Source organism: Allobaculum stercoricanis DSM 13633, assembly GCF_000384195.1.
GTDB classification, from domain to species: Bacteria; Bacillota_I; Bacilli_A; order Erysipelotrichales; family Erysipelotrichaceae; genus Allobaculum; species Allobaculum stercoricanis.
Map to the genome: position 1 here is coordinate 1,416,399 of NZ_KB913034.1, position 57,671 is coordinate 1,474,069.

Consider the following 57,671-nt stretch of genomic DNA (forward strand, 5'->3'; position numbering starts at 1 on the left):
ACTTTGGCGATTGGATTTATATAATTGCCAAAGTTCTTTGCGGAATGTATTTCTTCCCGCATCCCAACAGACGACTAAATGACTCGGACGTTGAAACGTCATAATGGTAAATAATGTATGGAAGAATAACTCTAATGCATTACAATAGTGGCCATTGCCATCATTTTTTAACAATGTTGGATAGAGTTCTTCTTTTTTTTCATCGTCTTTTTCTTTTCGAATCGCCCGCGGCAAAGAAGCATAATAACTCGTTGCTAATAAGGACGATCCATCGACAATCAACATAAATGTTTTTCGATTGTTGTTCACTGAATCTTTCTCTCCTAAAACTCATAGAAACGATTCCAAAGTAAAAAAGCATTCAAAAAGGACCATAGAAAAACGTTAGATCAACATCATCTATGTACAAATGAAAAATAGTTTAAATCACGATTCAATTTGTTCGTGGATATCAATATGCTTTCAAGCGAACAAATTCAATATTTAACAAGCATGAATCTCGTGAACTCTTCTAGAGATTCGGATTGAAATTCAGACTGCCATTCTGATTAAAGGTTAAATTGAATGCGTTTGGTTTCGTTCAAATAAAATAATTTGTCTTGATCCAGTCCTGTTTTTTTCTATTAAAAGTCGTAATTTTTTCTTCATCATTTTTGATGAATAAAAAATCTTCATTCATCCCATTCAAACAAAAGAGTGTACATCACATTGCGTTTATATTTCGAATGTGTACATATTCTATTTTGGATTGAGTCTCATTTCTTTTTGCATATTCAATCAAAAAGAATACAACCAAATTTGTGTTCAATCCGATCAATCACATTGGATGAATATACTGAACAAGGACTGCGATTATTTATATTACAAGAAAGTTTCTAGAAACAAAAGAAATCCGCTTCAAACTCAAACGCCCCATTGTCTTTGTTTTTTCCTTTCAAATCGTAAAACAAAGTGAGCAAGCTCATATTTTTAATTTTTCACTCCATACAAAAAGCAAGGGGCTTTTCCCCTTGCCTTGTATAATCACAAATCATAAATAATCAAAATCTAATTTCTACTTGAATTTACGTTTCCGATTATTTTGTTTTTTCTTTGGAAGATTTGCGTCTGCAGAAAAAGTCTGAATATAATCCTGTCGAATTGCGGTTGCATCTTGATTCAAAAAAGTAATGATGCGCTCTTGTTCAGAAGTTTGTTCTGGAAAATAAGACTCAAATTTTTGAGCCATCTGTTCTTCTTTTTCATACAGTTTTAGTGCACCTTCATATCCAATCAATTGTTTTAATACCGCACCAAACTCAATATAGCGAGATTCATGGATCGGTAGATCTACTTTTGCCTTAGCAACTTTCCCATTTAGATAAAGGATTTGAACGATAGAATGGCTATTATAGCGATTCATTTTATACCATAGAGCCAATTTTTTTGAGAGTAACTTGCCGCCAATGAGCATCCAATTTTGGCTTTGGTAAATTTCCAAATATTGATTCATTCCTTCATCTTCAAACTCTACTCGTTCAAAGCACTCTCCATCTAATAGTGTTTCCAATTGTTCCTGATTCAAAATTCGATTCAATACCGGAATGTTTTGATAAGAACCGAACACATAACGCCTCATCTTTGAAAACAGGGCGACAACTAGAACTGCAGTGCCAAATAAAAAGAAGACTAGCCCGCCATCTATTTCAATTGTTCCGGTCGCAATCACCCAAATTCCTCGTAAAACCAAGACAACACCAAAACCCCAAAGTCCAAAAACGAACAACTTTTTGAGCGGATGAAAATGAATCCACTCAATGATCTGGACTTGTTGTTTCCCGCTCATCGACTCATCACGTAAAAGTTGGCGCGTAATCAGTCGATTCAATATTTCAGGAATCCAAGCAATTCCAAAAAGAAATACTGCAATCCCTGCATAAAGAGCAATTCCGATCCAGCCTATATCAAGATACGATTCTAGCAATATGATCAAAATCGCAGGCAAAATCAAAGTCAGAAAATAGGGCAAAAATGAATTTTTCTTTGTATGATCCGAAATCAAATCATTACGAATCGAGATCGTAAAATAAGAGAAAAGCATTATCGCACAAAGACCACCGGAGACCCAAATTTTCAATTCACCAAAATGCATCACATGCACTTCTTGATGCATACTTAAAAATTTTCCACTAATCCCTGCATAGAGACAAAATCCCAAATAAGCCAGAGCCAAAAGTGCCCCTACTATCTTCAATATTGTTTTTTTTGAAATTTTTCGATTTTCCATCTTCGTTGTTTTCCTATAAAATCTCTAGCCTATTATCCAAGTTTAGAAACAACCTGGCAGAACTTTCCAACATTCTCTTTCTGATTTTGAATATCTGAGCCAATCGCATGATTCATCAAAGAAATTTTCATCTTATCTTTTCCAAAATAAAGCATGGCAACTTTTCTTCCTGGTAATAGTCCACCTTTGACTTCCGCTTTTGTGATACTACTCAAAGGAAGAGAGAGTTGATTTTCAATGCTAGACACATCGATAGAATTTACAATGACAATATTCAGATGTTTCTCTGTTAGCCCCATATAGCAATAAGCATTGCTTAATGCGCCTAAGGCAGCTGCAGCTCCTTTCGTCAGTGTAGAAAGTCCTCCGATCAGTGCATAGGTATCTGCTCCAGCCATAATGACTGCCCATAATTTGCATTGATATGATTCATTTTCGTCCAATATAGCTTCTAGCATTTCATGTTTATCTTTTTCGTTCATGGTAAGCATAATCATTTCTCCTAATTATTGTTGAAAGTTAAAAAATGTTGAATGAAACCTTTGATCGATGCCTACAGCGCTCAAAATCATCAGTCTACTCGCAGATTCTGATCTAAAATTTCCAATTTGCCATTGCATTCAATCATGCCTGGTTGAACCACAATAATTTTCAGGCCCTCTTGTAGTTCTAGATACTGAGATGCATAGCCCCAAACTTTAATCTGATCGCCTTCTTGAAGTTCAATCGCCGTGCTCACAGTACCATCTTCATTCAATATTTGGTTGTTCACGCAATAAAGCTGACCAGATTGATCTTCTACGACATAAAGAGAGACATCGCTAGCCAGTGGCGTTCCCGCAATCAATTTATATTCAGCAACTTCTTCGCCCCATACAGTCCCTTCACTGTAGAAGCCAACACTAAGATCTTCATCAAATCCTTCGACAATGGCGTTGAAATCCTGCGCATAGGGTTCCATTTCCGCTTTTGTCGTTTCTTTATAAGCGGCAATCTTTTCATTCGATTGTTGTTCTTTCATTTCTTGTGGCTGATAATCTTTGAATTCAAAAATATTATCTGAAGCAAGTGTGACTGCTGTGAAGTCATCAGACAAAATCACTTTATAAGTCGCAATTTCATCCTCATCCATTGTCTGATTGATGTCGATATTTCCTGCTGAATTCAATGCATATCCCTCTACGCCTTCCAATGCTTTTTGTAAAGCTTCATTGGACATTGCGCAATTGATTCCATTGATCGTCACAAAGAAATCAGGATTAGGCAAATTCTTATCGGCAGAGTATTCGAGCTCAATTACCGTTCCATCCTGCGCCGGATTACATGGTTCTGCCCCATCATTTACGATTGCGACATCAATTTTTTGATCGCCTTTTGTTAGTTCCCCATATATGCGTTCGCCAGGTTGCAAAGAAACATCTTGCGCATCATATTGTTCTGTTTCCAAACTCCAACCTGCATCAATGAGCTTGCTTGCTTCCAAAGGAAGCGTGTAATAAGTCCCTTCAAGTACAAACTCAGGTGTCCCATCGTTTTTTAGTTGCGATAAAATTGCTTTATCTGTGCAACCTTGATCATTTCCCACGCTTGTTTCAGTCGTTGGTTGCGGTTTTGAACTACAACCGACTAACATGCTACAAATCAAGAGACTATTTGTCGTATATGCAATCCATTGTTTTTTCATAAGCGAAAATCCTTTCTGATGTTTATTCCAATTATTTTATTCAATTTAAATATCCATTAAGTTCTAGCCATTGTTATGGCTACATAAAGTATGATCAACAAAATTGCTAGGCACATCGCGCAGAATACCGCAATCGTCGTTTTCACTTTATATCGTTCCTTGAATGTCAAAACCATCATGATCAGTACATCAAAAAAAAAGAAGAACTGACAAATCCCTGCTACAATAACTAACCATTTTGGATGGATCCCATCTTGGTATGACTTGATAAGATAAGCGATAGAATAAGGCGCCGCTCCTAATAAAATTCCATATCCAAACATTAAAAAGAAGACGGTGAACAATCCAAACAATGCCATTAAAGGCAACGGAAATAATGCCATTAAAGTTACAAATATCGTTGCACTTCCACCAATTAAATAGAACGGAATCAATCCATATTTAATGATCAAAGTGCAATTCAACAACGTCTTTCGCGGCCACTTTCTGCCAATGGTTAGTACAACAATCAAATTGACAATGCTCATGATAAAAGGCAAAAGGAGCGATAAAAATTGTAATGCGATTCTATTATCAAAACATCCTGCCAAAAGGAAGAACGTATAAGACACAATAAGATAAAGGATCGGGAAAAGATAAGTCATTGTGTCACCGCCTTTCTATGCTAAATTCGTCATTTAGCTAACTAGATCAAGCTAATGGAAAAAAAGAACAAGTCCAAAATTAAATAATTCGGCGTAAAATGATCCAATTCTTGTTTTATTTTTTCAAGGATATGATCAACCACAACATAGTGGTTAAGTTTCTTTATTCGCGAGCGTTCATGGTTTAAATGGGCAAAAAACAGAAAACAAACAGTGCAATGCGTACAACAACAATCCATATCATTTCGGAAGAAAAAAAATGATCATTAATCAGGCATGCAGCTCTAGAAAGAGAAGTGATGCCAAAAATTGGCTATGGATTTCTCGTCATCGTATGATTTTTATTTGCACACCCATATATATGGTCAAATTGTCATATTTATATGCAAGAATTATATCATTGCCCCCTCTTTTTCGTCTTTAGAAATCTAACAATTCGCATCGAAATTTTTTTCTTCAAATCCACTTTTTTCCATTCTGAAACCAAGCTCATTTATAGAATTCGGCATTGCTCAAAACCACTCTTTTTTCTTATGTTGTATCGACCAATAAAAAAAATCGGAGTAAATTCTCCGATTGAATATGGTCTTGAGTTTTAGTCTAAAAAACGAAAAGTCTATTTCATTTTTTGGATCTTTTGGAAAATTCGAAAGTTCATGATCTTTAACCTTTCCTATCTTTAAATCATCCAGAACAAAAAGTCCTCAACGTTGAATTTTCAATTTATCCATTGAACACATCAGAAAACCATTGCTTAATGCGTTGAGATAGTTTTTCCGGCTTTTGCGAAGGCTCAACCGGGATATGTGGGGATTGTTCCATAAAATAATTCTGTGAATCAAATGGGACGGCACTATGTTTTCGGCAATATGTCCCATCCGGTAAGATCAAGCTCGCTTTTGCTGTGTCATGTAATTGCGCATCTAAAATCCATTTGAGTTGTTCTTTAATCTGTGCATCTTGTACTGGGCAAGCAATTTCGACACGATGGTTTAAGTTGCGGGTCATAAGATCGGCCGAAGAAATATAATATTCAGCTTGTTCGCCCCGGCCGAATTGATAAATACGGCTATGCTCTAAAAAGCGACCGACAATACTCGTGACATGAATACGTTCTGTTTCGCCAACTACCCCTGGCAAAATACAACAAATTCCCCGCACAATGAGTTGCACTTCTACACCTGCTTGTGAGGCTTGAGCTAATTTGTCGATAATATTGCGTTCGGTAACAGAGTTAGTTTTAATGCAAATGTAACCCTCTTTTCCTAAGGCAATTTGGCGGTCGATATTTTTCAATAACATCTCTTTAATGCCAAAAGGAGATACGCACAATTTTTGATATTCACCATCTAGCTTATTGACGAGCATATTGCGGAAAAATGCTGCTGCATCCTCACCAATCGTCTGATCCGTTGTCATTAAGCTTAAATCGGTATACATCGCATTGGTTTTTTCGTTGTAGTTTCCTGTCCCAATTTGTGTCAAATAAGTTGTCTTGTTATGGTTGCGTAATGTAATCAAACAAATCTTACTGTGGCATTTGTAACCTTCCGTTCCATAAATAACCTGACAACCAGATTCCTCTAACATCTTGGACCATAAAAGGTTATTTTCCTCATCAAAGCGGGCACGAAGTTCCATCAAAACTAATACTTCTTTTCCATTCTCCGCAGCACGACAAAGTGTCTGGGCAATTTTTGAAGAAGAAGCTAATCGGTAAATGGTGATTTTGATCGATAATACATGTGGATTATCCGCTGCTTCGTTTAAAAGGCGTAAGAAAGGATCAACGGAATCAAAAGGATAGAACAATAGTCGGTCTTTCTTTTGAATCTGCGGCATTATCGGCTGATCATGTTTTAAATCCTCGGCCCAACGAGGACGATAAGTTGGATATAACAATCGCGTCGACAGTTCTTTAGGCAAATCGCCAACTAACTTGAATACATAACCCATGTTGAGGGGCGTAGAGTCGACAAAAATTTGATATTTTTCCACGCGGGCAATACCGGATAATAGTTTTTGGAAATCCGATGATACTTGAGTGCTTAATTCTAATCGTACAACGGAAAGATGATCTCGTTGCTTGAGCAGTTTTTTCATTTGACGACGGAAATCATCCTCGTTATCCTCGAATTTTTCATCATCAAAACTAATATCGGCATTACGAGTGACCGTTAGAATACAACTTTCTTTGACCGTATAAGCATCAAATAATGAGGGTAGCCAATGCAATAAGATATTTTCTGTACGGACATAACGCATCCCATCTTCAAGCAATAAGTAAGGTGATACATGAGCGGGAACTGGTACGATCCCGACAGCGCGTTCGCCTTTTTTATTTTTTAACATTGCCACAGCATTCATTCGTTTATTGACCAAATGCGGTACTGGATGGTTTGGACCGATCAAAATAGGAGAAAGAATAGGAAGAAGTTCTTTTTTGAAAAAGCGATTCACTTGTTTTAGATCATCCGAATTCAGTGTTTCTATTGAAACATCCTGGATTCCGTTTTGACCTAACGTTTCCATGACAGCAGTATAGATCTGCTTTTTCATCGTCAAAAGTCCTGGAATCGTATGGTAAATGTGACGCAATTGGTTGGATGGTGTCCAACCTGTTTTACTGTCGGTATCATCTGGTGTCATATGGGCAAGATCAAATAGAGATCCGACACGTACCATGAAAAACTCGTCTAAGTTACTGGAGAAAATAGAAATAAATTTTAAGCGTTCCAAGGCCGGAACGTCTTGATCCGCTGCCTCTTCAAGAACGCGCTGATTAAAACGTAACCAGCTTAGTTCGCGGTTTTGGGTATATCGATATTTTTGAGTATTCTTTGACATAAATATCCTTCCCGGACTCCATATTGACTGACAACGAGTTGTTCTGCTTTAAATAGCTTGAACACATATTGCAAAATCAAAAGTCCTGGTAGTAGCGTGTGAATCCGATCGGCTTCTAAACGTAAAATCAAATCGCTAGCCTCTTTTTTTCCGCTACAAAGAAATGTACAAAGGCCATCTAGTTGCTGGGCAGTGATGCAGTTGCAATCGTTGGCGAGTTTGTAATAACGTCGTGCCAATTTGAGAACAGCACGAGCTGTCCCTCCAACACCAACAAGTTGCGCTCTTGGTGTTATTTTGTCTTTATCCACATCAATCACATTGGATATTTCTTGACGTAGGCGTTTTAAGGAACCTTCCCCAGGCAGAATTCTTTTGACGCAACGACGGTATAAACTTAATGAACCCACCGGAAAGCTGGCAAAATCTACTGGTTTTCCCTCTTCAAACGTCACGATTTCTGTACTTGCCCCACCAACATCCATGAATGCACCACCACTCATGTGGAGTTGTTGCATGGCGCCGGCATAACCAAATAACGCTTCATCCTCACCAGAAATGACTTCTACCAAATAACCGGTCGCCTTGAAAATGGCGGATAAGGCTTGATCGGTGTTCGAAATATTACGCAAAGATGCAGTCGCAAAAACGCTGACATTTTTGATTTCAAGAGTCTTTAGAATACTTTTAAAATTCAAAAGTCCAGCACAAGCGCACTCAATTCCCTCAGTACTTAGCTTTCCATCTTCTACATAACCAGCAAGTCCGGTCATCACTTTCTCGCGAAATAGAATTTTGAAGTTTTCATCTTCGATATCATAAAGCGTTAGACGCATGGAGTTGGAACCGATATCTATAATGGCTTGCTTCATTGAACATCTCCGTAAGTTTCATCAGATTCCTTTTGTGCAAAAACTTCTTGATCCATGCTTTGTTCTTGCTGGAGATCATCAGGCACACAAAATAGTAAAATAGCCTTATCGGACTGTGTCAGCGAGAAAGTCACGAGTTCCCATCCTTCTTTGGCCCGTTCATTTGCAGTTTTTTCAATGGCTACGGCCAATTTTTTTGCTTTGTGCGCATAGTCGATCACGATTGTTTTATATGTCATTGTCGTTCCCCCACTTCTGCTTATTCAAATTGGATTTTTCACTGAGTGAAAAATTCCTTGGAATGATAGGAAATCACCTGCAAAACATGATCTTGTTTGTTTAGGCACTCAAGCTACAAATAAGGTTTGCGACATGGATTGAAAATGAACGATAGCAAAAGTCTTCACAATCTTGATAAGATAGATGACTTGTTTTTTGTCATCCTTTTTCGTTTCGATCGAACCTTCATAATAGCTCTATTTTCTATATTCGAGATTCACTATAACGTTGCATTGTGAAATATAAGTTCACACTCATGTGAAATGTATGTAAAATCTGGGCAAACAAAAACCCCAGCCTATCGCAAATTAGCGTGCTGGGGATGTCTTATTTTGTCCTGTGGAGCATATAACTGCTCTATTTCATTTGATCTTGATCTTATGATTAGATTAGTTTTGGTGGAGTTTTTCCATAAAACGTTTTGCGTTTACCGTTGCTCGTTTATGAACGCCTTTACCTAAACATTTTTCACCTTGCCAAGCAGAAACGTTGAATGTATAAATTTTTCCATTTTGTTCAACGAGTTCACTGACAACACGAACACGAGCATGCAATGCACTTGGCGCATCGTGCGTCACATTCATCAAAATACCAACTGTTGTCATTCCTTCATCACAGTTTGTGATTTTGCAAGACGCTTCTTCCATCCAAGCAATCATTTGTGGTGTAGCAAGTACTTCTAAATCTCCGCTGTGCATTGTTACAGCCAAATTTTCTGGTTGTACTTCATGATATAAAATAGAATACATTTTCATTGTGAATCCTCATTTCTTCTTTCTTTTCCCATTCAATCTTACGAACATTTTTCTAATGATTTGTATGGTTTGTTTATATTTTAAGGTGAACCTCTACGATTTTCCATCGTTTTGTTTTCTCTATAAAAAAGCGAGAATCATTTGTCAAAATAAACTGATTCAAATCCTTATTGACCTCTGATTCATTGCCTATAGCTTGCTTCGTTTAAATTCATCATGAGATCCAAATTCCAAGAAAAATTCATTCATCATTCTTATTTTTTATTCTTGATCAGAAAGTCTGTAAGCTTTTATAAAAGAGTAAAATTCGAATCATTTCCATCGTCTGATTTGATTTCACATTAATTTTGTTTAAGCTTTAAGCATGGACAAACAACAACAAAATGACATCCGTCTATTCAAAAAAGCAAAACGACGAGTCGCTATCGTTTTAATTCTGACCTACCTTGTGATCTCAATATGGCCTGGTGCTGTCTATTTCCTTTTAGATCAACCAATATTCCCACGACCACCGCAATTTACGATCTATTATCTGTTGGCCATGATCATTGAGATGGTCGTTTGGATGTTGATCTTCTTTGCACTTTCCTCAGGAAAGCCAGCGACAAGATATTTATTAATCATTGGGATTCTTGCCCAATTTGGTTTTGTCGGCTACTTAATTTATTCGGTCTTTTTACTCCCTGAATACGTTTTAGTCTTTGGGTTATGGGCCGCACTAGAAATGGTGCGCAACGCCTTATTATTGTGGCTAAATAAATGGTTAAGACATTCTTGGTACGCCAAGATCTTCTTTGATAAAACGATCACCGTTTCCAAGAACGATCGAAGAAGTCAAAAATGGAAAACTCCAGCTGATCAACAAAGCGGCTATCAAGACCCATATGATCCACGATATGATGATCGCTATACTGATCCAAGCGCTTATTCACCAAGATATGACGATCGCTATATCAATGAATATGAAGATGATCGTCGCTACTCCAACCCATATGATCAAAGATATAACCCACCTTATTCCACACCTTATGGAACGAACTATCGTGATGGGTATGATCAACCTTATCCAAACGCCCCACAATATCAGTCTTACAACAATGAGGGCTATGGATATGACGAATATGATGATGAATACGACAACGGCTATGCCAATGAGTATTCTGACCCTTACGCTAATGAATATGATAACGATGGTTATACACAAAGCGGATATGGGTATTCCGCTTCTACCGATTATGAGAATAACAATCGTTATTATCCGCCACAATATAGTCAACCTGATCAATTTGACGCAAATGGCTATGATGACTATGTCGATGATGATCCATATGGACAACAAGATTACTACAATCAAGCGGATATTCAATCTTCCTACTTACAACAAGATGTCGAAAATGAAGAAGCGATTCGCGTTCAACCGCAAATTCCGCTCGACATGGAAGGTAACAGTCTTGAATCTGCGCGAACTAGACGCCAACTCGAACAAGAACATAGACGAACGCTTTCCGCTCGTTATCCACGAATTGCCCTGCATATCGCTATTTGTGTATTTGGAGAATTGATTCTCTTTCCTGCTCTTGTGCATATCTTTCAAAACCATTTTGTTTCGATCGATAACACAAACGTCTTTGCTTTAAACTTAATGTTCACACTTAGTATCCTAACTGCCGCCATTTGGACTCCGGTGATTTTCTTTTTGTACCTAAAACAACCTGGTGTCAAAAAAGCGATTTATCTTTCGACTTTTGTTCAAATCGTATTCATTGGCTTTGGCGGATGGATGCTTTGGCAATTCCATCAAAGTGAAACGATTACGTACTCCAATAAAGTCTTCCTCTACTTTATCGGTTTAGAATTACTTCGCTATGGCATCTTATTCTTTGTGCTCAAACCGGCTTATAGCCTTGAGGAAATTCGCAAAAACAATTCTGATCTGAACGATGAATTTGATGATCAAGGAAATCCTTATTCAAATTATTCGTTTGAAATTACTGAAGAAGATCCTCTTGAAGACGTCGATGAAGATGAACAACCTTTAGGTGAGCGATTGAAAGAAGGAAGTGTTCTCATCGCAAAAGCAACGAAAAAAGGAATTCGCCAATTCCTTGATTCTTCAAAAAAGAAATAGTCAAGCAATTTTGTTCAATGATTCTGCTCCAATTTACAGTTGTAGATTGGAGCTTTTCTTTAAGTTGTTGATCCAAATGATCATTCTACAATCCTCAAAACATTGCTGGTCCATCATCTATAAAAAACAACTTTCTCGTTTCTCGAATCAAAAAAGGCCAAAATAAATTTCGTTGTGATCAAAAAAAGACAAGTTCTTTCCACCAAAGAATATGGTCGTTGAACTTGTCTTTTTATAGATATAGAAAAGGAAGATAAGCTTGACCCCCATCAAAGCGCTTATCTTCCTTAAAGTATTAAAGCACAGTTTTCTTAAATAATCTTTAAAAAAGCACGGCATTTTTAAAATGACGTGCTTTTTATGACATTCATTAAATTTTAACGCATGTTTTCAATGCATCACTTCAATTAGTGTTTAATGATTGTATCTCTCCAGTGTTCGTTTGGTTCAACACCTAAGATTTCGCAAACTGTTGCTGCGATGTTGGATAAACCTAAATCGTCATCTTGTTTAAGTTCGCAATCATAGTTGTAAACGATAAATGGAACACGGTTTAATGTATGAGAAGTTTTAGCTTTTAATGGAGCACCTGGTTTTTTCTGTTTTTCATACATTTCATCAGCATTACCATGGTCAGCTGTAATTAACAGAACACCATCAACAGCTTTAACTGCTTCTAATACACGACCTAATGCTAAGTCAACGGCTTCAACACCAACAACAGTTGCTTCTAAGCTTCCTGTATGACCAACCATGTCACCGTTTGGATAGTTAGTTCTTAAGAAGTCATATTTTCCAGAACGGATTGCTTCGCAAAGTTGATCTGTGATTTCAGCAGATTTCATCCATGGACGTTGTTCGAATGGAATAACATCGGATTCGATTTCTACATAAGTTTCGAGGTTTTCGTCGAATTTAGCAGAACGGTTTCCGTTCCAGAAATAAGTCACGTGACCATATTTCTGAGTTTCAGAAATTGCATATTCGTTTAATCCAGCTTGAACTAATTGTTCAGTTAAAGTGTAGTGGATTTTTGGTGGTTCAGTTAAGTAGTTCTTTGGAATCTGAGCATCTGCATCATATTGCAACATTCCGGCAAATTTAACTGCTGGTACTTTAACGCGGTCAAATTTATTGAAAGATTCATCGCCATCAAATGCTAAAGAGATTTCTTGCGCACGGTCACCACGGAAGTTAAAGAGGATTACAGAATCGTTATCATCAATTGTTCCTTTTGGTTGTCCTGCTTCATCCACTAAAACAAATCCTGGTAAATCTTGGTCAACTACACCCGTTTCATTACGGTAAGTTTCGATTGCTTCAGTTGCTGTGTGGAATTGTCTTCCTAAACCACGAACATGGATTTTCCATCCTTCTTCAACCATTGGCCAGTTTGCTTCATAACGGTCCATTGTAATTTTCATACGTCCACCGCCAGATGCGATTTGGGCATCAAAGTTCGCATCGTTTAATCCAGCCATGAAGCTTTCGATTTCATCGATGTATGTTAATGCAGAAGTTTCAGGAACATCACGTCCATCTAATAAAACGTGTAAACGAACACGTTTTACACCTTCAGTTTTAGCTTGTTCGATTAAAGCTTTTAAATGATTAATATGAGAGTGAACATTTCCATCGGACAATAAGCCTAAGAAATGTAAAGTAGAAGCATGATCTTTAACGTTTTGTACTAATTCTTTCCAAGCTGTAGAGTTAAACATTTCTTTAGATTCAATGTTTTCGTTGACCAGCTTAGCGCCTTGAGAATAAATCTGACCAGAACCAATTGCGTTGTGTCCAACTTCAGAGTTTCCCATGTCATCATCAGTTGGAAGACCAACTGCTAAACCATGTGCTCTTAATTGAGTGTGTGGGCAGTTTTCCCAAAGTTCATCTAAATGTGGTTTATAAGCCATTTTAACTGCATTGCCTAAAACGTTATCGTTGATACCAACACCGTCCATGACAACGAGTACTACTGGTTTCTTTGCCATTAAAAAATTCCTCCTTCGAATTTCAGATCATTATTATTATAAACATTTCACGAACAATCGAAAACTCAAAACACCTGATTCACGCCATTATTCAAAGCTACTGATCAAAACAAAGAAAAACATACATATGAAAGCAATTCAATTTTGAAAGCTGAAATCTAAAGACAATCTAATCTCGTTTAAACGACTCTCGTTTCTTATTTGTGATCCCATTTCAAGTCACTCTATTCCCTTATTGAATTAAAAAAGATGCCCAATCAATATGACCAGACATCTTTGGATTCTATTCTTGAATGGTTTAGACCATTCATTTTAATTTGATCGCTTTAAATCAAAATTTTATTTTTCAATAGGTGCTGTACGGAAGGCTAATCCTTCATCCTGCCAACCATAGGAAACTAATACATCTTTTTCTTGTTTATTCATTGTGTAATGATGGTTTCCATCATTTGGATTATAAACACGGAAGACTGGAGCACTCTGTGGTTTTTTAGATGTATACCATGCAACCTTTTCATCATGCCAACCGAATGAAACAAGAGTATTTTTCTCTTTTTCATCTAATGTGTAATGATGTAATCCGCTATTTGGATTGTAGACACGATATAATGCTTGACCATTCTGTTCTTCTTCAGCCATGAATGCAACGCCTTCAGCATCCCATCCAACACTTGCTACATGTTTATATTCTTTTTCATCTAATGTATAAAGGTGTTCACCATTGTTTGGGTTATAAGCACGATAAACTGGGTTTAGTTGAACAGTAGCGCCTCCGCCAGAACCAGAAGTAGGTGCAGGTTTTGTTGCAACTTCTTTGTCAGCAGTCACTTCTTGTTTGTCAACAACTTCATTTTCCTGAACTGTTGTTGTTGTCGCATTGTCCGGATTTGTTTTTCCACCAGTTTGATAATATCCTGCTTTTTGAGCCATAACGTCCGCTTTAGTGTCAGACATCGTTAGTGTTACGGTTCCTTGAGTTTGTGAAGCATCATGACGGCCATCTCCTAATAAGATATCGCCATTTCCACAATTTGATTTTCCTTCACTATAAGTAATCTCACAGTTTTCTACAGAAAGATTGGACGTTGCTCCCTTTTTAGCCACAATACGGATTGGAGCAGCATATGTTTCTGTGCCGTTTTTAGTAGCTAAACCACAATCAGTAAATTCTGTGTCCTTAATATTAACAGTTTGTTCGCCTTCGACTTTGTGATTCATATTGAAAGCTACATCGATATTTTTAAATTCACAGCCTTCAACATTAATTGTTCCATTGTAATTGCTATAGATTGTTGTACCCAAGTTTGCATTAGGATAATTCTTGCCATCTTGATCAAGAGGATCACCAACAAAACTACAATTTGTAAGATTAATATTAACGTCACCAACTTTATCTATCACTTCTCTTTGAGAAACATAAACACGTTGCATGTTTTTACAGTTATTAAAGTTTAATGTAATGTTATGCGTTGTATGTCTTTCTCCCCATGCAGCAACGCCATCCAGATCATTAACAGTAACAGTAATGTCTTTTTCTAAATACTGTCCATTAGCATTATCTTCAGCACCAGTTGTTCGACTAAATTTATAGGTATCAACCTCTAAATCGCGTTCACCTGAACTTACATAGGCACCGTTACCATGAATGATCAAATCATCAGCTACATGACCATGAGTCATTTTTCCAACATCCTTACCAGGTCTACAGTGGATTTCTTTAACACCAGTCGTTGTTTGATCTTTGAATGCAGCTATAAGTGCCTTTTCAAGAGCACCGTCACAACCGTTTTCTGGGGTATTATTAAAATATTCTCCATTATAGAAAACTGTTAAAGCTTCCTCTTTACCTTCAAAGATTTTATTCGGATCTGTTTCATTTAAAACGTTTGCATTTTCATTGATAACTTCAAACGTATTATCTTGCGCAAATACAATCGCATTAGACATTGTTGTGCATGTCATGCATAGGGCAGTTAGACTCCCTAACATCGCACTCATTCTTTTCTTATTCATCTTGTACCCTTTCTATTATGGATTTTTTCATCCATTCAATTTTCTATACACGCAAAAAGGCCTAGAACCACTTTCTTGTTGTGACTCTAGGCCGATATAACTTGATTGAATTGCACGTAAAAAGTACAGACTTAATCTGTCTGTCTGTCTGTCTGTCTGTCTGTCTGTCTGTCTCAGAGTAGCGTTTATTCAACATGACTGTCAATTCCTTTTTACGTATATTTACTTTGTTTTAACGTGTATAAATCAATTTTATTTTACAAGATTTCATTTTTTATGTCTGTATTTTTCTTGAAGCTTATACATAAAATTCATGCTTTTTTCATTCATCATGCGAGTCATTCTCACTTGTATTGAAGAGCCATAATTTATTGTTTACCCTATAAAACGTCATTTTAAAGCGAGCATCTTTAGTAAAAAAAGCAGAAGATCATGACAGTTATTTGTCTTTCTCTTCTGCTTTTTGATTGTATTTTATGAATTGTTTTAAAAGATCAGTCAATCGCATGACTATTCTTCAGTTTGATTTGCTTGTGTGCTTTCCAAAAAACGAGATAAGAATTGTTTTGTTCTTGGGTTCTTTGGATGATTGAACACTTCATCAGGCGTTCCTTGTTCGGCAATTACACCTTTATCCATGAAGATCACACGTGTTGATACGTCTTTGGCAAACTGCATTTCGTGGGTCACGACGATCATTGTTAATCCAGATTTTGCTAGACCTTTCATAACGTCTAATACTTCGCCGACCATTTCTGGGTCTAATGCGGAAGTTGGTTCGTCGAAAAGTAAAACTTCAGGATCCATGGATAAAGCACGGGCAATCGCAACACGTTGTTTTTGTCCACCTGATAATTTTGTAGAAGGTTTAGATAAGAAATCCGACATACCAACTTTTTCTAAATGTTCTTTGGCAATGCGAATTGCTTCTTCTTTAGAACGTTTTAATACTTTTCTTTGTCCTAAAACGCAGTTATCTAATACGTTTTTATTCGCAAAGAGGTTGAAGTTTTGGAACACCATACCGACTTTTGTACGGTAATCTGTTGGCTTCAGTCCAGAGTTAAGAATATCTTGATCATGGAATCGAATCGAACCAGAATCAGGGATTTCTAATAAGTTAATGCAGCGAAGAAGTGTCGATTTACCTGATCCAGAGGAACCGATAATGGAGATAACTTCTCCTTTTTCGATCGAGAAATCAATGTCGTGTAATACTTCTTGACTTCCGAAGCTCTTTTTTAAATGTTCGACTTGGATGATGGATTGACTCATGCTGACATCTCCCGGAAGATTGGTTTCTTTTCTTCTTCCTTATCCCTTAACATTTTTCGTTCAATGAAGTTTAACAACGCTGTTGTTAATGTAGTTAAGATCAAGTAAATAATCGCTGTGTCGAAATAGATTTCAACAAATCGCATATTACTTCCCGCAATAGAAGAAGCCTGGAAGAACAATTCCGTAACGGAGATAACGTTCATCATACAAGAGTCTTTTAAGTTAACGACTAATTGGTTTCCAATTGCTGGGAATGTATTTTTAATTGCTTGTGGGAAGACAACATAGATCATTGCTTGGAAGTTGCTCATTCCCATAGATTTACATGCTTCAAGCTGTCCGGCATCTACGGATTGAATACCAGATCTTAAAATTTCTGCCATGTAGGCACCTGTATTAATGGAGATAATCACAAAACCAGCTGTGATTGGGTTCCAGTTTAAAACAGGACGTAATAAATAATAAATAAAGGCGGCCTGGATCATCATTGGTGTTCCGCGGAATACCCAAATATAGAATCCGGTAATCCAACGACCAAATTTCTTTAATCCTTTAACAAAAGTGGAATCGAGTGGATCCATTGGAATGGCACGAATTGCACCAATGATTAATCCAATTAAAAATCCAAAGACGGTCCCGACAATCGCAAAGGCGATGGTAACTTTTACTCCATACCAGAACATTGGCCAATTTTTGAGCAATGCGCTCCAGGCATATGACCAGTCAATTTGCATAATGTATTAATTTCCTTTTTATTTGTTTATCTTATTCGTTTGTTGGGGCGTTATTTACCGCATTTTGCATATACTCTTCGCGAGTTTCTTGCGTAATTTTATCTAAAGCTTCTTGAACAGCGTTGAATTCTTCGCTATCACGAGAGTTGTTTTTCAGACCGATTGATACGGCTGTATCGATATCGAATCCTTTGCCTTCTTCAAACGTAATATATGTTAAATCTGGGTTTGCTTCACAAATTCCTTTTGCGACAGGAAGTTCAGCTGTAATTGCTTCTGCTTCACCTGTTTGTAAAGCTAAAACAAGTTCTGGGTAAGCAGATTTTGGTACAACGTGATTTACGCCTTCGATTTGGTCAATCACTGTATCGTAGTTTGTATTTTTTTGACCAATGACTTTGTGACCAGAAAATTGTTGGATATCTGTGAAAGATTCTAATTCACTTCCTTTTGGTACAATTAATACCATTTCAGAAGAGAAGTATGGAGTTGTAAAGTCAATTCCTTCTTCACGTTCTTCGTTTGCAGTCATCCCGGCAACAATAGCATCGATTTCACCGGAATCTAAAGCTGGTTGTAAACCATCCCAGTTAATTTTTTTAACAACGAGTTTTTTACCTAAGTTTTCAGCGATGTCTTGAGAAATCATGACATCATATCCATCGCAATAACCTGCTCCGCCACCAAGTTCAACAGCTGTATCACTGCCTTCTACTTGTTGCCAGTTAAATGGAGCATAGTTACATTCCATTCCTACAGTAAATGTATCTGAATCTGCAGATGCATTAGATGCAGTTGAACTACCATTTGATGCACTTGAGCATCCTGCAAGAATCATCATCGCACATGCGGCAGCTGACCAAAGTTGTTTTTTCATATCGTATTCTCCTCTTTCTGGAAATAAAAAAACCGTGGTTGCCCCACAGCTCAAAAAGTTGTTTCAAGATAACACCTCTTCGACTGAAGGAGTCTACGTAATATTTTCACGTAGCCCAACATTTAGACTTACCAGTCTAAACATTTCGGCGATGGTTGCCTTTCTCTTGCTTCATCGAATGTCTTCTCCACAAGATACTCATCTGCACCGCAGCCTTTATCTTTTATTTCTCATTTAAATGCCACCATACTAACAACATCTCTTATTGATGTCAACGAACTCTCTGTCTTTTCGTAACTTCCGCTCTATTTCCTTTAAAAACAACCACTTTTGCCTAATCATTCTTTATTTGTCTACAATTCATTAACAATTCATTTCTCATATTTCATAATTTTGCTACAAAACTTAAAAACTTAGCGTACTTTCATCCTTTCTGATTTTTATTTTTGACTACTTTAGCGCATTCTTCTTCTTTTTTGTGGCCAACTATTCATTCCATAACATCAATTTTTCTTGTTCAAACTTAAAAAAATGCCTAAGGAAAATCCCTAGGCATTGTCTGAATCATTTGATTTATTTTTTTCCTTAGCAATAAACATCATCATCAACTAAATCGTTAATTTGATCTTGGATAATGGCTAAAGCAGCTGGGGAAATGAAGATCCCCAAAACAGCGAGTAACACTGAGTTATCGGATCTTGTTCCTCCGGATAAACGATAGAGTGCTTGTCCGGCTTTCCAGAAATAATAAATACTATAAATACCGCAAGTCACAAATGTGAGAACAACGACGATAATTGGATCGCCAATTTCGCGAATTCCGCGTCTTTGGCACATTCTGTTAATATCCGAAACAGTCGCATAAAGCCAGAAGATTTCGAAAAGACCACAAGTCAAAATCGTTAATAATAAATATAAGATAATGCTTCTTGGACTCACGCCCACATTTCCATAATATGGATGTCCTTGGTGTGGTGGATGAACTTCATCAAAAGGACCATTGGCGTAATTTTCTTCATCATATAAAGGGCGATCGGTATTGGCATAACCTCTTTGATTTTCAACATCTTCAACAAATGATGTTCCGCCGCCATAAGGATTATAGGATCCTAAATAAGCTGCGAATTTTGTATCTCTTAAATGTTTCCAATCTCTAAATCCTTCACGCCAAACATAAGATTCACCTTCAATTTCGCCTTCATGAATCTTTTTGATCATCACTTCTTCGGAGAATGGGCCTACTGTGCGGTTACGATAAACGTAATACCATTTTTGATCTTCTTCAATTTGAGGATCTTGTTCTGTTTCACTATCTGTTGCATCATTTTGTTGGGACCCCAATGGAACTGTCGGAATTCCATCTTGGTTGACTGTTGCATTGGAATGAGCAGCTGTACTGGATACAACACCTGTTAATTCAGTTACTGCTTCATGGACAGAAGTTACAGTTGAAACTTCATCTTGAGAAACGTTTTGAACTTCTTCTTGAACTGGAGCTAAACCAAGTTCTACATATAGTTCCGTTTCCTTTAAACGCGTCCATGCCGCCATTCCCTTTTTCCAAATAAAAGTATCTGGCGTAATCTTATTTTCAACAATGATCGCTTCAAATTGTTCCGGACTGAAAGGCCCTTGTGTTTTTCCGGCATCAACGTAATACCAACGTGTGTTGGATTTTTCTTCTTGAACAGTAGGAACTTCTTCAGCCATTTCTTCTTGTTCGTTTTCTTTGGCTTCATTTGTCAAAGATGCTTCAACTACCAAATCATCTTCAGTTAAAGCTTGTTCTGATTGTTCTTGATCACTTGTTTTTGTTTGTTCAACATGATCTTGTTCAAGATCAGCTGGACAAGAATCAGAGTGAGTTTGACTTACTTCTTCCAAAACACTTTCTTCTTTTGGATCTGCATCTGGTAATGGAGATCCACATTCTTGACAGAAACGTGCTTGATCATCTGATTCTCTATGACAAACTGGACATGTTTTCATATCATTATTTCTCCTTAAAAGATGAGGAAATAAAAGATTGATCTCTTTTTCCTTTTATAACCTATTCTTTATTTTCTTCTTATTGTATTGAATTCATCGATCCTGAATTTGAGATTGTTTTTTGATCACGATGAGCCTTACGAAAAACGAGATGACTCAATGGATCAAGTACCACAAAAAAGCAGTTATAATCGATGACGATTGTATTATTACAAAAAACTCTAAAGAACTTTTTAAGATTTATCTATAATTCAAATAATTTTCTCGTCTAAAAGTCCGCATATTCGAGAAGATTGTCGCAAATTGCTCTATTTTAATCGAAAAACACATTCTTTTGTGCATAAATCATATACACACAAGCCATCCATTTTCTGAATAGATTGACTGATTGAACGTATTTAACTTTTAATATTTAATCCTTTTTGATTAATACAAAGTTAAAGTTGACCTTACTCTTTTGATTTCTTTTTTGAATGGAGAAAAGTTGTTTTTCGATATACATAAAACTCGTTCATCACTTTATAACAATATGGAAATATCGTTATGCTCCATCTGGATCATTCTTCATTTAAATATAAAAATAAACTCCCAATCTATGAGTGAAATGCTCATATTTGATCAGGAGTTCTTCGATTTCTTTTTGAAATCACAAAACTAAATTCATCTTTCCTCTTTTTGCTTAATGCTTCTATTCCATTTCTTATTTTAAGCAAATTAAGAAAGACGATGTTCCCCTTCTACTTCTGGGGAGAATTGAGCTGCTAACATATCGACAAAGTCTTCTGCCAATAATTCTAAAATAGAATTCACTAATACTTGGTTATTCGCAAATTCGTCAAACTCTTCGCCTACACCAAAATATTCAAAACATCTGTTGAATGCGATCGCTTGTTGTAAACCACCATTGCCCATAACCATAAAACTATTGCGCACAACAACGTCAGGGAATCCTTCATTGATTCCTGCTTGTACTAAATATGAAGAATCATTTGTCATGAATCGATCAAACTCAGTTGCGATAATCGAAGCTGTTAATGCATCTCGAAATAATTGTTCTTTATCTTCCATTGGAAAATCTTCCGTAGGAAAGTCTGCTGTATATGTACGTGTCATGTATTCAGTCTACTTCTTATTTTCCATTCTGTGAACACCTATTTTAAACAAGGATCAAAAAGCAACTATATATCGATTGATCTAATATTTATCACGTAAAACCGAACAAATTCCGCCTTTTTATCAAAATTCGATGCTTAAAATTTGATAAAGTCACATTTATCTTTTCCTTTATTTTTCCATAGACATGAAGCGAAGAGAAACAACTCTATACGATAAATTTTCAAACCTAATAAGATTGGATAAAAATTTATTTACAGAAAATATATTTTTATTTTCTGTAAATAAACGTGCTATTGTTTACTTACATAGATGAAGCAGCTGAGAAAAAACTTTTTCAGTTGCTATTAAAAAATAGGAAGATTGTTTGTAAAGACCCCCACCGTCATCATTGTGTCAAAAAAGTGAATATAAAACCCAATCGTTCTATAAAACATTTTGACAACAACCAGACCCGATGCACGTTCAAAAAGATAGATTTATGATCATCTAATCATTCATCCATCTTGAATCACCACAAAATTGGATCGAAAAAATTAAAACTCATGCATCTAATCAAGAAAGATCTTCAAACAGAAAATAGAATCATTACTTTAGCGTGAATCACGACAAGACCATCCCCTTCATATCGGGCATCGAGTTGACATGCCCCTTGCTCAATGCAGTAGGTTTTATATTCGGCTAAGTTGACCTCTTTATTCTCACTTCGTAGATCCGCTATTGTCTGTTCTATCTTTCTTGACTTGTGTCATCCTCTTGTTTCTGATCTGTTTAGCCTGTTTTGAAAGTAGGATTGGATACAAATTCATCTCTCACATCTTGATGAAATGTGCGATGTAAAACAAACTTCCTTTCAATTTCTATATGACCTTGTCCTGCAAGCGTTAATTTTCAAACAGAACAAAACGATCAATAGTTTGAAAGAAAGCAAAAACATCATTTATCTTTTCAAATAATCCTCTCTACTGACCACGGAGGATTTTCTATGACCAATCAAGCATTACTCTTCATCACTTCTTTTTGTCTGTTCACGAACATGACACCTTATTCTTATTCAAATCAAAGCATGCGATTGACAACAAGCCCCAAGATCCATAAAGTCATCCAAACCGATTTGCATAACGACATTGAGCAGACGCAATTTACAAATGAAAGCTATCCAAAGTCCAAACACATTTTAGATTTATCCAATCGAAACCTAACTAATGCACAACTCCAAACAGAACTAGCAAAAATTGCTGATCCTCTATCCCTTCATGTATTAGATATTTCCAACAACAAACTCACTGGAAAAATCGATCTAAGTTCCTTTATAAACTTAATGATCTTGGACTGCTCTAACAATCAAATCGAGCAATTAAGTGGTCTTACCCCTCTCCTTGCTCGCATTGACTGTTCCAACAATCATCTAGGCAGTCTGTTTTTAGAGCATATGATCTATACGTCAGATAATGATCTTGTTGAGATGATTGAAGGCCTAGATTTTGATCCTACAAAGTTAGGAATTCAAAACAAATTCTCCAATCAAACGATCCATCTTTCTGTCGCAAAATCTGCCACAATTCTTGGACCAAAAGAATTTCCACTTCTTGCCAAGAATGAGAATATGCACGACTTAAAAGGAGCATCTTTTGTCAATGGGGATAATGCCATCAAAGTTACCGCAGATGAATTTTCTTATCAATATACTGTCGCCAAAAACAATAACTTCAAGCCAACGCCTGAATATTCTTTAACCGTCACCGTCCATCTTGATCGCTACGACGATGGTCAAATCCACAACCCATCAATTAATATTCCAGGTGAAATTGGTCAAGGTACAATTGGTAAACAAGACGAAACAACAAAGCCACAATCTATCTATCGCCTCTACAACCCAAATTCCGGAGAACATTTTTATACAACTAGTGTGCAAGAAAAGAATCATTTAGTTCAAGTGGGATGGAGATATGAAGGAATTGGCTGGCAAGCTCCCGAATTATCCATGCAGCCGGTTTATCGCCTCTATAATCCCAATGCCGGAGATCATCATTACACAACGAATGTGAATGAGCGCAATACCCTACAAACTCTTGGTTGGAAATATGAAGAAATCAGCTTCTATAGTGATGAATTTAAAAGTATCCCACTCTATCGCCAATATAATCCAAATGCGATCTCTGGAGCCCATAACTATACGACCGATAAACATGAAAATGACACACTTGTTTCTTTAGGATGGAGAGCCGAAAACATTGCTTGGTACGCATTAGAAAAATAGAAAAGAAATCAAAATAAACAGAACTAGAAGCACAATCAAAATGTTCAATAAAAAAACAAAAATAAGAATAAAAAATTTTCAACCTTTGCTCAGAGTCAAACACTCTGGGCTTTTTCGTTTAAACGCAAAAATAAAAATAGACATTTTCACTTTAGATAAAGTGATAACAAGAAATAACTCACTACACCATAATTCGACGAACGGGGATTTGCGTAGTTTTCGGCTGTAAATGAACAGGGATTTGCGTGTAGTCAGTAATTCGAAAAGATATTCTTTGAAGAACAGAATTTTGAAACCAAGAAAAACGAAATAATCTCAATAACAAAATCATCGGCAAGGACAGCGATAGAACCAGACGCAGTGAAAGTCATAATTGCAAAAGCTAAAGCTGCAAAAAACTTTTCATTCATAATGTTCCTTATTTCCTACTCGAAGTTCTCCATGTTTATCGCTGTAATGGATCGAAGATCGATATCTATAGTTTGATTCACAAAAACATCTAATTCGTTGTAGACAATTTTTTAGGTCCGCATATTTAGATTCTAAATAAAATTTTTGTGATTTGTATTTTTGATTTATAAATCGATTATCATTTTTTGTAGATGAATTATTGTAATAAGCACAATACTTAATAACGTAAAAAGGCGATAAACAATAATCATTTACCGCCATTTAAATATTACAATTTATTAAGCACAATCATGCTCGATCAATTCAAAATTATTTAACTTACTTCTTGATACACTTTTTCTTTTGCAGTCATTTGTATCGCATTAACGATAGATTCAATCTTAGATATATAATCTTCAACATATTCTTTGGTAATGTCTGTTTGTTCTGCTGATGCGTGACTCCTATCATTTTGATGCACTATTTCATTTCTTCGTTTGAATAAATTTGATATAACTTCTTTTCCTACCTTCATTGCTTCATTTTCATTTTTGCTCGGAAAAGCCTTTGTCATTACTTGTTTAAATGGTATACCAATAAGATTTAACTGATCTTTTACGCTTTCAGAAGATAAAAACACATCTCTGCTAAATCGTTCATTTAAATACTCAAAAAACCAATCATTTGATTCCAATGTAGCTATCGCCATCTCTACTTTTTCCATTGGAATCTGGAAAGATTTATATTTATCAGTTTTTGGCCAAGTTCCTGAGAACATTTTTACTAAACAGTATTTGCTCATTTCATGAATATAAAAATCTAATAAACCTTCAGCCAAAACAACTTGTGATCACCAAACCATTTTACAAGCAATTTCATTTCCTGCCCGAAGCAATTCATCGGCAACATCAAACTGTTTCTTAATCTCATCTATACTTTCCGTAAAGTGTTGTAAAATTTCGGACAAGTCAAAGCGCACTAACATTGGACGCGCTTCGCGCGTATCCTCCTTACGTGGAGTTAACGATATCTTTCTAGATTTCATTTCTATTCCTCCACTTATTGTTCAGAGGAGATTACACCAGCGAAATTTAAATTAAGCATCGGAATAGCCCCATATTTCCCTGTGATGTAGCCTTTACTAAAGTTTTCTTCTTTTCGAACATTTTTAATCTCAGCAAGTGAAAACAAATCTGTAGAACGATCTTTTGTTTTGATTTCCGTAAACCAAATTTGATCTCGTCTAAACAAATCTAAGTTTAACAAACCAGTTTCATGTGTTGTAAAAATCAATTGTGCAGGCTTACTTTTACGTGTTTTTATAAATTGTTTAACCAGTTCAAAAAGTAGAGCCTCATGTAAATTCGATTCAAGTCCATCACAAATCAACACTTTCCCATTCACCATGACATCTACAAATGGGCAAAGTATTCCAAAGAGCTTTTTTACCCCTGTGGATTCTTCTGAAATCAAATCCGTTTCAAATTTGTCATATAAAACTTTTGCAGAAATAGCATCTACTTCTTGCTGCAAAAGATTTTTTTTGAACTCCTCTGATAGAAAAGGAGGAAGATTTTCAGCATCGAGACTTTCCTTCTTAATATCAACACAAATATCTTTAATTCCTGTACCAAGTTCGTCTAAAATTTTTAGAACAATGGCTTTTATTTCTTTATTTTCATGTATTTGGTGAAGTGAATACTTCATCCAATTATCTTGAGAAGTTGGACTATAAAGCACCAAATCGTCGCTAAAAAAACGATAAGCAGCAGCTACTTCTTCAACAGAGCTAAAATTAGCTGCGCAAGATAACAATAAGCGATTTGGCTTAAGGACATCTTTGCAACTATTAAAGCGTCTACGAAAGCTACTGCCAGCTGTAAAATTCTCATCTAAACGTTCAAATATTTTTGTTTTTCGTCCATTAGGAAAATAATAGAGATACTCTTCCACAACAAGCATATTCTTCAACGAAAAGCCAAATGCATATCGAATACCATCAACTATGAATTGAATCATATAATCGCTATTCTGTTCATATCCATTTAGCTTATGAGGCTGTTGTAAAATCCCCTGTCCCGGTTGATAGTTGATGCTATTTAAAACAAGATTTTTTACAAATGCTATTGCGTCAATAAAGTTACTTTTTCCAGAACCGTTTGCACCATAAATAACAGCCACTTTCAGGACATCAATATCCGCTACTTTTTCTATATTTTCTGTGTGCGTCTTATCTGATCCCGCTATTGTAGAAAACAGGACTTCATCTCTAATTGATTTATGATTAGAACACCTAAACTCCAATAACACCTCACATGCACCTCCTTGACTATATTTTAGCATAAGCAGACCATTTAAACGTTAAATTTGCTGTTTTTACGCAAATAGCAAGATTAAATATCATTAATTTTCGCTTTATTTAACCTTACATCTATCAATTAAGTTTAATAAAAAATTTCTTATTGCTCTTATATTATTAACATGCTTCATCATAAACAAAAAAAATTGCGAGCTTCCCGCTCCTTGTTCGGGAGCGACAACCCGCTTCTTGGCTGATTTTGATTCGTTGATCGATTCGATTCTTTGTTTTTAAATCAGATTACTGATAAGCGTACCAAGCAGTTCCTTCTGGAGTCCATCCTAAAGATACGAGGTAGTCGTTTTCTGCTTTGTCAGTTGTGTAGTTGTGAGATCCAGCACCATTTGCGTATGGGTTGTATTGACGGTAAACAGGTGTATTACCATCTTTTGCTGCAGATTTCCAACCTTCGCCTTCATATTTCCATCCGTAAGAAACGAGAGTATTTTTTTCTGAAGCACTTACAGTGTAATGGTGATCTCCGGCATTTGGGTTATAAAGACGATAAACAACTTTATCTCCTTCAGTCATTTTTGGAGCAACCCATCCGTAACCTTCATCATTCCATCCAAGAGCTACTAAAGCTTCTTTTTCTTTAATGTCAGCTGTGTAGAAGTGTTCTCCGGAGTTAGGGTTGTATAAACGGTTCATTGGGTTTGCAGCAATGAGTTGAACACCTAATCTATCACTTACTTCACTACTTCCGCATTTTAAATGAGTATTGTATGCATAAGAAGCGCCACTTGCATCAAGAGTTAATACTCCATCTTCAAATTTTCCACTGAATTGTTCAGCATTTTTCGCATTGAAGCCTTCAAATGTTTCATTTAAGTTAACGTTTTTTAAAGTTTCAGAAACATAGAATTTTTGATTTGCTAAATTGACTGTAGTACCTGCAATAACATCAGTTTTACTTAAATCTAAAGTACCAATGTGGTTTCCACTTAAATCTAATTTATTGTTAATTGTTAAATAATCAAGATTTACAGTTTCTAAAGCGTTGTTTTGGAGTTCTAAACCTTTATTTAAGGCATGACCATATTTTTTGGACGCTGTTGGAAGAACAACTTCTTTCAAATTCTTATTTCCATAAACATGGATTGCATCTAACTCTTCTTGAGCAGAAAGATCTAAAGATGTTAATTCAGTGCTAACAAGGTAAAGAGTTTCTAAAGAATAATATTCTTCTTCATCTTCTACAGTCGGATTAGGAAGAGTAATTCCTGTTAATGCATCATTAATTCGAATATCTTTCAATTTAGTATTCGCGGAGAAATCCAATGTTTTATTCGTTAAAGTTCCGTTCCAAGAGTTAAAAGTTGTTAATCCTGTGAAGTATTCGAGCCCTTTGATTTCACCTTTGAAGTTCTTGCCACTAGTCAAAATAATTTCTTGAATTTTTGCTAATTCAGCAGTTTCAATTGGTTTGTTTAATTCTGGAGCTTTAAATGTTCCACCTTGTAAAGTAACTTTACCTTCGGCTACACCTTTTGCTAAATCTCCGAAATTTTCTTTGTTCCAAACAACTTCAGTTGGAATTGGTTTAACGTCGCCATTGTCAACGACAGGATTTTTTTCTTCAACAAAATCATCGGCAAAGACAGCGATAGAACCAGACGCAGTGAAAGCCATAGTTGCAGAAGCTAAAGCTGCAAAAAACTTTTTGTTCATAATGTTCCTTCTTAGACTTTTGGCACTCTAAATGTTTTAGCTCACTCCACAATCTTATATAGAATAATCAAGATAAAAAGGGCAAAGAAAAACGCGGACCCATAGAGTTTACGTTTCCGCGAAAAGAAATATTCTTTTTATCATTGCTTAGATTCTAATCCATCGTCTTTAATGAGGCAAACACTTTTACTACGAACACGTATTTGATTTTTTTATCATTGGTGAATTATCAAATTAAATGCAACATTTAATGTGACAATTCACCTTCACAAAAAAACAAGCGATAAATAATACTCAAACAGAACATTCCTAAAATTCGTAAACCGAAAACCTTGAACCACTTTTCGAGAGTGAATAATAACTCGCACCACAAGTGCGTAGCTTATTTCTCTGAAATGGTTCAAGTTTTTTTAATCCTCAATATGTAAATACACACGAATCCCTCGCTCCTTGTTCTGGAGCGACAACCCGCTTCTTGGCTGATTTCGATCCGTTATTTTAAATCAACTTACTGAAGATCGTATCAATCGATCATTACAATATGGTTGTCTCCATTAAAATGTGGTTATATGACCGCGTTTTAATGGAGGCTTTTAATACTTGAGCTATAATATAAATACAAGGAGGTGTCTAAGTGGGAAAGCAAGCCAATACACAAGACATTTCAACGTTTCTAGCCAAGATGAAACGACAGGTATCTGCAGGAAAATATGATTTCGTTCCACGATGAAAAAATATGCAAGCCTAAGCGAAATACGGTTTAACCATTTCAGATGCAAAAGATGAAATATTTGGCCTTGTAGTGGAGGACTACTACAAAGGACCCAAGCAAGACCTAGACCCTCTTAAGCCCGGAGATATTTGGGAATTTAAGAAAAACATAGATGGAAGACAGTTCTATATCAAAGTTAAAATCGTACAAGTGAATGGTGAAGATATCGTCAAATGTCTTGGATTTCATGAAGATGATTTTGCCTAGAGTACAGGAGGTGGCGTCAATGAGAAAATATTGTGAACAATGTGGAAAAGAGATAGAGACAAAAGTTATATCAAAAAGAGAATCTTATAATGTCTGTGGCGAGTTAATCGAAGTAGACGCTCAGGTCCTAGTGTGCTCAGAATGTGGAGAAGAATTTTTCTGTGAAGAATTAGATAATGCAACGTTGGTGAGTGCGTACAATGAATACCGCAGAAGGCATAAGCTTTTACTTCCAGAAGAAATAAGGAAAATCAGAGAACAATACGGTCTAAGTCAAAGAAGTTTTGCAAAGCTCCTCAACTGGGGAGATAAAACAATTTGCAGATATGAAAATGGCTCTATTCAAGATAAAGCGCATAATAGCATTCTTTTGTTCCTTCGAGAACCTGAAAACATGAGAACGTATCTTACAGAGAACGAAGTAACTTTGGATGAAAAACAAATCAGAAGACTTTTGATGACCATAGAAACGTTAGAGGAAAATAAAGAATTTCACGCAAGCCATAGAATTTTCGATTTGTTTTTTTCAAATGTTCCCTGCGAGGAAAATGGATTCAAAGGATTTGATTATGACAAATTCTGTGCAATGGTTTTATTTTTTGCACATAAAAATAGTGAATTGCTTAAAACAAAGCTCATGAAATTGTTGAATTACTCAGACATGCTTTTTTATAAGGAAAATGGTATTTCTATTTCTGGTATGAAATACGTTCACTTACCCTATGGTCCAGTGCCTGATCATTTCGAAATTCTTTTGGAAAAAATGCAAGTAGATCATATAGCTCATATTGAAATAACTTGCGATAACGGTTACGAAAGGTATCAAATAATTCCAGAGCGTGATATCCCATTCGATGAATTTTCCAAAGAAGAACTCAACATATTGCAACGTGTATACGATAAATTTGCACACTTTGGATCTGTTGAAATATCGGAGTATTCTCATAAGGAAAAAGGATATGCTTCAACTAAACAAGGCGAGATCATCTCATATGCCTATGCTAAAGAAATAGAACTAGATAAGTGATACGATAAAAGTTAAGCGGCCTCAAGTATTTTACTCGAGGCCGCTATTTGAATTTGTTGATCAAATGTTGAGGTGAAGAAAAATAGCAATCAACTTTCTTCCCTTACTATTGTCCTGAGCATCAATGCGCAAGATACACATAAGAAGCAAAACTTGTTTTTTTGCGCTATGCACGAGAATCGAAATTAGAATCACATTGAATTCATTCGATTTAGTTTGGATATGTAATATTGCCAAGAATCACTTTTTGGCTTGCACCTGTTGCTTTAGGTACATTTGAGAATTGATGATGCATTGTTTCATTTCCCAAAATCACAAAGGCAATCGCTTCTTTTGCGTCTGAAGAATAACCTAAATCTTCTTGGCACAGCACCTTGATTCCAGATAATTCATCACTCAACATCTGTTTTAATGTTGCATTATGAGCGCCACCTCCACCAAGAACGACTTGTGTTAACTTGTGGTTGGGTAAGATGAACTGTCTATAGTTTTCGGCAATCGAATATGCGGTAAACCAAGTGAGCGTTGCAATGATATCTTCAGGTGCATAGGTTGCGTATCGATTCAAAATATTGTGGGTGAATTCACTACCATATACTTCGCGTCCCGTTGTTTTAGGTGGTGCCATCACAATATAAGGATCTTGTTTGAGCTCATTGACCAATTCAATAATCAATTTTCCTTTTGCTGCCGTATTGCCACTAGCATCATAAGGTTGATTGAACAGACATTGCATCGCTTCATCAATCACCATGTTTCCTGGACCGGTATCAAATGCGAAGACATCATCAATACTGGTATGGGCTGGTAGCACCGTGACGTTGCCAATTCCACCAATATTTTGTAGAGCGATCGCTTCGTCTTGTTTGGAATATAAAATATATTCACTAAAAGGAACTAAAGGCGCTCCTTCTCCACCAGCTGCCATATCTTTCACACGGAAATTGGCGATACAAGGACATCCACATCGTTGGGCGATCACTGCACTTTCCCCGATTTGAAGCGTCGATGCGACGTATTCCGTTGTGTTTCGGGGAATATGATAAATCGTTTGTCCATGGGATGCGATGTAGTCTAATTGAGTTGTTTCGATTCCATATTGCAAACAAACAGCTTGTGCTGCTTTTGCGAACAATTCACCTAATTCAAAATTCAAACTGCACACTTGTGCTACGTTTGCGTTATTTTGGCAACATTGTTTAATCTTTGCTTGGGTTGAATCGGGTAATGGTAACGTAAGAAAACTTAATTGTTTCACGGTTGTTGTATTTGCTGATCCATGGATTTCGCATAACACTGCATCAATTCCATCCAAGCTTGTTCCTGACATTAAACCTACTGCTAACATATTAGCCTTTCTAACTATTTAATAGTTGAATGAGTTGTCGAGTTTTGATTAAATCATTTTTCGTTTGATCATAGTGCAATTTGCTTAGGCAATAATATAACAAGTCTGTAAATGCTAATGTCGAATTTCGTGATGTGATAGAACCTAAACGCAATTCTTTTTCTTTCACAGGGATATATAAGGCGTTATCTGCTAATGAAGCTAACGTTGACTTCGTATTGTATTGCGTAATCGCAATCACTTTCGCCCCTTTACCTTTCGCAAATTTTGCCAAATCATTAATGATCGGCGTTTCTCCTGAATAACTTAAAGCAATCAAAACGTCGTCTTGATTAATGTGCGCAATCCGCGCAGCTAAAATGTGCATATCTTCGTAATACACGACATCTTTATCAATTCGTGTCAGTTTATGCATTAAGTCTAAACAAGCAATTCCGGACCCACCAATTCCCGTTAAATAAATTCGTCTGGCCGAGTCCATCCAATCGATCGCCGTTCGTAAAGAGTCTATGTTCAATAACTTGTAGGTACCTTCCATATGTTGCGCATTGATCGTTTGAATTTTCTTAACCATGACATTTAGAGAATCTTGTTCTTCAATGACAACATTGAATATTTCATCTTCTTCTTGATCTTCATCTAAGTTTTTGGCTAGATCAACTTTTAATGCTGTTAATCCTTTAAAACCTAATTTTTGCGAAAATCGAATCCAAGAAGCCGCACTTGTATGCGTCACTAATCCTAATTCTTGCGCGCTTTTTTCAATCGCTTCATTGCGATGGTCCAAAATGTATTGCGCAATGATTTTTTCATTTTGAGTAAATGATCCAAACCCTTTTTTAATTTTATATATACAACTCATGATCGATTATCCTTTAATTGTTTCGCCAATAAATATGCGCCATAACATGGGTCATGTTTAGGTGCACACAAATGAACGTTGTCATCTAATGTTAAATATGGACGAATAAAGGACAAACCTTTCCAAACTCCACCGGTGTAACTGACATGAACTGGATGGTTAAAGTCTTTGGCTAGAGAATGGATCAATGATGATAATTCTTCTGCTAACTTTGCATAGATCTCTAAGGCAGCCAAATCATGATTTTGGGCTAGTTGATACACAATTGGTGCAAGAGAAGCGATATGATCCCTTTTATTCGCCAGTTTAGTGTTTACAAAAGAAATAATATCATAATCATCTTCTAAATCGCAGGTATTTTTTAGTACGTCCACAAGAGCAGTTCGTGGTTTTCGACCATCCACTTGCTTGGTGTATTCTTGCAATAATTGCTTCGCTAACCAATAGGCACTCCCCTCATCGCCTAGCGTATAGCCCCAGCCACCAACGCGTTTAAATTGGCCATTTTGATAGCTCAGTCCCATCGAACCTGTCCCAGCGATCACAAAAATGCCTTCACTACCTTCTAAAGCCCCCAACAATCCGATTTGCGCATCATTAGCAATGCGATAGTGCATGCCTTGAAAACTTTCGGCAACTCGACTTTCGATCTCTTTTCGCAAATTGGCATCATTTCCATATCCAGCCAAGCCACATCCGATATATACATGATCATTAGCTACAGAATCTGGCAATACAGTCATGACGCCTTGTTTTAAAATCTCAATTGCTTGGTCTTTGCTTGTTTGTAATACATGGCAACTTGGCAGAACAATTTGATCTAAAACATGCGCATGTTCATCATAGAGAGTAAAAGCTGTTTTTGTTCCACCACCATCAATGCCAATAAAATAATCCATACTTAAGCCTTTCGAATTCTAAATTTCTGCCATGGTTTAATGTAGTCTAATAAGAACAATTCTTCTTCTTTAACATGACCAACGACATTACTCATGCCACTGTTTTTCATATCATGGAGAGCAATTTGTAGCTCACCGGCATAATGTCCATATTCACTACTTTCGATGATGACATCACCACGACGGATGAGTTCTGGCGCATTGAACAATTCAAAATGATGTCCTTTGTATTTCACGCGGGATTGTGTAGAACGAATCATATTTTCATTTTGATCGCCACGGTTAAAGTGTAATTCTTCAAACAAAATCTTTTGTTCAACTTCACCAACATGATCCACTAAATCGATATCAAATGTGACTAAAGATAAATCCAAAGTCGATACTTTATCTAATTCTTCTTGCGTTGGATAGCAGTTAGAAATGATGAAGTCATCGACACAATCTAAAGCGATGAAGTGTTTAACTTGGATATCCATCGGTAAATGACGATGCATTTCTAATGTCGGTAACCCTTGCGTTACAGGCCATGATCCAAATGTATTCTCATTTTGGCTTGTAATGAAGGCAGCCGTTTGTAATCCATATTGTTTAAAGCGTTTGGAACAAGAAATGAAAAAGTCTAATCCCAATCCGGAATAGTCATGTGGATAGAAGTTATGACATCCGTATAATTTGTAGCGATTCGGTTGGAAGTCCATGATTGTATCAATTGTATGAACATCATTGGACATATTGATTTCAATGATTAATCCTTGTGGATTATAGGTCATGATCGATTCTTCACTACCTGTAAATCCCATATCTAAACGTAAGCCATCCGCACCGATTTCTTTAAAGAACGTTAAATCGTTGTAGCTAATGCCTAATTGATTAAATACACGTGGGGATACATCGACGATAATTTCAAAGCCCAATCCTTTGGCATATTCATTGATTTCTTTAAAATCTGCAATAATTTCTTCTTTACTTTTATTCACGGATAAAAGGCAAGAGAAGATACGTTGAAAGCCTGCTTTTGCGGCTTGATCAATATAGTTTAAAATCGTTTGTTTATCGGATTTTTCTGGATAAATGGAAATACCTAAGCGTCTCATTGTGTTCTCCTTTATAGAATAAGCCCTGTTGAAAAATAACAGGGCTTAAATAGAATTCATTCTTTATAATACTTCTGCTTCTTGGTTTTGTTCTTCTTCTACTAAGTTTTTGTCGTACATTTTGAAGAATGGATAGTAGATGATTAAATCCAATACAATTAAACCAATACTTAATACAGCAGCACGCCAGTCATTTCCGCATGCTAAGAACGCCCCAATTGGACCAGGCAATGTCCAAGGTGCAGTGGCAACAACGTGACCAACCATACCAGCACTTGTTAATAACCAAGCAATAATTGCATTCACCATTGGTGCAATGATAAATGGAATGATTAACATTGGGTTCAATACAATTGGCGCACCGAAGATCATTGGTTCATTGATGTTAAAGATGGAAGGCACTAAAGATGTTTTTCCTAATGCTTTACCATAAGCAGATTTACTTCTGAATGCGAACAATAATGCTAATGCAAGAGTCGCACCAGAACCACCGATCCAAATAAACCATTGGAAGAAAGGTTCCGCCCCAATATTTGGGATAACTTGACCTGCAGCCCAAGCAGTTGTGTTTTCTTCAATTAAGATTAACCATAATGGACGTGCGATTGATCCTACGATGGATACACCATGGATACCGAAGGACCAGAAGAATGTTACCAAGAATACTAAGATTAAAACGGATGGTAATGTGTCTGTTGCACTAACCAATGGAACAATCAATTTACTGATCATGCCGTGAACATCAATCTGTAAGAACATGCAGATTGTTGCGACAACGATTAATACGATTGCAGTTGGTGTTAAAGATTCAAAGGAACGAGCAACGGATGCTGGAACTTGAGGAGGCATAGAAATTTTGAATCCGCTTTTTTGAGTGAAGCGATAGACTTCCACCGCAAAGAAGGAAACCAAAATACCGATGAACATACCCGCACTACCAAGGTTACCCATTGGTAATACAAATCCGCTTGGAACAGTTGCTAAGTAGTCAGCTAATTCTGTGCTTGTTTCAGCAAGCGCTAAAACTGCTTCGTTTGGAGCGGCAATGTTGGATGGGATAATTGTTAATAAGAAACCAAGTTCAGCTAAGATCCCACCAGACAAGCCATCTAGCTCATAAGATTTTGCCAGGGAGTAACCAATTCCGAATACCGCATACAGTGTCATGATGTACATGGATACACGGTATGGCAATAAGATTTTTGTTGCGTTTGCAGAAATAAATTGTGTGATTGCCCATTCTTTAGGCATAGAGTTTGGTAAGAATGCAATAACCATGAACATGGAAGAAACAATGATCAATGGTAAAGTTGCAATAATACCATCACGAATGGCACGTAAGTGACGTTGTTCCGCCAATTTTGCCATTGGTGTCGATAATTTTTCGTCTAATATAGTCGCAAATTTATCAAACATATATTTTCCTTTCTTAGATCTCTCTCATTTTTAAATTACTTTAATTCGCCCAATTCTTTTTTAACTTGAGCCAACAATTTAGGTGCGCCTAATGGTGTGTAACCTTGTGGTTGAATCAAAATGCATGGAACGCCAGCAGCTTGTGCTTGTTCTTTCAACGTATCGAAACGATGACGAATTTGTGGAGCAACTAAACCAATGGCATAACCATCTTTAATTTCATTGGCAAATGCTTGTGTGGAGCATTCGTTCACTTCCATTTCAATTCCTTGTTTTGCTGCTGCATCGTGTAATGCTTTAGCTGCAATTGCAGAAGACATGCCTGCTGAGCAAACCAATAAGACTTTCATATAAATCTCCTCTCTATGTTATTGCTGTGTTTATTATAGCTGTGAAATCGCTTTCCTGCAATATTGTTTCACGTTTTTATTTATATAAATGAATTTTTATTACATCATGACACCGGTATAGACGAGTGCAGCAATAATTCCGGCACTAAATACCGACAACAAGCTACCGACAACCCAAAAGCTTTTGCAAATTCCTTTTTTGGATTGAATAAAAAATTGCGCATATACTGCTGAAAATCCGGAGACAAGTCCGCCGATGATCACCGTTGGTAAACGATAATCCACCCCTAACGCATCGCAGCCAAAAGGAACGATAAATAACGATAAGATGATGGAAAGAATCACAATAAAGGAACTTTTATAACCAAAAGTTGGAATATCATAATCCGTTTCCCCCATCACGGATTTATACTGGTGATTTTCAGTTTTGGCCTTATTTTGCCATTTCACACTCTTTGCCATACTATTTATTTTCCAATGCGTGTAAACGTTTATTCATGCGAATGATGTAATCCGCTAATGTACGAACTTCCATAGCAGACATTAAATGGTCTTGCGCATGGACAAAAAGGACAGTGACTTCGTGATGGTTTCCGTTTGCTTCATCATGAAGAATATTGGTCTGTGTTTGATGTGCTTGAACTAAATATTCATCTGCTTCTTTTAAAAGCATTTCTGCTTGATCAAAATTCCCTTTTTCTGCTTCATCAATGGCTTCATAAGCAAGACCTTTTGCTGTTCCGCCGTTACTGATAATTTCAAAAATAATCATTTCCATTTCGTTCATTGTCTTTACCTCCAAAAATTTAAATGATATTTGCTAATACGCCTTTTGCTTGCTCAATTTTTTCTTGAGCCGCATCACAATCGCAATGTAAAGCATGCATGACAATTGCTCTTTTTACACTTCGCCCACTTGCTTCAAATAAGTCACTTGCTGTTTGCGAATCAACTTCTAAGATTTGTTGGATCATGCGTGTTGCCCGCACAATGAGTTTTTCGTTAGATGGTTGCACATCCACCATTAAGTTGTGATAAACTTTCCCCATTTTGATCATGACACACGTACTAATCATGTTGAGGACCATCTTTTGCGCCGTCCCCGCTTTCATGCGAGTCGATCCGGTCACCACTTCTGCTCCCGTAACCACTTCTACTGGATAGTGCGCTACTTTGGCTAATTCAGAATGTTCAACACAACAAACACTTCCTGTTTGTGCTCCAATTTGGTTGGCATATTCTAATGCACCAATTACATATGGAGTTCTTCCTGATGCAGCAAGCCCAATAACCATGTCCGCAGAACTTAAATTTCTTTCTTTTAAATCTTCAACGGCCAATTCTTTAGAATCTTCAGCCCCTTCTTGTGCTTTGAAAATCGCCGGTGTTCCCCCCGCAATAACGCCTTGCACAAGCTGGTCACTCACACCATATGTAGGTGGGCATTCACTTGCATCTAAAATTCCTAAACGGCCAGACGTTCCGGCACCGACATACAAAATGCGTCCTCCATTTTCGACACATGCATACGCTTGATCAATGAGTTTTGCGATCGCTGGAATTTGTTGATAAACCACCTCAGCTACTTTTCTATCCTCGGCATTGATCTTGATTAACATCTCTTCTGTAGGAATTCGATCAATATCCAACGTATTTGGATTTTGTTGTTCCGTATTTAATTTTGCGAAATTTTCAATCATTCTTCTCGATACTCCTTCATAAACTGTTGATACCAATAGAAACTATCTTTTTTATAACGATCATAAGATCCGTTTCCATAGTTATCCGCATCTACGTAAATCACGCCATAGCGTTTGCCCATTTCGCAACTTCCTGCAGATACGATATCGACGATTCCCCACATCATGTAAGCAACCACATCTACGCCATCGTTTTGCGCATTTAAAATCTCTTGAAAATGACGATTTAAATAATCGATTCGATATTGGTCATGAACTTGATGATCTTCTTCCATCACATCCGCATAACCAAATCCATTTTCACTAATAATGACCGGCTTTTGATATCGATCATAAATTCGATTCAATGTAACTCTTAATCCCACTGGATCAATTTGCCAGCCCCATTCATTCGCTTGTAAGTATGGGTTTTTCGTACTCACAACTAAGTTTCCAGCTGTTTTTTCTTTTTCTTCACAACTTGCTACCGAAGATTGGTAGTAGGAAAAGCTGACAAAATCACATGTATTATGTTTTAACAATTCGCGATCTTCATCCGTGATTTCAAATTCAATTCCATTCGCATCAAAAAACGATTGCATATACGATGGATAATAACCACGACTTAATACATCCATGCAAAACCAAGTATTCGTATTTTCATCTAATGTTTGTTTGAGATTGTCTTCTGGTTTACAGCTGTACGGATAGTAGCAAAAGCATGCGACCATCGCGCCAAATTTTCCCTGAACCATCGAATGGCCCAATTCAATCGTTTTTGCCGATGCAACAAATTGATGATGTAACGATTGAAAAACTAATGATTGATCATAACCGCCATCTTCTGGTTTTAATAAAGCAACCCCATTAAATGGTGAAAAATAACCCGCATTGATTTCATTGAAAGGTAAATAATAATCAATGCAATCCCCCCAATGTTCAAACACCACTTTGGCAAAACGTAAATAGAAATCAATTAATTTTCTATTCGTCCATCCGCCATACTTCTTCACTAAATTTAATGGAATCGCATAATGATTCATGGTCAAGAACACTTTAAATCCTGCTTTTCGAATTTCATCAAACACTCGATCGTAGTAAGCAATTCCTGCTGGATTAGGTTCTAATTCATCCCCATTCGGGAACAATCTTGCCCAGCTAATGGATAAACGATAAATATCCATTCCCAATTCTTTTAATAACTGAATATCTTCGGCCAAATGATAATATCCTTTACTTCCATCTCGGAATGGATATCTTCCCTTTGTATCGCGTTCTCCTTTTTCGATCATCGCTTGAGTTAATAAACGCGTTGCTGTTGTTGCATTGCTTGTACGGGGGATATAAGGTCGAACATCTTGCGTATCAATCCCTTTTCCACCTTCTTGCCAACCGCCTTCATATTGACTAGCAGCCGTTGCTCCACCCCACAAAATTTTTCGTTTTTGAAATTGTAGATCCACTTTATGCCTCCATCTAAGCACTTTCTTTACTGCCCTAATATATCATGTTTCATCATAAAGTGAAATATTATTTCATTCATTATAGATTTTAAGTGGAATATTATTTATTAAGTCAAACGATCTCATTTCACTTTTTTCAAAAAAGAAAAGCCAATATCATCCACAACAATCGCAATATCTCTAATTTTTTAAAACACGATTTGTTTTTCTAATACTGGTCCCTTTATTCACATATCTAATACTGATTCCCTTATTCATATCATTGAAAATAAAAAAATCGCGAGCTTCCCGCTCCTTGTTCTGGAGCGACAACCCGCTTCTTGGCTGATTTCGATTCGTTGATCGATTCGATTCTTTGTTTTTAAATCAGATTATTGAACAGCGTACCAAGCTTTTCCTTCTGGAGTCCATCCTAAGGATACTAAGTGGTCGTTTTCTGCTTTATCTGTTGTGTAGTTGTGAGCGCCTGCACCGTTTGCGTATGGGTTGTATTGGCGGAATACAGCTACTTTTTTATTTGTATCAGAATACCATCCAATACCTTCGTCTTTCCAACCGTATGCAACAAGAGTGTCTCTTTCACCTTTGTTCATTGTGTAATGGTGATCTCCAGCATTTGGATTGTATACACGGTATACAGGAACTGTTGAATCTTTTCCTTTTGGTGCTACCCATCCGTAGCCTTCATCATTCCATCCAAGGTCAACTAAAGCTTCTTTTTCTTTGATGGAAGCAGTGTAGAAGTGTTCACCAGAGTTAGGGTTATATAGACGGTTCATTGGGTTTGCTGCAACAAGTTTAACTGTAAGAGTTTTACTTGTAGCACCTAATAAAGTGTCGTAAGTATAATTAGCATCTTTACCATCAATTGTTAAAATACCAGTTTCTGGATCATATTTATCTGATTTAGCGATAGCTTTTTTGTCAAAGTTTTCAAAAGTTTCTGCCAAATTAACAGTTTTTAATGTTTCAGAAACATAGAATTCTTGGTTACCTAAATTACCAGTACCAGCAGTTGTATTGCTTAAATCTAATGCACCAATGTGGTTATTATCAAGGTTTAATTCTCCAGTAATAGCTACGTGATCTAAGTTCACAGTTTCTAAATTGTTAGCAGATAAATTTAAAGATGCATATGTTTTAGGCTCTCTTTTATCCCCGTGTTTTACAACAGCTTCTTTTAAATTGCTATTACCAGTAACTTCAACTGTGCTTAATACTTTTTGATCAGAAAAATCTAAAGAAGTTAATGCAGTTCCTTTTAATGTTAAGCTATTTAAAGAATATGTTACTTCTTCTTTTCCATCTTTTTCAGTCACAACTGGTTCTGGAAGAACGATTTCTGTTAAATCTTCTGCTTTAGTTACGGATAAAGTTTTTAAAACTTTATTTGCAGAGAAATCTAATTTTGCGTTTGTTACTGTTGCAGCAGAATCATCAAAAGATCCTAATTTAGTGAAGTATTCTAGTCCTTTGATTTCACCTTTTAAACCGGATAATGTGATTGCAGTTACTTCTGCTAGATCAGCAGTTTTTACTGATTTTCCTTTAACTAAAGTATCAGAATCTCCTGCATAATCAGCAAAAGCATTTTGTTTTAAGTTAACTAAAGCACCAAAGTTATCTTCGTTCCAAACAACAGTTGTTGGAACTGGTGTTACATCGCCATTGTTAATAACAGGATTTTTTTCTTCAACAAAATCATCGGCAAAGACAGCGATAGAACCAGACGCAGTGAAAGCCATAGTTGCAGAAGCTAAAGCTGCAAAAAACTTTTTGTTCATAATGTTCCTTCTTAGACATTTGACACTTTCATCACTTTTTCCGTTTATCATTAACTCTTCTACCTAATAATCCTCCAGTAACCTGTTCTCCTTCTCTACTTTTGCAAATTTCATCATAAAACAAAAAAATCGCGAGCTTCCCGCTCCTTGTTCGGGAGCGACAACCCGCTTCTTGGCTGATTTCGATTCGTTGATCGATTCGATTCTTTATTTTTAAATCAGATTACTGAAGAGCTGTCCAAGCTGTTCCTTCGTAAACCCATCCCAGATTGCAAAGGTAGTTGTTTTCAGCTTTGGATGTTGTGTAGTTATGAGATCCAGCGCCGTTTGCGTATGGATTGTATTGACGAAAAACAGCTACATGATCTCCAGATGGTTCTTTACCTGCTTCGTCAGCAGAATACCATCCAGTACCTTCTGCTTTCCAACCAAATGTTACAAGTGTATCTCTTTCTTCTTCACTCATTGTGTAATGGTGATCACCTGCATTTGGGTTATATAGACGATATACTGCCTGTTTTTCAGTTGCACCTTTAGTTGGAGCAGCTACCCATCCGTAACCTTCATCGTTCCATCCAAGGTTAACTAAAGCTTCTTTTTCTTTCACATCAGCTGTGTAGAAGTGTTCTCCGGAGTTAGGGTTGTATAAACGGTTCATTGGATTAGCTTTTGTAAGTTCAACTGTCATATCAGCAGTTTTACCTCTTAAAGCCACTTCATATGTATATGTAGCTGTTGCATCTGCACCAAGTTTTAAAACACCTGTTTTTGCATCAAAATTATCACCTGTATTCTTAACAGCTGCTTTATCGAAATTTTCGAAAGTTTCTGCTAAGTTTACATTTTCTAATGTTTCAGAAACATAGAATTTTTGATTACCTAACACAGCACCGCCAGCTTTTGTTTTGCTTAAATCTAATGCACCGAAATGGTTACCATCTAATTTCAAATTGTTTTTAATATCGTAGTATTCTACATTGATTGTTTCTAATTCGTTATTAGAAAGACGTAAACCTTCAAATGCAACATGTTCATCAGCTGTTCCTTTTCTTAAAGTTACTTCTGATAAATCGTTATTTTCAGCATTAACAAATTTTAAATTTTCGTAGTCAGCAATATTTAAAGATGCCAGTTTTGTTCCTGTTACTTCTAAATCTGTTAAAGCGTGTTCTTCTTTGCCTTCATCAGTTTTTCTAGTTTTTGGAAGAACGATTTCAGCTAATTCTTTTGCATTGTTAACTTTGATATTTGTTAAATCTGTGTTTGCAGAGAAATCTAATGCATCATTTGTTAATGTAGCATTTTCATCTGTGAACGTTGTTAAACCTGTGAAGTATTCTAAACCTTTGATTTCACCATTGAAGCTAGTAAAAGTAATTCCTTTTACAGATCCCAATGCTTCTGTAGTTACATAACCATCTTTTACTTCGATTGTAGCTCCAACAAATTTTACAGCAGGGTTAACTTCTACAGTTCCCGCATTTAAATCTTCCTTTACTAAATCACCGAAGTTTTCTTTATTCCAAAGCACTTTTGTTGGTTTTGGTGCAACTTGTCCATTGTTGATAACTGGAGTTTTTTCTTCAACAAAATCATCGGCAAAGACAGCGATAGAACCAGACGCAGTGAAAGCCATAGTTGCAGAAGCTAAAGCTGCAAAAAACTTTTTGTTCATAATGTTCCTTCTTGGCATTTTGAGACTTTCCAACTTTCTTTGTCTAAGATTTATGTGGTTAGATAGCTTGTCCTCATTTTATTTATTTTGTTTTCTGTAATTTTTGTCTATAAAATCCCTCAAATATCCACATAACATTAAAAGATTTACCACTAGCGGCGAATTTTAAATACAACAATCGCCACTTTGATCATTAACATGTATCATTACCGGAATAAAAATCAATCATAAATTGCTTTATTTCTAATCCCCTGATGATCGGACGATCGCAACGAAACGCAGAAGTACCAATCACAATGATAAGTTCCCTTTTAGTAGACACTCGAAATAACTCAATCGAGATGTCACTAAAAGGGAACTTTTTTATGTCTAGAAAAACAAAATATACTGCTGAACAAAAACTTTGGGCAGTTCATCAATACCTCAACCATATGATGTCTGCTTCATCTATTGCGTCAGCCCTCAATATGTCTGCGACAGGGCGCAATTTAATTTTCACTTGGGCTCGGCAATATAAATGTAATGGCGTCGACGCATTTAAACCCAGACCATCTAATAGCTCATACACTAAAGAGTTCAAAGAACTTGTTTGCCAAGAATATCTAAGTGGGCAAGGTGGGTTAAAAACCCTTGCTACTCGTCATGGAATTCCATCTGATTCGATCGTTTTCAACTGGGTTAAGAAGTATACTAAAAAAACGAACGAACTGAAGGATTACACTCCTCAGCCGGAGGTATACATGGCACCTAGAAAGAAAACAACTTTAGAAGAAAGACGCAAAATTGTTGCATGGTATTACGCTCATGGTTGTAGCTATAAAGAAACTGCTGCTCATTTTGAATGCAGCTATTCTCAAGTCAGAGATTGGGTTATCAAATTCAACGAGCAAGGTGAAGAAGGTCTGCTGGATCGACGAGGGAAAAGAGTCCCTAAAGAAGAACTCGATGAGAATGAACAGTTACGTAGAGAGTTGAAACGACTACAAGCGATTAATCGTCATCTTGAAATGGAGAATGAACTCTTAAAAAAAGCCGAAGCAACAGAAAGGAGATGGTGGAACGATATAGTCGAGTCAAACGAAATCAAATAATGCAAGAATGGAAAGAACATGACTATAAACTGATCGAACAATATCACGTTCAAAAAAATTGGCCGATTCGAGAAATGTGCCAAATTTTAAGTATTAGTCGTGCGGCTTACTATAAATGGCTTCATCGCAAGGAAAAAGGACCAAATCCAGATGAAATCGAGCTGATCGAAAAAATCCAAGAACTCGCAAAGAAAAAGAAACGTTTATATGGATGTAGAAAAATGTCCAGAAAACTGAAGGACATCTATGGAATTGAAGTAGGTGTCAAGAAAGTGTATCGGATCATGGCGAGATTGAATCTTCTTTCTGTTTATCGTCCAAAGAAACATACTTGGATAAAATCTAATCCTGGACAAACTGCAGAAAATATTTTGAATAGAGATTTCGAAAGTACTGCACCGAATCAAAAATGGGTAACTGATATTACTGAAATCAAAGTACCGAAAACAAATCAAAAACTTTATCTTTCTTCGATTTTAGATTTGTATGATCGCAGCGTTATATCATGGAAAGTCAGTACGAAAAACAATTCCGTGCTTGTTGATGAAACATTAAGAGAAGCATTAGAGAAGAATCCAGGAGGATGCCAGCTATTCCATTCAGATAGAGGTTTTCAATATACGCGTCCCGTATTCTGTCATTGGCTAGAAGAAATGGGGATTCAACAATCTATGTCTCGGGTTGGAAGATGTATAGACAACGCAAGTATGGAAGGATTTCAAGGAATTGTAAAAGACATACTCTTTATTCTGCACCCAGAAATCAATTCAATAGAGAGTTGCATCCAAGCTGTATCAGAGACCATTGAATTTTATATGAACGAATATCCACAAGAACGTTTTCATGGAAAAACACCAGCCGTAGTGCGAGCAGAGGCATTCAAAACGGATCATCCAGCAGAATATCCAATTCAACCGAATTTGAGAATCCAGAAATTCTGGAAAAAAATCGAGCAAAAAAATTGGTAATGAATGGCTAGCCATTCATTACCAATACACAACTATATTTAGTTATTTCATAGTGTCTACTTTACAAGGACGCATCACAATGACTTCTTTTTTGTTATACGTGAAATAGCACTTTCACTCTCTTTAGGCGTTGAATCCAATCTAAAAATGTTCGATTTGGATAAAGATAATGTGTACATATTTATAAATTCTATTTTGATCTGATTAAGAATAAGAATAGCGTGTACCAGAAAACGGTAAATAACTCATAGAAAAAACCTCCAATATTATCTAGGTCGAGTCTACCTGATAAAATTGGAGGTTGTAATCCCGTGTGAATCGTAAAAAGTTATATTGGTTATTTAATAAACAGATTTTAATCCAAGTATATTTATATATTATAGAAACGTATTATTCGCCTAAAACTTCTTTTACAGTTTTATAAACTTTTACAGCATTCATACTACCGTAATCTTTAATGTCAATTGCTAAAACAGGAACGTCAGTTTTCTCTTGAACTTCATTTTTTAGAAATCGAATTTGTGGTCCCAATAAAATGACACTTGCATTTTCAAGATGATCATTAATTTCTGATACAGGAACCGCAATGACATTAGGCTCTTTTCCGTCTTTTGTCATTTCTTGTTCTAATTTCATTTTTAAAATGCTTGTGCTCATACCTGCATTACATGCTAATACAATTCTCATCGTCCTTATTCCTCCTCTTCAGCAAGTTTTTGTTTTTCAAATGCTTTGAAAAATGGTAAATAAATTAAAATATCGATAATAATCAGTGCAATAACAAGAATAACTGCCTTAATATCCATTGTATCGATCAGTGCAGCAATTGGTGAAAACATATTCCAACTTGCATACGCAAAAGTTTTGGCAACTAATCCGCTACTCATAGCTAAATATGTAATAACTCCATTCAAAGGCATAACGATAATAAATGGAATCATCATAATCGGGTTATACATTAATGGTAATCCGAAAATCAATGGTTCATTAATGTTAAACAAAGAAGGAATGAAAGATAATTTACCAATCGTTCTTAATTGTTTTGATTTACTTGTCAGAGCTAAGAATGCCAAACCAAGAGTAGCACCACTTCCTCCAATAGCCATAAAGTTCCACCAGAATGGTGCTGTTACAACATGTGGTAAAGCCATTGCAGCTGTACCTGCAGCAAATGCAGCCGCATTCGCTCCTAAGTTGCTGTAAAAGAATGGGTCCAATGCACTTGTGATAACAGAATCGTGAATTCCAAACCACCAGAACACCATAACTAACACTGCCAAGATGATTACGCCCCAAATATTATCTACTGCAGAAACCAATGGATTCATAATGATTGTGATAACTTGAGGTAAATTGATGCTAGTGAAAGTAAATAATAAGTTGTTTAAAAATGCTGTTAAAACTACAACAATAGCTACTGGAACCAAGTTACCAATAGAGTCTGCTAATGCAGGTGGAACACCTGAACCTTCTAAATTAATTCGTCCAACTTTTTTCTCTACAAGTACACGATACAATTCAAACGAAATAATTCCTACAAAGATTGCTGTAAATAGTCCTGTTGCATCAAATGCTGCAAAGCTAAGTGTACGCTCTGCGTTCATGCTTGCAGAAATAATAAAAGAGGACATCGTTACTAAAAGAGGCATCATCGAATTGATTTTGTACTCTTTGCATAAATTGTAAGAGATACCTAGCGCAACATACAAAGACATCAGCGGCATAGTCACATTAAACACATAATCTAGAACAGGACTTGTAAAATCTGCAAAACTTTGCCAGCCAGCCATAATAGACTGTAAAAAGCCAGGTTCCATTGTCGTATAATCAACTGGTGGTGAAATCAATACCAACGCAAAACTACCAATTGTAAAAAATGGAATTAAGAACAAAAATGTACTTTGTAAAGCTTTTAAATATTTTTGACTAGATAACTTTGTTGCAACCGGAGCAACTTTAGTTTCTATGAATTGACTCATTTTATTCATCATTTTTTAATTCCTCCTCAATTTTCTTTTTGTACCAGTAATAACTGGCTTTAGGAATTCTCTTATTATCATTTTCATAATCGATATAAACTAGACCATATCTTTTTTTGTATCCGTTTATCCAACTGTACAAATCCATTGTTGACCAGACAAAATAGCCTCGTACATCGCAACCTTCTTTTTGGGCCTGACGAATCCAATCGATAAATCCATTTAAAAATTCTATTCTATATTGATCGTTTACTTTTCCATCTACCAACTCATCGTAATAACCCAATCCATTTTCAGTAATGATTATTGGCGTATTAGGATATTTATCTTTTAAGTCTAGTAAAAGGTTATATACAGATTTTGGATACAACTCACATCCCCATGCATTTTTTTGCGTATTTGGATCTTCATCTAATTCAAACCAGTTTTTAATGATGGTTGAATTCTTTGTGACTCCATCTCCTGTATTATTTGCGATCATACATGTTTCCCCTGAAGTGTATGGTTTTACAAGGGTACGGTCATATGCGTTGATACCTAAATAATCAACTGTCCCTTTTTTAAAGATTTCTTCATCTTCTTTTTTCATGTATGAAAGATCGTAATCTAGAGCTAGTTTTTCAATAAAATCTGCTGGGAATTCTCCATAAACCGCAACATCATTAACGCATCGATTATAAAATAAATCTGCATTATGCATTGCTTCCCTATACTGTTCATTATCAACTAACGATTCAATCGAATAACTATCACTTACAAGTCCAATTGTTCCTTCATAATTCAACTTACGATACTCAACAATAGCACCAGCACTTGCCAATAATAGGTGATACATCGCTTTCCATCGTCTGGATAAGTCTCTGACGTTTGGAGGATAATTTCCTCGGCCATAGCAACAATATGTTTCGTAGTTTGGTTCATTAATTGTTGCCCAATATTTAACTCGGCCACCAAAATTTTCAAAACAAACTTTTGCATATCGAATAAATGCAGTTACAGTTTCTCTATTTTCCCAACCACCATTTTTGAATAAGTCTACGGGCATATCATAATGGTATAAGGTAACCAGAGGCTCTACCCCATATTTTTCACAAGTATCAAGAATGCGATTATAATAAGCAATTCCTTCTTGATTCACGGTACTCTGACTATTTGCTAAAATACGTGTCCAACAAATTGAAAAACGATATGCATTTTGACCACCTTCAGACAATAGGCGAATGTCTTCTTCATATCTATGATAATGATCACAAGCAACATCTCCGGTAACCGGGTTTACATTGTTTTTTTCGCTATGACAAAAATCATCCCAGTTTGATAAACCTTTGTTTCCTTCCAACCATCCACCTTCGCATTGATAGGCAGAAGTTGCGCTTCCCCATAAAAATTTATCCATAAATTAATCCTCTTTACTTAAAATTTTAATGAGCTGTTTTGCAATACGTTGATACATAATCGTCGACATTAAATGGTCTTGGGCATGAATTAAAATAACGTTTGTCCGAATTTGTTCACCACTTGCTTCAGCAACTAATAAATCTGTTTGTGATTTATGTGCTTTATTTAATTCAATATCTCCCAAATTCATTAACTCTTCCGCTTGCTCTTTATTATTTTTATTCATTTCTTCGACAGCTTCGTAAAAATAAGAAAAAGCATTTCCTGCATAACTAATAATCTCGAATGATATTTCCTGTATTCTTTCTTCGGTCATTCATAATTTCCTTTCTAAAACAAATTGCGCGCTTTGTTTATCTGGAAATATTATCTGTTACGCAAAATGCAATCTCAATTTGTAAATTGCGCACTACGTCGCAATTAAAAAATGTGGGATACGACGCAATATAAAACGTAAAAAGATTGTGGGATAATACGAAAAAAGAAATTTTACAAAACATATGACTTTTCTTATTGTAAAATCATATGCAATTCTTTATGCGAAGAGGTTATATAAAATGAACGAACTAACAAATAGACAATCAAAAATACTTCAAGAAATATATACTCATAAACAATTAAAGGGGAGCGAATTGGCTGTGCTTTTAGATTGTTCTGTTCGTACAATTCAAAATGAAATAAATGCTATAAATCGAAAAAACAAATTGATAATTTCTTCAAATCAAGGTTATACAATCGATGAGGAACAATATGTATCCATCTGTAACTTCAATGAATATCCTCAAAAAGATCATGAAGCTCTAAAAATCTTATTATTTAGCAATGAACCTGTTCATATATATGATTTATCCGATTCATTGTATGTGAGCGTAACAACACTAGAAAAACAATTAAAATCATATTCACAATTATTAAAAGACTATTCGTTAATACTAGAAAGACATAAAGGATATTTATCTATAAGTGGAGATGAAATTAACAAAAGGCAGCTAATTAAAAATTTAATCATTAATGAAACCAACGGAAATTTTATGAATATCGATTCATTCAGTCCCTATTTCGATAATATAGAACTTGCAAATACAAAACACTTCTTAGAAGAAATCATACAAAAACACAACTATTATATTGATCCCGTTTATGCCAATACATTGACTATTTCTTTATCTGTCGCCTTATATAGAATGCAGACTCACCATTACATCGATTCAGATGTGATATATAAAAGTGACGAATCTTCTATAGAATTCGAAATTGCTGTACAAGTTTTAAATTACTACAAATATAAATACGATTTAACCCCAACCAAAAGTGATATTCAATACATTTCTTCGTTAATCGCCGGACAGATTAAACCCTATAAAATATCACTTACCAATTCATCCAAATTCATTGATGAAGAATTTCAAAACGACATAAAAAATATATTGAATGATGCTTTTGAGAACTACATGCTGGATATAGATTTTTCAGAAAATATTTATAGTTTTTCCATGCACGTTGATGGGTTAATCAAACGTTCTAAAGCTATGCAACCTGCATATAACTACGCAGTAAAAAGCTTAAAGGCTGATCATCCATTTATTTACGAAGTAGCTGTATATATAGCAAATCAAATCTCTAATCAGTATTCAATAAAAATTAATGATTCAGAAATTGGATTTATTTGTATTTACATTGGATCCCTCGTTGAAAATGCAATCTATAGATCAAAAATACATTGCCTGTTTGTTTGTGAAAACTATCATCAAATCAAAGATAATTTATTTAACAGACTTGCAACCTTATTACCAAAATACGTTAAACTCGAATGCAAAGATACAAATGAATTCAATGCATCTAATTATGACTTAATTATCACCACAGACTCATCATCCAAACTTTCAAAAAACATTATTGAAATCTCGCCTTTTTTAACAAGACAAGACTTTGATAAGATCAACAAACAAATACAAACTATAGCCAACTTGCATACATTAGAAAAAAATCAAATTCTGTTTGCTGATTTTTTTAGTAAGGATTTATTTTATGTCCGAGATGATTTTGATGATAAATATTCTTTATTGGACTTTTTGTCTAATGAAATGATTAAATGTGGAATTGCTAATGAGCATTTTACTGACTCTGTCATACAAAGAGAAAAATTATCCAGCACGTCTTTTGGAGCAAAATACGCAATTCCCCATGCAATAGAATTAAATTCGAATAAAACAATGGTAAGTGTTCTTGTTTCCCATAAAGGAATACAATGGGATCAAGATAACATTGTATATATCGTATTGATGATCGCTGTGCATAAGGAAGATCGAAACGAATTCATAGAATTATATGAAAATATTATTAGATCGCTAGAAAATCCATATAAAATATCAAAACTATCGAGCATAAATTCGTTTAAAGAATTCAAGGATATTTTACTAAACAACAATTAAATTTCTCTCTTGTCTTTAAATAAAAAGTTCCTGATCTACAGAATCCGATAAATACAAGAAAAATATTCATAGTGACAAATTCCCTTTTAGTAGACACTCGAAATAGCTCAATCGAGTCGCCACTATAAGGGAATTTTTATGTATTGCACATTTTTGTCCTCCTTAACGGAGTAACATTGCTAGTAAGGTGGCACAGATTTCAAATCCGAACAGCCTTTGAATGGACCATTTTTAGAATCCGAAAACACTTATTTTATTTAACTTAACTTTCATAATCCTCAATGACTCTGTTCTCCTTTGCTACTTTTGAAGACTTGATCATAAATCAAAAAAATTGCGAGCTTCCCGCTCCTTGTTCTGGAGCGACAACCCGCTTCTTGGCTGATTTTGATTCGTTGATCGATTCGATTCTTTGTTTTTAAATCAGACTACTGAAGAGCTGTCCAAGCTGTTCCTTCGTAAATCCATCCTAAGGATACTAAGTAGTTATTTTCAGCTTTGTCAGTTGTGTAGTTGTGAGATCCAGCACCGTTTGCGTATGGGTTGTATTGACGGTAAACAGTTACTCCACCATCGGAATACCATCCAACGTTTTCATCTTTCCATCCATATGCTACAAGAGTATTTTTTTCTTCTTCACTCATTGTGTAGTGGTGATCTCCAGCGTTTGGATTGTAAAGACGGAATACTTTAGCACCAGTTCCTTCTTTTGGAGCTACCCATCCGTAACCTTCATCGTTCCATCCAAGGTTCACTAAAGCTGCCTTTTCTTCTAAATCAGCTGTGTAGAAGTGTTCACCAGAGTTAGGGTTATATAAACGGTTCATTGGGTTAGCTGCTGTCAATTTAACAGAAAGAGTTTTATTTGTAGCACCTAATAAAGTGTCGTATTCATAAGTAGTCGTTCCTGTTGTTTCCAGAGTTAATACGCCAGTTTCTTGATCGTACTTGTCAGATTTAGCGACTGCTTTTTTATCGAAGTTTTCGAAAGTTTCAGCTAAGTTTACATTTTCTAATGTTTCAGAAACATAGAATGTTTGTTCACCTAAAGTAGCAGTTGTAGCAGTTGTGTTGCTTAAATCTAATGCACCAATGTGGTTATTGCTTAATGTAAGTGTTGTGAATTTAGTGTTTGCTAAATCTACTGTTTCTAAGTTGTTGTTAGATAAGTCTAAAGTTGTATATACTCTAGGTTCTCTTTTTGTACCATGTTGTACACTAACTTCTTGTAAATTGCTGTTACCAGTTGCAGTAATTTCTTTTAAAGTATCTTGAGCAGTAAGATCTAAAGAAGTTAATGCAGTACCAGTTACAGTTAATTTTCCTAATTTATATTCTTCAGTTTTATCTTCATTTACAAATGCTTCTGGTAAAACGATTTCTGTTAAATCAGCAGCTTTTGTAACTTTGATTTCTGTTAAAGATGTGTTTGCAGAGAAATCTAATGTTGCATTTGTTACGTTTTTTTCGTTGTTTACAAGACTATCATCAAATTTTGTTAATTCAGTGAAGTATTCTAAACCTTTAACTTCACCTTCAAAATATTGTTGTAAATTGATTTCTTTAACTTTTGCTAAGTCAGCAGTTTTAACTTCTTCATTTTCTTTTAAAGTAACATCAAGTCCTTTAAAAGTATCTTTTTGTTTTACAACAGTGACTAAATCACCGAAGTTTTCTTTATTCCATTTAACTGTTTCTGGAAGTGGTGTTACATCTCCATTGTCAACAACAGGAGTTTTTTCTTCAACAAAATCATCGGCAAAGACAGCGATAGAACCAGACGCAGTGAAAGCCATAGTTGCAGAAGCTAAAGCTGCAAAAAACTTTTTGTTCATAATGTTCCTTCTTAGCGTTTTGGCACTTCGATCAGTTTTTCGTTCATCATCAATGCTTCTGTCCGATAATTCTCAAGTAATCTATTCTCCTTCTCTACTTTTTCAGATTTCATCATAAATTAAAAAAATGTGAGCTTCCCGCTCCTTGTTCTGGAGCGACAACCCGCTTCTTGGCTGATTTCGATTCGTTGATCGATTCGATTCTTTATTTTTAAATCAGACTACTGAAGAGCGAACCAAGCTTTTCCTTCGTAAATCCATCCTAAGGATACTAAGTAGTTGTTTTCAGCTTTGTCAGTTGTGTAGTTGTGAGATCCAGCACCGTTTGCGTATGGGTTATATTGACGGTAAACAGGTGTTTTGTCTTCTGCTGCAGAATACCATCCCACTTTTTCATCTTTCCAACCGTATGCTACAAGTGTGTCTCTTTCATCTTCACTCATAGTGTAGTGGTGATCACCAGCGTTTGGATTGTACAGACGGTAAACAGCTTGTTCTTCTTTTGCACCTTTAGTTGGAGCAGCTACCCATCCGTAACCTTCGTCATTCCATCCAAGGTTAACTAAAGCTTCTTTTTCTTTAATATCAGCTGTGTAGAAGTGTTCACCAGAGTTAGGGTTGTATAAACGGTTCATTGGGTTTGCAGCGTTAAGATTAACTGTAATAGTTTTTGTATCAGCGCCGCCTACTCGTGTGTTGTAAGTATATTTGTTAGTAGCGTCTGCTAAATCCAAAACACCTGTTTCACTGTTGAAACCAGCAGATGTTACATAGTCAACATCAAGATTAGCGAATGTTTCTTTTAAGTTAACATTTGCTGCTTTTTCATAAACGTAGAATGTTTTTGTCAATTGAAAATTGGTCCATTTGCGTAATTGAAATCTGATCCACTTAAGGGAGAAGAATACTGCTCTTTCAAGAGCAGTCCCTTCTCCTTAACACCCCTAGGGGTGTCGCGTTTTTTTAAATTTATTTCTCTGATTTTTCTTCAACCCATTTCTTCGTTTCTTTCAGCCTATAGCTCTGACCAGTCATATTGATCATGTGAGCCTTATAAGCAAGTCTATCTATCATCGCTGCTGTCAATACTTCGTCCCTGAAGATCTCTTTCCATCGATTGAGCTCCAGGTTACTGGTGACAACGATGGATTTCTTGCCATTTCGGCTTGAAATCAAATTAAATAGTATTTCTCCTGATTTCTGATCGAATGAGCAATAACCTAGTTCGTCTAGTATCACAAGATCAAAACTTTCAAAACGTTTCTTATAGCGAAGAATTTGGTTCTGGCTCATTGCTTCTCGGATCTCAATCAAAAGATCAGATACACCAATAAATAGAACGCTCATGTTGTTCAAGCAGGCTTCTACACCTAGACAGATTGATAACGCACTTTTTCCTGTCCCTGGATTCCCAATAAGTATCACGTTTTCTCCTTTTTGGATAAACTCTAAAGTCGATAACTCTTTTACTTTCTGCTGAATCTCAATTCTTAGATGTTCCGTCTGAAAATCTTCGAGTGTCATTCGATTGGGAAAATGCGCTAACTGCAGCCGTTTTTGGATACAGTTCTCATTCCGACTCATCGTCTCCCCCTTAAGAATCTCTTCTAGGAATTCTGCATAATCTGGTTTATTTTCTCTTGCATCCGCAATGAGATCTCTGTAGTTATTCCGAATAAAGGGCAGGCGAAGTCTTTTGGCATATACTTCTATCATCATTTTCATACTCACTTTCTAGGCAAACAGTGCCTGGTATCCCTGCAATTGATCAGCTAGGGGCTCGTAAACTGGTTGAGGGAAGGGCGCTTGGCAAGCTTCCATTTTGAGCAATTCTTTCAGTTGATCTAAAGGAAGATTCTTATTCCGAGTGAGTATAGCTATGAATTCCTCTCGGTTTTTCGCTAAAATAGTTGTCGTAAATAGTTTTAAGTTCTGGTTCAGCTTTGAGGGCGGCGCTGTTTCTCAATGCTCCAGGCTTTTTTCTCAGCGTGCTTAGATAGTGTCGTATATCGAAGCACGTTTTTTGTTTTTCCATCATTGATTCTTCTATGTTCAGCAACTTGACTATGTTCGTAATAGACCTTAACTGTTTCTGTATAAATTTTCACTCTGACTTCTTTGCCGACGAGATGATCAGGAACCGAATACTGATTTCCATCTACGCTGATCAAAGAATACTTGTTGACTGTTCGGTCAACAATTTTTGCGGATTCGTAATCTGGAAGAATAGGGATAAGAAATAACTGTTCTTCCTTCCATTTTGTGTCCTTATTCAGATCGACAAGGCATTTTTTAAGCCACATTCTTGCTTCTTCTAAACTGTCAAACTGATATTTCAAGGCAAAGCTTTTATTTCTAACAACTTCTACTGACCGTTCAACCGATCCTTTCTCGTTTCCAGAAAATGCGTTGGTCACATTGACCAGAAAGCCATAGTAATGGGCAAAACGGATCAATTCTGGATTGATTTCTTTTTCAGTTTTACCGATGAATTTTGAGATGACGTTTCTCATATTGTCGAAAACGCCTTCTTTAAAGCATCCTCCAACTTCATGAAAGAAGCGGATCATTGATTCGAAAAATACCTGACTTTTTTGATTTTCGTATAAGTAAGCAGCTCTATATCCTGACCAAGGAGAAGTCATAACCGCCAAGTAAAATGTTTTTTTCTGACCGTTAATCATCAACTTCACTTCGCCAAAGTCGTATTCAAATCTATCTCCTGGTTCATATCGTTGGCTGATGAAGCATTCTTTGTGTCGGTTTTTCTTTTCTTTGATCTTTTTTGTGATCGTCGATAATCCAACATCGAATCCAGCGTCTTTGATTAATTCCCAGATCTGCATGCATGTTAGATGTTGTTTATGAGAAGTCCCCAATAAACGTGTTTTTTCCTCTTCGTTTTCAAGAATTTGATCCAGTAAAGCATCTACTTCTGGAGTGTACTTTCTTGGGCGCCGTGTTGAAGTGTTGTAAGAAGGAGGAACAAGACACTCCTCGATCAATACCTGACTATTTTCCCAGGTTGGATTATCCACAAGAGAAGCTCTGTTCTCTTTGAATTTACGATAATACTTTTCTCCAGTTGTTCTCGATATAGCACACAGCTCAGCAGCTTTTCTAGATGAAATTCCGCTTTCTCGTAAATCTATATATTCAAAAATCTTCATAATTGAAAGCACCTTTCTTGTCCTCCTTTACGGAGAAACATTACAAGCAAGGTGGTACAGATTTCAAATCCGATCAGCACTTTTTTGGCCCATTTTTAAAATACGAAAAACAGTAGAAAACTTGAGTTCCTAAAGTAGCATTTTTTGGAGCAGTTGTTTTGCTTAAATCTAATGCACCGATATGGTTACCACCAAGATCTAATTTTGTTTCGATTTCGTAGTTATCTAAATTAATTGTTTCTAATGCGTTTCCTGCAAGATCTAAAGTTGTTAATTTAGCAGGTTTTGCAGCTGTTGCTGTTTTAAGAGTCAATTCTTTCAAACTTTTGTTACGTTTTACTACAACCGAACCATTTGAACCATCTTTAACTAATTTATCTTGTGCAGAAAGATCTAATTTTGTTAATTTAGTTCCAACTAATTTTAAGGATTTTAAAGAATATTCTTCTTCTTTTTTATCATTAACAAATGCTTTTGGAAGTTTGATTTCTGCTAATTCATTTGCTTTTGTTAAAGATAATGTTTCTAATTTTGTGTTTGCAGAGAAATCTAATGCTTCGTTTGTAACTTTTCCTGTTTCAGCAGTGAAAGATGTTAATTTAGTAAAGTATTCTAAACCTCTTACTTCGCCTTCAAATCCAGCTTGTAATTCGATAGCAGCAATTTCTTCTAATTTAGAAGTTTCAACTTCTTTATCTTTTTCCAAAACAACTTCGTTTGTATCTGCTTTTTTAAATTTAACCGCACCTGCTTCAACTAAAGCACCAAAGTTTGCTTTGTTGAAAACAACTTTTGTTGGGTTTTCTTGAAGATCGCCTGGAGTAACAACATTGGATTCTTCAACAAAATCATCGGCAAAGACAGCGATAGAACCAGACGCAGTGAAAGCCATAGTTGCAGAAGCTAAAGCTGCAAAAAACTTTTTGTTCATAATGTTCCTTCTTAGACTTTTGACACTTCGATCATTTTTCCGTTCATCATCAACGCTTATAGCCAATAATCCTCAATGTTCCTGTTCTACTTATCTTCTTATGCAAATTTCATCATAAATAAAAAAAATTGCGAGCTTCCCGCTCCTTGTTCTAGAGCGACAACCCGCTTCCTGGCTGATTTCGATTCGTTGATCGATTCGATTCTTTGTTTTTAAATCAGACTACTTAAGAGCTCTCCAAGCTTGACCTTCGCCAACCCATCCAAGGGATACGAGGTAGTCGTTTTCAGCTCTGTCTGTTGTGTAGTTGTGAGATCCAGCACCATTTGCGTATGGGTTATATTGTCTCCAAACAGTTACTGAACCTGCAGAGTACCATCCAGTGCCTTCAGCTTTCCAACCATATGTTTCAAGAGTTCTAGCTTCTCTTTCATCCATTGTGTAGTGGTGGTCACCGGCATTTGGATTGTATAAACGGTATACAGGTTTACCATTTGCTTTACCATCTTCTACAGTTGGGGATACCCATCCATAACCTTCATCGTTCCATCCAAGAGCAACTAATGCTGCTTTTTCTTCTAAATCAGCTGTGTAGAAGTGTTCTCCAGAGTTAGGGTTGTACAGACGGTTCATTGGGTTAGCGAATGCAAGTTTAACGGTCATTGTTGCTAATTCAGTGTTGTATACATAGGAGTTTTCTTTTCCATCAGTATTCAATGTAAATTCACCAGTATCTTGAACATATTTTTTAGATTTAGTAGATTCAACTTTGAATAAGCTTAATCCTTCAACTTCTTTATCTAAATCAACGTTTGCTGCTTTTTCAGCTACATATAATTTTTGAATTCCTAAATTAGGTGTAGTAGCTGTTGTTTTGCTTAAATCTAATGCACCAATGTGGTTACCATTCAGATTTAAGTTTGTGATTGTGTAGTGATCAAGGTTGATTGTTTCTAATGCGTTTTTAGAAAGATCTAAAGTAGTTAAAGCCATTTTTGCAGAAGCTTTTCCTTTTGGAAGAGCAACTTCTTTTAAGTTGTAGTTTTCAGTAACAGTTACTGAATCCAAGTTGCTGTAGTTAGCTAAATCTACAGAAGTCAGTTTTGTTTTGTTTAAAGTTACAGTTTCTAAACGATAA

The 57,671-nt window shown here is 36.1% G+C and carries 49 protein-coding genes and 1 riboswitch (2 of these 50 cut by a window edge); of the genes, 6 read left to right on the plus strand and 43 right to left on the minus strand.

The features are described 5' to 3' along the window. From ALLST_RS0106535 to ALLST_RS0106575, 9 genes are all read right to left on the minus strand, one after another. Positions 1–309, minus strand: the start of a protein-coding gene (locus ALLST_RS0106535) for a 5'-3' exonuclease (RefSeq protein ID WP_019893329.1). The gene continues 1,623 nt to the left of window position 1, outside the view; only the first 309 of its 1,932 coding nucleotides appear in the window; it begins with the start codon at positions 307–309; its stop codon lies off the left edge, out of view. A 745-nt stretch (positions 310–1,054) separates the two neighbouring features. Beyond that, entirely contained in the window at positions 1,055–2,212 is a 1,158-nt protein-coding gene (locus ALLST_RS0106540) for a hypothetical protein (protein WP_211215116.1), read from the minus strand. Between the two features lie 86 nt (positions 2,213–2,298). Beyond that, positions 2,299–2,757 (minus strand): hypothetical protein, encoded by a 459-nt coding sequence (locus tag ALLST_RS0106545; protein WP_019893331.1) that lies wholly within the window; start codon positions 2,755–2,757, stop codon positions 2,299–2,301. A gap of 80 nt (positions 2,758–2,837) precedes the next feature. Next, the gene (locus ALLST_RS0106550) at positions 2,838–3,950 is read right to left on the minus strand and encodes a hypothetical protein (protein WP_019893332.1); all 1,113 of its coding nucleotides are present in this window, start codon (positions 3,948–3,950) and stop codon (positions 2,838–2,840) included. Between the two features lie 56 nt (positions 3,951–4,006). Next, positions 4,007–4,594, minus strand: a complete 588-nt coding sequence (locus tag ALLST_RS0106555) for a DUF6652 family protein (RefSeq protein WP_019893333.1) — start codon at positions 4,592–4,594, stop codon at positions 4,007–4,009. A gap of 723 nt (positions 4,595–5,317) precedes the next feature. Continuing rightward, complete coding sequence (gene ppk1, locus ALLST_RS0106560; protein ID WP_019893334.1) at positions 5,318–7,441, minus strand: polyphosphate kinase 1; 2,124 nt, start codon at positions 7,439–7,441, stop codon at positions 5,318–5,320. After that, the gene (locus ALLST_RS0106565) at positions 7,393–8,313 is read right to left on the minus strand and encodes a Ppx/GppA phosphatase family protein (protein ID WP_019893335.1); all 921 of its coding nucleotides are present in this window, start codon (positions 8,311–8,313) and stop codon (positions 7,393–7,395) included. Before ALLST_RS0106565 ends, ppk1 begins: the two co-directional genes overlap by 49 nt. After that, entirely contained in the window at positions 8,310–8,552 is a 243-nt protein-coding gene (locus ALLST_RS0106570) for a hypothetical protein (protein WP_019893336.1), read from the minus strand. The genes ALLST_RS0106565 and ALLST_RS0106570 overlap by 4 nt, the downstream gene beginning before the upstream one ends. 429 nt (positions 8,553–8,981) lie before the next feature. Continuing rightward, entirely contained in the window at positions 8,982–9,347 is a 366-nt protein-coding gene (locus tag ALLST_RS0106575) for a thioesterase family protein (RefSeq protein ID WP_019893337.1), read from the minus strand. A gap of 364 nt (positions 9,348–9,711) precedes the next feature. On the opposite strand from ALLST_RS0106575, the gene ALLST_RS0106580 reads away from it, so the two are divergent. After that, a complete protein-coding gene (locus ALLST_RS0106580) occupies positions 9,712–11,475 on the plus strand; it encodes a hypothetical protein (protein WP_019893338.1) in 1,764 nt (587 codons plus the stop codon). Between the two features lie 407 nt (positions 11,476–11,882). On the opposite strand, the gene gpmI is transcribed toward ALLST_RS0106580, so the two are convergent. The 7 genes from gpmI to ALLST_RS0106615 all read right to left on the minus strand — a co-directional run bounded on the left by gpmI (position 11,883) and on the right by ALLST_RS0106615 (position 21,428). After that, a complete protein-coding gene (gene gpmI, locus ALLST_RS0106585; protein WP_019893339.1) occupies positions 11,883–13,469 on the minus strand; it encodes a 2,3-bisphosphoglycerate-independent phosphoglycerate mutase in 1,587 nt (528 codons plus the stop codon). A gap of 339 nt (positions 13,470–13,808) precedes the next feature. Beyond that, positions 13,809–15,482, minus strand: coding sequence for a hypothetical protein (locus tag ALLST_RS11095; RefSeq protein ID WP_019893340.1), 1,674 nt, complete (start codon positions 15,480–15,482; stop codon positions 13,809–13,811). Between the two features lie 510 nt (positions 15,483–15,992). After that, a complete protein-coding gene (locus ALLST_RS0106595) occupies positions 15,993–16,757 on the minus strand; it encodes an amino acid ABC transporter ATP-binding protein (RefSeq protein WP_019893341.1) in 765 nt (254 codons plus the stop codon). Next, positions 16,754–17,494 (minus strand): amino acid ABC transporter permease, encoded by a 741-nt coding sequence (locus ALLST_RS0106600; RefSeq protein ID WP_019893342.1) that lies wholly within the window; start codon positions 17,492–17,494, stop codon positions 16,754–16,756. The genes ALLST_RS0106595 and ALLST_RS0106600 overlap by 4 nt, the downstream gene beginning before the upstream one ends. 31 nt (positions 17,495–17,525) lie before the next feature. Continuing rightward, positions 17,526–18,371, minus strand: coding sequence for a transporter substrate-binding domain-containing protein (locus tag ALLST_RS0106605; protein ID WP_019893343.1), 846 nt, complete (start codon positions 18,369–18,371; stop codon positions 17,526–17,528). Positions 18,372–18,432: 61 nt separating this feature from the next. After that, positions 18,433–18,598, minus strand: a riboswitch (Lysine riboswitch). Positions 18,599–18,956: 358 nt separating this feature from the next. Continuing rightward, positions 18,957–20,360, minus strand: coding sequence for a GYF domain-containing protein (locus ALLST_RS11100; RefSeq protein WP_019893345.1), 1,404 nt, complete (start codon positions 20,358–20,360; stop codon positions 18,957–18,959). Between the two features lie 714 nt (positions 20,361–21,074). Then, positions 21,075–21,428 carry a hypothetical protein gene (locus ALLST_RS0106615; RefSeq protein ID WP_169336056.1) on the minus strand — a complete coding sequence of 118 codons (354 nt, stop codon included), beginning with the start codon at positions 21,426–21,428 and terminating at the stop codon, positions 21,075–21,077. A gap of 1,030 nt (positions 21,429–22,458) precedes the next feature. Here ALLST_RS0106615 and ALLST_RS11300 point away from each other — a divergent pair. After that, positions 22,459–23,733, plus strand: coding sequence for a leucine-rich repeat domain-containing protein (locus ALLST_RS11300; protein ID WP_019893347.1), 1,275 nt, complete (start codon positions 22,459–22,461; stop codon positions 23,731–23,733). A gap of 251 nt (positions 23,734–23,984) precedes the next feature. On the opposite strand, the gene ALLST_RS11485 is transcribed toward ALLST_RS11300, so the two are convergent. The 5 genes from ALLST_RS11485 to ALLST_RS11105 all read right to left on the minus strand — a co-directional run bounded on the left by ALLST_RS11485 (position 23,985) and on the right by ALLST_RS11105 (position 28,153). After that, positions 23,985–24,143, minus strand: coding sequence for a hypothetical protein (locus ALLST_RS11485; protein WP_019893348.1), 159 nt, complete (start codon positions 24,141–24,143; stop codon positions 23,985–23,987). 314 nt (positions 24,144–24,457) lie between these two features. Further along, positions 24,458–24,961 carry a HEPN domain-containing protein gene (locus ALLST_RS10840; RefSeq protein ID WP_211215117.1) on the minus strand — a complete coding sequence of 168 codons (504 nt, stop codon included), beginning with the start codon at positions 24,959–24,961 and terminating at the stop codon, positions 24,458–24,460. A 12-nt stretch (positions 24,962–24,973) separates the two neighbouring features. After that, a complete protein-coding gene (locus ALLST_RS11590; protein WP_019893350.1) occupies positions 24,974–25,168 on the minus strand; it encodes a hypothetical protein in 195 nt (64 codons plus the stop codon). A 14-nt stretch (positions 25,169–25,182) separates the two neighbouring features. Beyond that, positions 25,183–26,466: an AAA family ATPase gene (locus ALLST_RS0106635; RefSeq protein ID WP_211215118.1), complete on the minus strand. Its 1,284-nt coding sequence runs from the start codon at positions 26,464–26,466 to the stop codon at positions 25,183–25,185. Positions 26,467–26,722: 256 nt separating this feature from the next. Further along, positions 26,723–28,153 (minus strand): hypothetical protein, encoded by a 1,431-nt coding sequence (locus ALLST_RS11105; protein ID WP_019893352.1) that lies wholly within the window; start codon positions 28,151–28,153, stop codon positions 26,723–26,725. 998 nt (positions 28,154–29,151) lie between these two features. On the opposite strand from ALLST_RS11105, the gene ALLST_RS0106655 reads away from it, so the two are divergent. Next, on the plus strand, positions 29,152–30,159 hold the full coding sequence (locus ALLST_RS0106655; RefSeq protein WP_019893355.1) for a type II TA system antitoxin MqsA family protein: 1,008 nt from the start codon (positions 29,152–29,154) through the stop codon (positions 30,157–30,159). Positions 30,160–30,370: 211 nt separating this feature from the next. Here ALLST_RS0106655 and anmK read toward each other — a convergent pair whose 3' ends face one another. The 12 genes from anmK to ALLST_RS11310 all read right to left on the minus strand — a co-directional run bounded on the left by anmK (position 30,371) and on the right by ALLST_RS11310 (position 42,729). Then, the gene (anmK, locus tag ALLST_RS0106660) at positions 30,371–31,507 is read right to left on the minus strand and encodes an anhydro-N-acetylmuramic acid kinase AnmK (protein WP_019893356.1); all 1,137 of its coding nucleotides are present in this window, start codon (positions 31,505–31,507) and stop codon (positions 30,371–30,373) included. A 10-nt stretch (positions 31,508–31,517) separates the two neighbouring features. Then, positions 31,518–32,369 (minus strand): MurR/RpiR family transcriptional regulator, encoded by an 852-nt coding sequence (locus tag ALLST_RS0106665; protein ID WP_019893357.1) that lies wholly within the window; start codon positions 32,367–32,369, stop codon positions 31,518–31,520. Continuing rightward, positions 32,366–33,268 (minus strand): N-acetylglucosamine kinase, encoded by a 903-nt coding sequence (locus ALLST_RS0106670; RefSeq protein ID WP_019893358.1) that lies wholly within the window; start codon positions 33,266–33,268, stop codon positions 32,366–32,368. Before ALLST_RS0106670 ends, ALLST_RS0106665 begins: the two co-directional genes overlap by 4 nt. Before the next feature lie 2 nt (positions 33,269–33,270). Beyond that, on the minus strand, positions 33,271–34,362 hold the full coding sequence (locus ALLST_RS0106675; RefSeq protein ID WP_019893359.1) for a DUF871 domain-containing protein: 1,092 nt from the start codon (positions 34,360–34,362) through the stop codon (positions 33,271–33,273). A 63-nt stretch (positions 34,363–34,425) separates the two neighbouring features. Next, a complete protein-coding gene (locus ALLST_RS0106680; protein WP_019893360.1) occupies positions 34,426–35,778 on the minus strand; it encodes a PTS sugar transporter subunit IIC in 1,353 nt (450 codons plus the stop codon). A 35-nt stretch (positions 35,779–35,813) separates the two neighbouring features. After that, complete coding sequence (locus ALLST_RS0106685) at positions 35,814–36,128, minus strand: PTS sugar transporter subunit IIB (protein WP_019893361.1); 315 nt, start codon at positions 36,126–36,128, stop codon at positions 35,814–35,816. 99 nt (positions 36,129–36,227) lie between these two features. After that, positions 36,228–36,590, minus strand: coding sequence for a hypothetical protein (locus ALLST_RS0106690; protein WP_019893363.1), 363 nt, complete (start codon positions 36,588–36,590; stop codon positions 36,228–36,230). 1 nt (position 36,591) lies between these two features. Then, positions 36,592–36,915, minus strand: a complete 324-nt coding sequence (locus ALLST_RS0106695; protein ID WP_019893365.1) for a PTS lactose/cellobiose transporter subunit IIA — start codon at positions 36,913–36,915, stop codon at positions 36,592–36,594. Positions 36,916–36,934: 19 nt separating this feature from the next. Then, on the minus strand, positions 36,935–37,828 hold the full coding sequence (murQ, locus tag ALLST_RS0106700; RefSeq protein WP_019893366.1) for an N-acetylmuramic acid 6-phosphate etherase: 894 nt from the start codon (positions 37,826–37,828) through the stop codon (positions 36,935–36,937). Continuing rightward, entirely contained in the window at positions 37,825–39,270 is a 1,446-nt protein-coding gene (locus ALLST_RS0106705; RefSeq protein WP_019893367.1) for a glycoside hydrolase family 1 protein, read from the minus strand. Before ALLST_RS0106705 ends, murQ begins: the two co-directional genes overlap by 4 nt. Before the next feature lie 371 nt (positions 39,271–39,641). Further along, positions 39,642–41,054 (minus strand): hypothetical protein, encoded by a 1,413-nt coding sequence (locus tag ALLST_RS11305; RefSeq protein ID WP_019893369.1) that lies wholly within the window; start codon positions 41,052–41,054, stop codon positions 39,642–39,644. A gap of 223 nt (positions 41,055–41,277) precedes the next feature. Continuing rightward, complete coding sequence (locus ALLST_RS11310; protein WP_019893370.1) at positions 41,278–42,729, minus strand: hypothetical protein; 1,452 nt, start codon at positions 42,727–42,729, stop codon at positions 41,278–41,280. 365 nt (positions 42,730–43,094) lie between these two features. Between ALLST_RS11310 and ALLST_RS0106720 the strand changes: the two genes are divergently transcribed. Beyond that, a complete protein-coding gene (locus ALLST_RS0106720; RefSeq protein ID WP_026472828.1) occupies positions 43,095–43,820 on the plus strand; it encodes a transposase in 726 nt (241 codons plus the stop codon). Next, positions 43,820–44,788: an IS3 family transposase gene (locus tag ALLST_RS0106725; protein WP_019892466.1), complete on the plus strand. Its 969-nt coding sequence runs from the start codon at positions 43,820–43,822 to the stop codon at positions 44,786–44,788. Before ALLST_RS0106720 ends, ALLST_RS0106725 begins: the two co-directional genes overlap by 1 nt. A 390-nt stretch (positions 44,789–45,178) precedes the next feature. Here ALLST_RS0106725 and ALLST_RS0106730 read toward each other — a convergent pair whose 3' ends face one another. The 4 genes from ALLST_RS0106730 to ALLST_RS0106745 are packed head-to-tail and all read right to left on the minus strand — an operon-like array spanning position 45,179 to position 48,481. Then, complete coding sequence (locus tag ALLST_RS0106730; RefSeq protein WP_019893373.1) at positions 45,179–45,475, minus strand: PTS sugar transporter subunit IIB; 297 nt, start codon at positions 45,473–45,475, stop codon at positions 45,179–45,181. A 5-nt stretch (positions 45,476–45,480) separates the two neighbouring features. Continuing rightward, positions 45,481–46,767: a PTS sugar transporter subunit IIC gene (locus tag ALLST_RS0106735; RefSeq protein WP_245553766.1), complete on the minus strand. Its 1,287-nt coding sequence runs from the start codon at positions 46,765–46,767 to the stop codon at positions 45,481–45,483. A gap of 1 nt (position 46,768) precedes the next feature. Next, on the minus strand, positions 46,769–48,163 hold the full coding sequence (locus ALLST_RS0106740; protein ID WP_019893376.1) for a glycoside hydrolase family 1 protein: 1,395 nt from the start codon (positions 48,161–48,163) through the stop codon (positions 46,769–46,771). Positions 48,164–48,166: 3 nt separating this feature from the next. Further along, the gene (locus tag ALLST_RS0106745; RefSeq protein WP_019893377.1) at positions 48,167–48,481 is read right to left on the minus strand and encodes a PTS sugar transporter subunit IIA; all 315 of its coding nucleotides are present in this window, start codon (positions 48,479–48,481) and stop codon (positions 48,167–48,169) included. Positions 48,482–48,722: 241 nt separating this feature from the next. Between ALLST_RS0106745 and ALLST_RS0106750 the strand changes: the two genes are divergently transcribed. Then, complete coding sequence (locus tag ALLST_RS0106750; protein WP_019893378.1) at positions 48,723–50,597, plus strand: BglG family transcription antiterminator; 1,875 nt, start codon at positions 48,723–48,725, stop codon at positions 50,595–50,597. 428 nt (positions 50,598–51,025) lie between these two features. Here ALLST_RS0106750 and ALLST_RS11315 read toward each other — a convergent pair whose 3' ends face one another. The 6 genes from ALLST_RS11315 to ALLST_RS11320 all read right to left on the minus strand — a co-directional run. Beyond that, the gene (locus tag ALLST_RS11315; RefSeq protein WP_019893379.1) at positions 51,026–52,432 is read right to left on the minus strand and encodes a hypothetical protein; all 1,407 of its coding nucleotides are present in this window, start codon (positions 52,430–52,432) and stop codon (positions 51,026–51,028) included. A gap of 221 nt (positions 52,433–52,653) precedes the next feature. Continuing rightward, positions 52,654–53,283, minus strand: coding sequence for a hypothetical protein (locus ALLST_RS10375; RefSeq protein WP_019893381.1), 630 nt, complete (start codon positions 53,281–53,283; stop codon positions 52,654–52,656). Positions 53,284–53,401: 118 nt separating this feature from the next. After that, positions 53,402–54,157, minus strand: a complete 756-nt coding sequence (istB, locus tag ALLST_RS0106770; RefSeq protein ID WP_019892562.1) for an IS21-like element helper ATPase IstB — start codon at positions 54,155–54,157, stop codon at positions 53,402–53,404. A gap of 212 nt (positions 54,158–54,369) precedes the next feature. Next, entirely contained in the window at positions 54,370–55,602 is a 1,233-nt protein-coding gene (istA, locus tag ALLST_RS0106775) for an IS21 family transposase (protein ID WP_026472831.1), read from the minus strand. A 73-nt stretch (positions 55,603–55,675) separates the two neighbouring features. Then, the gene (locus tag ALLST_RS0106780) at positions 55,676–56,533 is read right to left on the minus strand and encodes a leucine-rich repeat domain-containing protein (protein ID WP_019893382.1); all 858 of its coding nucleotides are present in this window, start codon (positions 56,531–56,533) and stop codon (positions 55,676–55,678) included. 222 nt (positions 56,534–56,755) lie between these two features. Continuing rightward, positions 56,756–57,671, minus strand: the 3' portion of a protein-coding gene (locus tag ALLST_RS11320) for a hypothetical protein (protein ID WP_019893383.1). Its footprint extends 488 nt past the window's final position; only the last 916 of its 1,404 coding nucleotides appear in the window; its start codon lies beyond the right edge, outside the window — the gene reads right to left on this strand; it ends in the stop codon at positions 56,756–56,758.

Bases quoted from the DNA above. Each gene is read 5' to 3' on its own strand.
- ALLST_RS0106545 (WP_019893331.1), bottom strand. From the start codon at position 2,757: ATGCTTACCATGAACGAAAAAGATAAACATGAAATGCTAGAAGCTATA.
- ALLST_RS0106550 (WP_019893332.1), bottom strand. From the start codon at position 3,950: ATGAAAAAACAATGGATTGCATATACGACAAATAGTCTCTTGATTTGT.
- ALLST_RS0106555 (WP_019893333.1), bottom strand. From the start codon at position 4,594: ATGACTTATCTTTTCCCGATCCTTTATCTTATTGTGTCTTATACGTTC.
- ppk1 (WP_019893334.1), bottom strand. From the start codon at position 7,441: ATGTCAAAGAATACTCAAAAATATCGATATACCCAAAACCGCGAACTA.
- ALLST_RS0106565 (WP_019893335.1), bottom strand. From the start codon at position 8,313: ATGAAGCAAGCCATTATAGATATCGGTTCCAACTCCATGCGTCTAACG.
- ALLST_RS0106570 (WP_019893336.1), bottom strand. From the start codon at position 8,552: ATGACATATAAAACAATCGTGATCGACTATGCGCACAAAGCAAAAAAA.
- ALLST_RS0106575 (WP_019893337.1), bottom strand. From the start codon at position 9,347: ATGAAAATGTATTCTATTTTATATCATGAAGTACAACCAGAAAATTTG.
- ALLST_RS0106580 (WP_019893338.1), top strand. From the start codon at position 9,712: ATGGACAAACAACAACAAAATGACATCCGTCTATTCAAAAAAGCAAAA.
- gpmI (WP_019893339.1), bottom strand. From the start codon at position 13,469: ATGGCAAAGAAACCAGTAGTACTCGTTGTCATGGACGGTGTTGGTATC.
- ALLST_RS11095 (WP_019893340.1), bottom strand. From the start codon at position 15,482: ATGAATAAGAAAAGAATGAGTGCGATGTTAGGGAGTCTAACTGCCCTA.
- ALLST_RS0106595 (WP_019893341.1), bottom strand. From the start codon at position 16,757: ATGAGTCAATCCATCATCCAAGTCGAACATTTAAAAAAGAGCTTCGGA.
- ALLST_RS0106600 (WP_019893342.1), bottom strand. From the start codon at position 17,494: ATGCAAATTGACTGGTCATATGCCTGGAGCGCATTGCTCAAAAATTGG.
- ALLST_RS0106605 (WP_019893343.1), bottom strand. From the start codon at position 18,371: ATGAAAAAACAACTTTGGTCAGCTGCCGCATGTGCGATGATGATTCTT.
- ALLST_RS11100 (WP_019893345.1), bottom strand. From the start codon at position 20,360: ATGAAAACATGTCCAGTTTGTCATAGAGAATCAGATGATCAAGCACGT.
- ALLST_RS0106615 (WP_169336056.1), bottom strand. From the start codon at position 21,428: ATGGAAGATAAAGAACAATTATTTCGAGATGCATTAACAGCTTCGATT.
- ALLST_RS11300 (WP_019893347.1), top strand. From the start codon at position 22,459: ATGACCAATCAAGCATTACTCTTCATCACTTCTTTTTGTCTGTTCACG.
- ALLST_RS11485 (WP_019893348.1), bottom strand. From the start codon at position 24,143: ATGAATGAAAAGTTTTTTGCAGCTTTAGCTTTTGCAATTATGACTTTC.
- ALLST_RS11590 (WP_019893350.1), bottom strand. From the start codon at position 25,168: ATGAAATCTAGAAAGATATCGTTAACTCCACGTAAGGAGGATACGCGC.
- ALLST_RS0106635 (WP_211215118.1), bottom strand. From the start codon at position 26,466: ATGCTAAAATATAGTCAAGGAGGTGCATGTGAGGTGTTATTGGAGTTT.
- ALLST_RS11105 (WP_019893352.1), bottom strand. From the start codon at position 28,153: ATGAACAAAAAGTTTTTTGCAGCTTTAGCTTCTGCAACTATGGCTTTC.
- ALLST_RS0106655 (WP_019893355.1), top strand. From the start codon at position 29,152: ATGAGAAAATATTGTGAACAATGTGGAAAAGAGATAGAGACAAAAGTT.
- anmK (WP_019893356.1), bottom strand. From the start codon at position 31,507: ATGTTAGCAGTAGGTTTAATGTCAGGAACAAGCTTGGATGGAATTGAT.
- ALLST_RS0106665 (WP_019893357.1), bottom strand. From the start codon at position 32,369: ATGAGTTGTATATATAAAATTAAAAAAGGGTTTGGATCATTTACTCAA.
- ALLST_RS0106670 (WP_019893358.1), bottom strand. From the start codon at position 33,268: ATGGATTATTTTATTGGCATTGATGGTGGTGGAACAAAAACAGCTTTT.
- ALLST_RS0106675 (WP_019893359.1), bottom strand. From the start codon at position 34,362: ATGAGACGCTTAGGTATTTCCATTTATCCAGAAAAATCCGATAAACAA.
- ALLST_RS0106680 (WP_019893360.1), bottom strand. From the start codon at position 35,778: ATGTTTGATAAATTTGCGACTATATTAGACGAAAAATTATCGACACCA.
- ALLST_RS0106685 (WP_019893361.1), bottom strand. From the start codon at position 36,128: ATGAAAGTCTTATTGGTTTGCTCAGCAGGCATGTCTTCTGCAATTGCA.
- ALLST_RS0106690 (WP_019893363.1), bottom strand. From the start codon at position 36,590: ATGGCAAAGAGTGTGAAATGGCAAAATAAGGCCAAAACTGAAAATCAC.
- ALLST_RS0106695 (WP_019893365.1), bottom strand. From the start codon at position 36,915: ATGAACGAAATGGAAATGATTATTTTTGAAATTATCAGTAACGGCGGA.
- murQ (WP_019893366.1), bottom strand. From the start codon at position 37,828: ATGATTGAAAATTTCGCAAAATTAAATACGGAACAACAAAATCCAAAT.
- ALLST_RS11305 (WP_019893369.1), bottom strand. From the start codon at position 41,054: ATGAACAAAAAGTTTTTTGCAGCTTTAGCTTCTGCAACTATGGCTTTC.
- ALLST_RS11310 (WP_019893370.1), bottom strand. From the start codon at position 42,729: ATGAACAAAAAGTTTTTTGCAGCTTTAGCTTCTGCAACTATGGCTTTC.
- ALLST_RS0106720 (WP_026472828.1), top strand. From the start codon at position 43,095: ATGTCTAGAAAAACAAAATATACTGCTGAACAAAAACTTTGGGCAGTT.
- ALLST_RS0106725 (WP_019892466.1), top strand. From the start codon at position 43,820: ATGCAAGAATGGAAAGAACATGACTATAAACTGATCGAACAATATCAC.
- ALLST_RS0106730 (WP_019893373.1), bottom strand. From the start codon at position 45,475: ATGAGAATTGTATTAGCATGTAATGCAGGTATGAGCACAAGCATTTTA.
- ALLST_RS0106735 (WP_245553766.1), bottom strand. From the start codon at position 46,767: ATGAGTCAATTCATAGAAACTAAAGTTGCTCCGGTTGCAACAAAGTTA.
- ALLST_RS0106740 (WP_019893376.1), bottom strand. From the start codon at position 48,163: ATGGATAAATTTTTATGGGGAAGCGCAACTTCTGCCTATCAATGCGAA.
- ALLST_RS0106745 (WP_019893377.1), bottom strand. From the start codon at position 48,481: ATGACCGAAGAAAGAATACAGGAAATATCATTCGAGATTATTAGTTAT.
- ALLST_RS0106750 (WP_019893378.1), top strand. From the start codon at position 48,723: ATGAACGAACTAACAAATAGACAATCAAAAATACTTCAAGAAATATAT.
- ALLST_RS11315 (WP_019893379.1), bottom strand. From the start codon at position 52,432: ATGAACAAAAAGTTTTTTGCAGCTTTAGCTTCTGCAACTATGGCTTTC.
- istB (WP_019892562.1), bottom strand. From the start codon at position 54,157: ATGAAAATGATGATAGAAGTATATGCCAAAAGACTTCGCCTGCCCTTT.
- istA (WP_026472831.1), bottom strand. From the start codon at position 55,602: ATGAAGATTTTTGAATATATAGATTTACGAGAAAGCGGAATTTCATCT.
- ALLST_RS0106780 (WP_019893382.1), bottom strand. From the start codon at position 56,533: ATGAACAAAAAGTTTTTTGCAGCTTTAGCTTCTGCAACTATGGCTTTC.